The following is a 57,671-nucleotide window of genomic DNA, read 5'->3' as shown; positions in this document are numbered from 1 at the left end:
CAAGCAAAAAATTATGTCGATGCACAGACTCTTCCAATCGTGATCAAAGCAGATGGACTCGCAGCTGGCAAAGGTGTAATTATCGCAGAATCTCAGTCCCACGCACACGCCACTATTGATGACATGCTTGAAGGTAATAAGTTTGGTGATGCAGGACACCGGGTCGTTGTCGAAGAGTTTCTTACTGGAGAAGAAGCCTCGTTTATCGTGATGGTTGATGGCGAAAACGCGCTACCTTTTGCATCTTCACAAGATCACAAAGCGAGAGATGAAGGGGATCTAGGCCCAAATACAGGTGGCATGGGTGCTTACTCGCCTGCGCCGGTGATCACACCTGTCATACATGACTGGGTGATGCAGCACGTGATCCAACCCACAATTGAAGGAATGAAGGCTGAAGGTCATGCTTACCAAGGCTTCCTCTATGCGGGATTAATGGTTGCATCCGATGAAACAGCCAAAGTACTGGAATACAATTGTCGATTTGGTGATCCTGAAACACAACCCATCATGATGCGTTTACAAAGCGATTTGGTTCATTTATGCCTACAAGCGATTGATGGACAGCTCGATAAGACGGAAATCAAATTTGATAGTAGAGCCGCTCTTGGCGTTGTACTTGCGGCTGGTGGCTATCCATTTGATTATCGTAAGGGAGATGTGATCCAAGGTCTGCCCGCTTCGGATGCCGCTCATGCAAAAGTGTTCCATGCAGGCACAAAAAAGCAAGGTGATCAGGTGATTACAGCAGGGGGACGTGTGCTTTGTGCTACTGCGTTAGGCGATAGTGTAAAGGCTGCACAACAAGCTGCGTATCAACTCACACATTCAATTCAATGGGATGATGTTTATTATCGCAATGATATCGGCCATCGTGCAATTGCTAGAAAATGATAGAGCAGAAAGTGATTCTCAAAAGGGTTGATTTGAAATGCCTTCCTTAGAAGGCATTTCTTAAATTCATCATTTTTACCTATTTAAGAACCAAAACAACTCCCCTATCATGAGCCGTTTTTTTATTTTTTGAGAAATTCGGCTTACCATGATTTACTCCACTTCTCCAAACTTTTTTACTGGTCCAAGTACTTCTTTTATCAATGCTGTCTACACTCTGAGCTTTGTGATTACTAAAACGAATAACCTTATTTAACACTTTGAATCAGTGTGGGAAATATGACAATTTTATTACTCTTTTTTACCTTATTTCTTTTGATCGTTTGGTACGAAAAAAGAAAACATCTGCAATGTTTAAACAAAATTCCAGTTCGTATCCATATCAATGGAACTCGAGGCAAGTCTTCCGTAGCAAGACTGATTGCTGGGGGGTTACGCGCCCATGGTTACAACACGATTTGTAAAACAACAGGTTCCGAAGCAAGCCTCATTTTAAATGATCAGCAGGAAATACCAATCCGCCGAGGTTGCACACCAAATATTATTGAGCAAACCAAAGTTGTAGAATTCGCAGCTCAAGCCAACGCTGATGTACTCATTATCGAGTGCATGGCATTAAAGCCAGAGCACCAATCCTATTCTGAGCTCAAACTTATTCAGTCTACCCATGGTGTTATCACCAATTGTGGTCCAGATCACTTAGATGTGATGGGTCCAACAGAAACCGATGTTGCCAAGGCGCTTGCTGGCTCAGTTCCCTGTAATGCGTGTTTATATACAAATGAAACGAAGCATATCGACATCATCAAGCAATCTGTGATTGATAGACACAGCAAATTAAAGAAAATACTGCTCACATCTTCGATTAAAGACGAAGAAATGACACGGTTTTCTTATCTCGAGCACAAAGAGAATGTCGCGCTTGCATTAACACTATGCCAAGATCTTGGTGTACCAAGGCAGGTCGCATTGAAAGGCATGTGGCAGACTCAACCAGACCTTGGTGCAATGGATATTCGTCAAATACGATGGCGAGGTGTGCAATTGTCTTTGGTCAACGCATTTGCGGCCAATGATCCCACTTCCTCTCTCCTTTGTTGGCAACGTTCGATTCAAAACTTCTCATGTCATCCAAAGCAAGTCATGTTGATCAATTGTCGTCAGGATCGCCAGGATAGAACAATCCAAATGGCAAAAATGTGTCGTTTGATTGAGGAAACAACCCAGATCATTGTCATTGGTGAAGATCGCTCCTTTTTTCAAAAAATGGCTGAAAAGCATGGTGTAAATACGAAAAGCATTCTACTTCCAAAGTTCCAAGACCCATCTTTTCTTGCTGACACCTTTGCTTCCATGCATGAGCAAAAACTCTTGATTGTTGGTATTGGCAATATTAAGGATACAGCCATGGAGCTACTCCAGTTTTTCAAACAACAGAGCCAATCTCAACACCCCCTGATTCAAGATGAACGTTCTGATAAAAATGCAGTTTCTTCCGAGGTCATCTATGGTTAGCACATTGACGCTCTCAATTGGTATTGGGCTATTTGTGGGCCTTTTATTTATTGAATTATTTTCATTATTTTGTGGTGGAGTCATCGTTCCGGGCTATATTGCAATTCACTTGAATAATCCCTATTCAGTGATTGCGACACTCTTCATCAGCTTACTCGCATTTATAGTCGTGAAAGGGTTGAGTCAATTCACCCTCCTTTATGGCCGTCGACAATATGTTGCGTTAATGATTACAGCCTTTATATTTGGGGCACTTCTCAATTCAGCAATCCCTACATTGCTCCCCAATACAGCTCTCACGGTTCCTGGCGCACCATCAGATGCATTTGGTGTGATTGGCTTCGTTATTCCTGGACTGATTGCCAACTGGTATGAGCGACAAGGAATTTTAGTCACGACTTGTACAGTGCTCAGTGGTGCCGCGTTAGTTCGTCTTATCTTAATTAGTCTTGGCTATGCTTCAGGAGAAATCATATGAAGACCATCTATCGCAGACCTTTTCTTATTCCTCCTATTGCTTTGGTGCTCTTTACTTTGATTACACTCATCACATTGTATTTTGTCGAGCACCATACACCATCTCCCATTCTGGAAAAAATGCGGCAAACGATTGAAAAACATCATCAAGGCATGAAAATAATCCAAGCACAGAAACAAAAACTTGCGTTGATGGCTCGTGACTTAGAAGATCCGAAGCAAACTGGGCTGATCGGGTCTTGGAAAACCACTCCTATAACCTCAACATTTAGCCATTTGAGCGCCAAACAAACGTCAACCAACCCACAGTTTGCAGCATTGGTTTATCAATGGTTAAAAGAAGTTGGTGTGCAAAAAGGTGACACTGTTGCAGTGAGTGCCAGCGGTTCCTTCCCAGGCCTGAACCTTGCGACTTACAGTGCGTTAGAAGTCTTAGAAGCTAAACCACTCGTTATTTTGAGCTTAACGGCATCCCAATGGGGGGCAAATCAACCAGAAATACTTTGGGTAGATATGAGCACATTACTCTATCAATCTGGACTATTTCACATCCAGCCAATTGCTGTCTCTTATGGCGCAAAGAATGATCATGCCGAAAATATATCAAGTGAAGGTAAAGAAATTCTTCATCAAGCGATCCATAGAAATGGCTCACCCGAGTTGATTAAAACAGGCTCTCTTCTTGGAAATATCAACAAAAAGTGGCATTTATACCAAAAATCAGCTGGAAAGCATCAAATTAAGGCATTTATCAATATTGGTGGTGGTAGTTCATCTGTTGGTTCAAATAAAGATAAAAAGCAGTTATTCAAGCCAGGAATTAACACTGAGCTGCCAGAAATCGCTCAGCCCGATATTCCTGGACTGATGTGGAAATTCTATAAAAGTGGCGTCCCTTTGATCCATTTATCAAATATTCCACAAATCGCACGAGAAAACCAAATCTCAGATTCAAGGGAAATGCCCGTATTTCATCACTCAGGACAAAAGCAAGCTGGGTTGTCTGGTTTAGTTCTCTTGTTCCTTTTGTTAATTGCCATCGTTTTTTATCAAAAGAAAAAGGATGCACTACCAGCACTATGAGTCGATACATAGTCATATACCTGCTGTTTTTTCAAGCATCTTGTTTCTCACAAGTCATCATACAGGGACGTATTCTTGATGAATTTGGCGCACCAATTCAAAACGCTCAAGTCCAAGCATCTGGCTGGCAATTATTCAGTAATCAATCGGGTCGGTTTCTCCTTCGTCTTTCCGAGTCCGATATCTATCAACTTCAAATTACACATCCAGATTACTTTACAACAACCCATACTTGGGCAAATCAAGAAGTTAAAAAATCTCCAGAAGGGAAATTGCCAGATATAACTCTTGTTCGAAAAAAGAAAGGACGAGTTCTATTTGCATTTGGCGGTGATGTCATGTTGAGTCGTCGCTATTTAGAGTCTTGGTTTGGTGAGACACCGTTAGTCCGAGCGCAGAACGAGGAGAAAGATGCACGGTTTATATTCAAGCATCTAAAACCCTACATGACGCTGGCTAACATTTCCTCCGTTAACCTTGAAACAACCATAGGAAATTTCTCCGCGGCTGATTCATCATCAAAAGGGGTACTCCTCCAATCACCGGAAGTGCTGCTTTATGCCTTAAAATGGGCTGGTATTGATCATGTCAGTTTGGGGAATAATCATATCTACGATTATGGAGAAGCTGGGCTGATAACTTCACTTCAATCAATTCAAAAATCAGGGTTAATGTATTCTGGAGCGGGACTTGATCAAACATCGGCTTACTCTCCAGCAATATATTCTTCCGCGAAATATGCGCTTTACAGTATGATGGGATGGTCCGGATCTGATCATGCAGATTTAGTCGCTGGCCCTAATAAAGGCGGTGCAGCTCTCGGGAAGCTCAGACAGATCCAAAAGTTCATTTCGATGTCTGCGCAACAAGGTCAAATCCCAATTTTACAATACCATGGCGGTTTGGAGTATCAAGATCATCCAACATTGGTGACTGAGAATCGATTAAAAATAGCGATAGAAAATGGGGCAGCCTTAGCAATTGCACATCACCCACATAGACTACAAGGGTTTGAAGTTTATCAAAATAAACTCATTGCCTATTCCTTAGGAAACTTAGCTTTTGACCAGTTCTATCCGCAAACACAACTTACAGCAATACTCTACGTTTGGATGGATGAACAAGCGTTTCATCGTGCAGAAATTATTCCATTCTATCTCAAAGGGTATATTCCGACACCAGCAACTGGTCAACATCGGCATGAAATTCTCAGTCAATTGTATTCACTATCCAAAGCACGAAATACGAAGCTTACCGCCAGTGGTGGACACGCGATTATTCAAACAAAATCACAAACGGACACTCAAATTTCTTCAGGTAAAATGAAAGCGTTCCATACAAACCAAAAAATATTCCAATTACCAAACAAACCTTGGCATCAATCACTAAAAACAATCACTTCTTCAGATCCTGAACTGCGGCTCCGACTCGGAAGAAATCTGATTTATGGTTCTGATTTTGAAAATGATGATACTTTTGAACATATGGAGCGTCACTGGTTCACACAAGGATTTCGCCTTCTTCACAATAACAATCGTGATAAACCACAAAATAAATTGATGAGCGCGCATATCCAACCTTACTCATCTGCACTGTTAGGAATGAAAGACTTCCGCAGAGTGTTCATCCCTGATAATCCATATACCGTCACTTTTAACCTGCAGTCAAAAAAAGATGTACAGGTACGTGCTTACTGACAGGGAAGAAAAAAGACACAGGGCTTGCATGAAGCACTACAACAGGGGAAAAAACACCTTATCTTCGAACAAACTATTTCTGGAAATCAAGACTGGCAACCGATTGAGATCCCATTCCAATCTCCGCGAATAGGCTATCGCGGTTTGAGATTGCTTCTCCAGTTTGAGCATCCACATGCATCAGCCCAAACCGTTCAAGTTGATGACTTTAAGCTTATTGAATGGCTCACCCCTTTTGCTTTTCCAAATCAATTGAAAGAAGTCGAAAAACTTCCAACCAATTACATCGAAACCTCAGCCGTTCCGAAGAAAAGCAGTGAAATCAAAGTGATGTATGCAAACTAATTCAACCCTGTGCTCTTTTTAAATACTCTATATTTTTGTTGGATTTCTTGTTGAGTAAAATGTACGGAGAATTCATCAAAATAAAATGGGATCCGCCACTTTCCCTTTTCAAAACCTTGCTCTTTTGCATACATTAACCAAAATAACCCTTCCAGTGCTTTTTCATCCTTAAGCTTCTTTCTTAGGTTGAGCTCGTAATCTCCCACATTGAATGCAGATTCTGGGTGCCCGAGGTAGGCGGCCTTTGTGTAGTAGTTATATTGAAGGCTGGGATCCAGCGCCAACTTCTCCTGCCGGTGCAATTCACCAATCACAAACAGGCAAGTCGCACAGTGTTTATCCTCAACCACTTTACAGAGAACCCATGCATCTTCCAGTTTACCCTTCGCAAAAAAAGTTTGACAATTTGTCTTCAGCAGCGGAAGCAACCAAGAACGATCTTGTGGATTATTCGCGATTGTTTTGAGCTTATTGATGTAGTGTTGGCGTCGCCATCTGTCCGCATTGAGCCGGATCTGATGCATGGTTTCCAAATAACGCATTCCATGAAGTGCCATATTTGCATAAGCGAGTTTTTCTTCGGTACTAAAGTCTGGCTCTTGACCTTTCTTTTTTGCGGCTTTAAAGCGTGAAGCGAGGTTCTGGGTCTTTGACAGATAAAATGCCGTAAGATCGTCATGAGAGAAATTCATTAAAAATAAAAAGGAGTACTGTCCTTGGAGCTGCTTTGCGATTTCCGGCTTCCCCCAGCGCTCAACAATTCTTGGATCCAATAACCTCATTTTCGCCATCCAGTCTTGCTCATATTGCAGAAATAATTCACCCCATCCCATCTGCTCAACAACTTCTTGGGCCAATATCATCTTGACTTTTTGTGTATGTGCCTGGCTGGAAAGCAACATTGACAACGACAGATAAACGATGGCTGGACGTACCATATTCAAACCTCTTCAATCCGTTACATCACTTATTATCTTTGATAATATTCAGAACCGACAGGTCATTCTTTTAAAATTACAGGGAGTTTTTATCGTGCAAGAAGTTATTACTTTTACCATCATTGCGCTTTTTCTTGTCATGTCACCCGGCCCTAACAGCATCCTGATTTTAAAAACTGCAACGCAGCATGGGATAAAAGCCAGCTTGCTCAATATCCTTGGTCTCACCAGTGCAACGTTTGTCCACGGGGCACTGTCTATCTTTGGGTTTTCTGCCATTTTGATGCAGTCTGCAACGGCCATATTGTGGATCAAGGCGATTGGCGCTGTTTATCTATTTTACATTGGGTGTAAGGCGATTTGGGGAAGTTTTACCAAGCAACAAGCCGACGTAAATACAGCGCAACACGTGTCAAAACCTCAGCAGCCTATCAAATCAATGACCGAAGGATTACTCACTCAGTTATTCAATCCAAAGGTCTCGTTATTTTATCTCGCTGCATTTCCGCAGTTTATATCGTTTGATCAAAATTATATTGCAGATGCGTTTTTGTTGGTCTTCATTCACAGCACAATCATCGCCTGTTGGTTCATGGGTATAGCCCTTTTGTTAACGCGAGCGAAAGCACAACTCAAGCAATCTAACGGTAAATGGATACAACGGTTGTCAGGCTCTTTACTGATTTACTTTGGTGGTGCGTTGTTATCGCAAAAATCATAACCCCATCGTCTGTTTAAAGAGCTGGAACTTCGCTTCTATCTCCTTTTTCGTAAAATGAGGCGTGAACTGACTTAGAAAATATTGGTAGTAATTTCGGGCCTTTTCATTCCCTTTTTCATGTGCGAAGCGCAGCCAAAGTAACCCTTCTAGGTCAAGTCTGGGCTCACCAGATGGTTGCTCTAGTAATTGAACACCAACATACATCGCACTTTCTGGATGGCCTTTCAATGCAGCTCTTTTGTAATATTTTGCAGCAATTTCAGCATCACGTGGCAAGTACAACCCCTTATCCGTCAACTCAGCCACATAAAAGTTACAGGTAACACATGATTGTGATGCAGCCAACTCACAAGTCAGTTGTGCAACCGCGTATTGTTTCGCATGGAAAGTATCCTGGCAGTGTTTTTTCATGAGTCGGTAAAACGCCATAAAGGCATGTTCATCTGAAGGATAAGTCTTCAATGTTTCCAATAGATATTGAAACTGCGGTCGTTTGATCAGCTCAAGCGTATATCGAATGCGTCCTAATAAATCTTCTCGCAGAAGTTTCTGCAAGTCCATTGCTTCTTTCGTGATTTCAGTTTCAATCCCTTGTTGATGTTCCTGTTGATGAGCAGCCATGAGACCGCCTGGATAAAGCCGATAGATTGTCTCAATCTCTTTCTTCCCTAGATACGCCGTAATCTTGGATCGAAATAGCTGGCGCTCATACGCCTGAAAATCAACTTGCTCAAAGTGTTTGGCAATTTTTAGTGATAAATATCGAAGTGTTTTACGCCGTAATTTTTCTCGCTCTGCAAAGTAGGCTTTGCCTCCCATCATGTCGTAAGCAGCCAGGGCCATATCGCCATGTTTGGTCTTTTCCGCCATCACAGCAAAGCCAGTCAAGGTAAAGCAAATGAGAAAGAAGATCCGACACATCGTCCTATATTGCTGGGTATCATTGATGCTAAAGATAGTTGAAGGAATTCAAAAACACACGCAGACCTGCCATCCAATCGCATTCGAGAATATAGAGAAGATATACCTCTCAGTGTGGTTAAAAGAACCCTGTCACTTTTAATCGCGATGACAATCCAATTGCTGGCTACACACCTCAGGTATCTATGTCTCACCCTCCAAATGGAGGATGTTGATAGATAGGAAGTAAAAAAGAGGAAAGGTAAAAATGAAAAAGGGACATCATTGCGGAGTTATCGGAGAAGAGCAATGTTGATCGATTGAACCACAAAAAGGCGATAAACGAAAAATGCAGCCGAAGCACAGCTGCATTGGAATTGAGGTCGATAGGTAAATACCCTATCTATGTTCACAACAGAATGCAGCGATTGAAAAATCGCACGCTGCATCTGTTGCTAAGAAGCGCTTAGGATCTGCGTCTTCTTAGTCCGACAAGTGCAAGTAATGCACCGAACATGCCGAACATAGAACCACTATCGTCGTTTTTCTTAGCTTTTGTAGTTGGAGTTGGGGTTTTCGGCTTAGGCGCCTTAGCCTCCGCAACAGTGAGCTTTATAGTCTTAATGTAGTTTAGGTCACCAGCAGTTGCTGTTACTTTTGCTTCCAGCTCAGCACCAGCTTTTGCTTCTTTAGAAACCTCAACGGTTACCTCAGCAGTGCCTTCACCTTCAACGATTGTTAGACCTTCTGGTAGTTCCCACTTGTATGTGAACTCTGCACCTTTAGGCGCATTTGCCACATTTGCAGATAGCTTCACTTTCTCACCTGCTTTTGGCGCAGCTTTATCAGTCTTAGCCGTTAGCATTGGTTTTTGTGGCTCATCTGCTTTAGGAACAGTCAGCGTGACAACTTTTTCAACTGCTTTGCCGTCGATTGTGACAGTCACAGTCGCGTTAAACGTTGCACCTTCTGCTGCTTCTGCTGCAACTTTCACTTTCGCTTGCGCTGCATTTTCACCTTCAATAATCTCAAGGCCTTCTACAACTTTCCAAGTGTAAGCGACTGTCGCACCTTCTGACAGGTTGTTGACCGTTGCGTTTAAGACAACTTCTTCACCCGCTTTAGGAGAAGCGTTTTCTGCTGCAGCTATGATTGTAGGAAGAACAGCTGGCGTATCTTGAATGATAATCGGGATGATATCTTCATTTTCACGAAGCGTATTTGCTTCAGAAACATGCAATTTAAGAGAGTACTTTTTGGTTGCATCTGCATTTTCAGCAAGAATAACTTTCACAGTTTCCTGGTCAGCATTGACAAGGGTAATTGAGTTCGTTGGATCTTCGTTTACAGACCAAGTGTAAGTCAATACATCAATGGCATTCTCAACATCAACTTTGATATCGTCGCGTATCTGACCCGGCACGAAATCAAATTCTTTATCGGAGATGTACATATCTGCAATTGTTTTCACATCCGAAGCAATATAGCCTGTGAACGGTGCCGCAATGTCTTTTGCATCCATTTCATATAGCTCATGCTCAGCAGGTGTCATCGTGACAAGAACATATTTCGCTTCAGCATTCAGGTTTACACCACCGTTTAAGGTTTGTGAAGCTTGAAGCTCACCAAGCGTCAAGAACTCTGCAGAATCAGCCATTGGCATCGTTGCTGTATTTGCATACTTCATTGTCACATTTTGCATACGTGTACCATCAAGGTTCACAGCAGAAAGGCCACGCGCCTTTTGACTTCCAAGAAGAGGTAATGCAAACGAAACTGTATTCGTATTTTCAAATACTGTATTAGTTTTACCGGAGTCAACTTTAGCAATTTCTTGTGGAATATACCTTGCCCAGATATCGATCACTTTAGAAACCGCATTGTCAGGGGAGACACTCTCAAGAACTGGTGTTCTTAGATTGAAACCTTTCTCAAGTAAGACCATGTCACCAACACGAAGGTTTGTATGTCTGTTACCTGCAATAATCTGATGTGCTTTCACACCAAGCGGTAAGATATGTGTGTTGTGTTCTAATGTATCTTGTTTGAAGAATACATTCTTGATTTGGTTACCAACAATACTATGGCCAACCCAAGACTCTGTAGCATCTTTTTGAATGAAGTTATGGTATGTTTCAAGGTAGTCTGGGATACCATCATTATCGATTGTATCTGCAAACGCTTGATAACCACGTGCATTTCTTGGTTTTTCTTCAAGGTCAGTTGTTCCACCGATCATGAATTCATTAAACTTAAGGCGTGAGTACCCTTCATCAGACTCATGCTCATGGAGTCCTTTCACGACAAAAATATCGAAGAATTCAGTCTCAGCAACATCTCTTGGCTCACCAACACGCTGTCCATCTTCTACGTCTTGTACTTGGAATTCTGCTGTACTTTCTACACGAATAAGACCGTGTGCTTCATTACCAATGTACTTACTTAAGAAGTCTCTAAACTCAGTTGAGGACTCGTGAGAATTGATTAACTCACCTTTGGTTCCATCAGCATTGAGTTTATAGAAGCTGTATGTGATTTTATCTGTTAAAAGACGTCCTGGTGTATGCTCGTCTTCCACAGTCACAATTTCATCACCAATAATGAGACGTTTGGTTAAAATTGTCTCAATACTTACCATTGCAGACGCTTCAATCACTGGATATCCAGCAACAGAGGTTAGCATTTTGGTTTCTTGTGGTGTATTAAATGCCATGTAACCGCTTTTTTCGTCACGCGTTTGGATATTACCACTTCCATCACGAAGTACTTGGCCATCTTCACCAAATAGCGGCACTTGAACAACGCGGTCGATTGGCTTACCAGTTGCTTCTTCAGTTTGAACACCGAAGACACGTCGCTCAACATTCTCATCATGGTCATCATTGATAACATCAATGTATACCTGCTGGTAACGCGGGTCTGTGATTTGCTGCTCATCTGCAACGACACGCGCAAGACGAAGGTGCTTCAAGTAACGGTTTTTGGTTTCTGCATTGTTAGTTATATCACCAACACGGATTGGATCTTCAGCCGGATCTTCTGGCTCTTCTGTGCCATTACCGTTGCCATTTTCATTACCTGGGTCGACATCATTGAGTGTTACAAGTGTTTCATTGATACCACTTACAACTGAAATACGGTCATGATCAAGTAACTCAAGTTTGACAGCAGTTGCGTCATGGTCATAGAAGCTCACTTCAACAAAGTGCTCTAGTCCATTATCATTGTTGATTGAATCAGCTGTATTCGCATTATCTTCTGTTGTCAGCTGACTATTCAATTCAATCGTCTCAATATAGGACTGACGTGCAGTACCAGGATATGAAACGCGAACACGGACAATACTGTCGTTCGTAAAATCAATTTTGTCAGTAAAGTACAAACGAACCGCTTGACGCAAACCTGCATCTTGAATATTGCGATCAATACGTAATGCTGGAGATAGGAATGTTGCAATTGGTGCAAAGACATTCTTATCAGAGGCAAGACGCTTCGATTGCTTGACAGAGTCAGTTACCTGCCAGAATAAAGTCTCGTTATGAACAATTGGTGCTGGCATATCAGCATCGATGATATCTTTTAGTTTAATACCATTCGCTGTATCTTCGCCGTGAATCAACGTTGGAATAAGATTATCAACCCCATCCGCTGCATCAATACCATATAGGTAACCACTTGTTGCACGATTTAGGTCAAGGTTAGAGACAACACTGTAATAGCTAGAAGCATTCAGCTTACGAACAGCACCTTCTTCAACTAATACTGGTTTCGCATCAGTGATGTTATAAACGAAGTGCTTTACAGCTTCATTACCAGAAAGGTCTTGTACTTTCCAGAAGATTGGCGTTTTACGGCCTTCATAATTACCTGGTAGGCTTAATACGCTGTTATCTTCGTTGAATTCTATCCAGTCTTTAGAATCAAGTGAGAACCATACTTTTAACTTGTTTTCTTCTGTACCTTCATCAGCAAGTCTTGGACGAGTTAACGTCGTGACTGACTGCTTCTTCACTTCGTCATAAGCAACTGTTAAATCAACACTTGTAGGTGCAGCCACTTCTGGTTTCTTCGCTGCAACAAGCTGGATTGAAGCATCTGTAGTGTAAACTGTATCTGAGTTATTTTCAGTTGCTGAAATGACCACCTTATAGTTAGCTGCATTTGAAGCAAGCTTGTCAGATAAAGTGATATTAATATCATTTGCTCCAAGAACTGCATTAAATTGGTCATCCGCCAATTCAATTTCGTTGTCTTCTTCTACTTTATAGACAGCAACAGTTCTATTCGCAGGCAAGTCACTCCAAGCCTTTGCCTGGTTTGCTTGGTCTTTTAGGTTTTCAGTGTTTTCAATCTCTAAAGTAAAGCTGAAAACAGAGCCAACCTGAGCTTCATAAGCAGTGCGGCCATTGTCTAGCTTTGGTGAGGAAATTTCTACAGCAGAAGCTACTGTAGAGTAAGCCATCGCACATGCAGGGACTGCTGCGATTAAAGCGCGGGTAAGTAAGTTAGTTTTGAAACTTTTCGTTTCCATTATTCGCATTCTCCTAAGCGATACTATCTTCCGTCTCCTACATCTATGTAGAAGTTGAAGTGTATGAATATACAAATATGGTGATTAAAAAATCCAGGACATTATAGAAAAAAGAAAACAACAATCAATTAAATTATTGAAATAATTCAACTTTTTACAAACAAAACCCAATTTAGAAACTGAAGATTGATCAAGAAAAAACGAATAAGAACAGAAATTTTAATTTCATTTATTTTGCGAGTGAATTTTGATCGATTGCAATTTTCTTCCATTTCTTGGACTCAAAAAAACTACGAGGGAGATACAAGATTAAACACATGAACCCTTATTGGGAAAATAAAATAATACTATTTGAGTATGTATACTACTTTTTTACCATATGAAAGTGATCATTCAGTGATCTTAAATGTTATTTCATACCTAAAAAAACAACATAAAAGCAAGCCAAATAAAAACAATTGAATAACAAGTGAAACCAAAGATCACAAAAGTGATAATGTTGATTTAAATCAACACGTAGATTGACCCAATCTCAAAATAGCGCCTGTTTTATATACAAACTTTTCAATCTAAATTTTCAATCTCTTTTTCTAATGTTGCACTCCCTTAGGAACTGTATAAAATCACAGTATGCGTAAAATCATTCATTTAGATATGGACTGTTTTTTTGCCGCTGTGGAAATGCGAGATAACCCAGCATATCAAAACATGCCTATTGCAGTTGGTGGACAAGGACGGCGAAGTGTTTTGTGTACTTGTAATTACCCTGCAAGACAATTTGGAGTGCGATCTGCAATGCCTAATCATCAGGCACTGCAACTATGTCCCACATTAATCATATTGCCGATACGGATGCAGGACTATCGAGATGTCTCCAAGAAAGTCTTTTCTATCCTGCATCGTTACACACCGCTGGTTGAAGTCGTCTCAATCGATGAGGCCTATCTGGATGTCACGAATTGCCCTCTCAATGGTGGCAGCGCCACTTATATCGCAAATGCGATTCGTCATGATATTTACCAAGAAACACAGCTCACTGCTTCAGCTGGCGTTGCACCCAATAAGTTTCTTGCCAAAATCGCCAGTGATGAGAATAAACCAAATGGGCAATTCGTGATCACACCTGAGACGTTGCATGAGTTTGTTCGCACACTCCCACTTGAGAAAATCCCAGGCGTTGGTAAGGCAACAATAGAGAAGCTCCATCAATTAGGGTTATATACAGGGCAAGACGCGATAGACTATGGAGAAACGGCACTCACTGCACGTTTTGGTAAATTCGGTCAACTGATCTTTGAACGTGCTCAAGGCATCGATAACCGGGAAATTGTCCTCTACCGTGAACGCAAGTCTATTGGAGTCGAAAAGACTTTGATAGAAAATATCATCGGCTTCCCTGATTGCTGGCAAACCTTAAAAAGCCTAACCCCAGAACTACAACGCCGTATCGCTCAGAAAAAAGCATTTAATCGAATCAAAAAGCTCGGGGTTAAAATCAAGTTCGCAGACTTTACGCAGACAACCGTTGAGCAACAAGCCGTTGGGCTAGATATGGGCGTGTTTCAAGCATTACTTGAAAAAGGTTTGGCAAGAGATCGTACGCAAGCAGTTCGCCTCATTGGGATCCATGTTGGACTGGAAACGATAAACCAGGAGCAGCAGTTACGTCTTCCCTTAGAGCAAACAACAAGTGAATAAACGAAAAAAGCACCTTGTTCACGATGACGAAACTCAGTGCTTTTTTATGATTGAAATCGAATAGCGTACTATAGATTAATTTTCTCTAATTCAAGATTGGCAACTCTCGGTGCAATTGGAACATAGCCATCTTTTTGAACCACACTCTGTCCTTTCTTAGACAAAATCAACTTCACAAATTCTGCTTGTAATGGTGATAATGGTTTATTTGGGTGCTTATTCACGTACACATAAAGAAAACGTGAAAGCGGGTATTTTCCTGTCGCAGCATTTTCAATCGTTGCATCAACATACTGACCCCCTTTTTTCGATAATGGTACAGCTTTTACACCAGATGCCTTATAGCCAATCCCTGAATAACCAATACCGTTTAATGAAGCAGCAATGGATTGAACAACGGAAGCTGACCCGGGTTGCTCATTCACTGTACTTTTAAAATCCCCTTTACATAAGCCTTTTTTCTTAAAGTAACCATAAGTGCCCGAAACAGAGTTACGGCCATAAAGTTGGAAGTCTTTCCTTGCCCACTCTCCTTGAAGCCCTAGGTCTCCCCAACGAGTAATATCAGCATAGTGCCCACATTTTCTAGTGCTGGAAAATATTGCATCCACTTCCTCAATCGTTAGCCCTTTTATGGGGTTATCATTGTTCACAAATACAGCCAATGCATCAATCGCAACTTTAATTGCCGTTGGCTTATAGCCATGTCGACGCTCAAAAGCTTCGATTTCTTTCGATTTCATCTGCCGGCTCATTGGGCCAAAGCTTGAGGTCCCTTCGGTTAAAGCGGGCGGTGCCGTTGAAGAACCTGCAGCCTGGATCTGTACATTCACGTTGGGATAGATCCGTTTAAACTCTTCGGCCCAAAGGGTCATCATGTTCGCCAATGTATCCGATCCAATTGAGGAAAGGTTGCCGGAGATCCCACTGGTTTTTTGGTATTCTTTTAATTCCGCTTCAGTAGAGAAAGCATTTAAACTCGTGAGTGAAGCAAGTGCTAGCGTCGTTGTCATCAGTGAAGAACGTTTCATTGAACTGACTCCATAGTTGTGTCCTTAATTTCGGCAATGGCAGTATCCAGTTGGCGAATGACGATTCTATGTCATTATTATGATACTTGTGTGACAGAGGGCAAGATAGCGTAAGAACGAATATTGAGCAGCTTTAATGGAAGTGAACAGCGACTTTCAGCACAAAGTATGATTCAATGCACTGAAAGTCATTCTATCGGATTACTCGCGCCGAGCGCGTAGACCTAAGCGTCTAAGCTCGCGTTTTGCGACGCGGCCAGGGATTGGTAACAATCCGTGTTTTTCCACATGGGACTGACCTTCTAAAGAAAGGATGATTTTAAGAAACTCGGCTTCTCCTGCTGGGATTTTCGTTTTTGGCTTTTTATTGATATATACGTATAAATAACGGCCTAACGGGTATTTACCAGTCACGATGCTTTCTAAGTTTGGTTCGATCATACGTCCATCTTCATCCGATACCGGGATCAGCTTGTGATTCCCTGGCGGGATATCACCTAAACCCGCATAACCAATCCCGCCTTTGTCTTTATCAATGGCTTTAATGATGTCAACTGGGTGAAGAAACTCTTTCACATGACTTGCATATTTGCCTTTACAGAGTGCTTTTTTCTTAAAAAAGCCATGTGTGCCTGATGTCTTAGGCCGACCAAAAGGATGCACCTTCTCATTTTTAATCGCACCTTTTTTGACGATTTGCCCCCAACTCGTAATGGCTTTACTACCACCACACTTGCGGGTCGAAGAAAACATTGCATCTAATTGCTCAATCGAAATACCAAGAATACTGTTACTTTTGTGAACGTAGATACCCACCGCATCAATCGCAACCCGGATCGCCACAGGCTTATAACCAAATTTCTTTTCGAACTGCTGTACTTCTTTCTGCTTCATTTTTCGGCTCATCGGGCCAAATTGAGCTGACTTATTGATGAGTGCAGGTGGCGCAGTGCCAGACCCTGCCGATTTTATCGAAATTGATGCCCCTGGGTGATGCTTTTTCAGCACCGCAGCCCATTCTTTCATCACAGGATCAAGCGTGTCAGAACCCGATGAACTTAATTTTGCCGTAATAGCTTGTTCTTTCTTATATTTTGGTAAACTTTTATCCAGTGCAAATGCCGAGGGGGACTCTGACAGAGTCAATCCAACAAACATTGCTCCAATTACCGCTAGTTTTATCATGCCGGCACCCTTAAGCCTATCTGATTCCACTCAGGAAATGGTGAATGATTCACTTCATAAACCTGAAGAAAATAACTTATTTACAAAATATTACAACCTTTTCAAGGTAATTTCGCGTAAAAGCATTCAGATCTCCGAAATAATCATGATTATTCCGCAATAAATGCCTGTTCTTCCTTCTCTTTCACCACCAACCCCTCCGGTAGGGCAAAACGAAAACAGCTTCCATGACCTACCTGGCTTTCAATCTGTAAACTTGATTGATGCCGGGAAAGCACATGCTTTACTATCGACAAACCAAGTCCAGATCCTCCTGTTGAACGTGAACGAGCACGATCAACACGATAAAATCGCTCTGTCAGGCGATGAATATGCTCCGTAGAAATACCATCGCCGTTATCCTTGACGTAAAAGCAAGCTTCCTCTCCCTGCATTTCCCAATAAACATGAACAAGTCCCTGCTCCGGTGTATAGTAAATCGCATTAAATATTAAATTCGAAAATGCACTTCTTAACTCATCTGCAGTCCCGTAAACTTCCAAGCCATCATCAATATGAAATTCCAACTGATGATGATACTCCTTGTTTAACGCTTCGGCTTCCGAATGAATTAAGTGTAGCATCTCTGGTACATTTACCTTCTCTTCAAACGAATGCCTTTTGCCACTTTCAATTCTGGAGAGCACAAGCAGTTGATTAATCAACGTATCCATACGTTTTGATTGCTCTTCCATCATACGATGTGCTTTAGGCCAAATGTCATCTGACGGTGCTGCATCACCGAACATTTCCAGATAACCAGAAAGAACCGTCAGCGGTGTTCTCAGCTCATGTGACACATTGGCAACAAAGTCTCTGCGCATTTGCTCTAATTGCTTCAATTGAGTGACGTCCCTGGCTATAAGTAATAGCTGATCTTCGGCATAAGGCATAATGCGAACTTCAAGAACCTGCTCCGCATTCATTGGTGAATAAATAAGAAGTGGTTGGGAATAATTCTCTTGCTGGGTGTAAGTATTAAATTCTGGATAACGAAGCAGGTTTCTCAAATTCTGCTGGTTGTCTTCCGGCCATTTCAAACCAAAAAATACACGAGATAGTTTATTACACCAAATGATCGTGAAGTCATTTTTTAACACGATTACACCATCCGGCAATGCTTCAGCGCCCTGTCGAAAGCGCCTGATTAATCGTGCAAGCTGATTTCGCTTTTTGCGATTTTTCTTTTGTAATCGATAGATGCCATCATATACACCTTCCCATACACCACGTCCAGTTGGGGTTACATAGGTTTTTCTGAGCCAAAGCCAATCAGCTAAACGAAATAGGTGATTATAATGCCAAAGAAGAAGGCTAACTGATGCACAAAGTAATGCTTCAGCAATGAGGTCGGTTACGACACCAAACACGAAGAATGGAAGAAAAAACAGCAGCACCCTAAAGAATACTTTGCGTTTGGAAAGCAGTCGTATCATACGTCGGTCTCATCGCGCGGAGAAACGGTAGCCAGAGCCTCTCACCGTCTGAACCAACTTATCATGTCCGTGCAACCCAATTGCTTTTCTCAGTCGGCGAATGTGAACATCAACCGTTCTATCCTCAACGTAGACATTCGTTCCCCAAACATGATCTAGCAGCTGCTCACGACTATAGACCCGTTCCGGATGGGTCATAAAGAAATGGAGTAAGCGAAACTCTGTTGGTCCCATTTCAATCTCACCGCTATTGGCAGTGACACGATGTGAGACAGGATCAAGACGTAACCCTTTCACCTCAATCGCTTCGTCCAGACTCGTAGGGGATACACGTCGGATCACAGCTTTGATCCTTGCCATCAGCTCCTTGGGTGAGAATGGCTTTGTGACATAGTCATCTGCACCAACTTCCAGTCCTTTTACTTTATCCTCTTCTTCACCGCGAGCTGTCAACATGATGATTGGGATATTTCGCATCATCTCATCTTGCTTGATCCGCTTCGCAAACTGGATACCGCTCCCTCCGGGTAACATCCAATCTAATAAGATCAAGTCCGGGTAAGGCTCGGTAATCGCCATCATCGCTGTTTCATAATCTCCTGCTTCAACAGCTTGATACCCATTTTGCTCTAAAACAAAAGCCAACATCTCACGGATGGGCGTTTCATCTTCAACAACCAGTATTCGTCTTGCCATGATTGTTTACCTGTAACAAGTGATGTCGGAATTATTGTGCCAAAATATTACACTTTTATGAATACTCGCTTAAAAATGTCATAATTTTTTATTTATCCATTTCAGCGCCATTGTCTTCCTTTCAATACAAATCACAACAAAATAAGCGAAATTAACGCAGATTATGCTATCAAATTTCCAACATTTTTCATAACTGACTTCAATTCACCCACAAAAAAGGCCACCGAAGTGACCTTTTTCTGATTTCAAACCAAATATATTTGACTTAAAACTTATGTACAATACCTAGTGTAAAGTAGTCTTTATCGTCATCTTTCGCGTCAGTATCCACATCAAGCATCGTGTAGTAAGCACGTGCTTTGGTCATTTTACCCAATTTATAGTCGATACCGCCGGTGACGATGAATGGGTCATTGTCTTTCGCACCGTCTTTCCCTTCCATTGTTTGGAATTGAAGGTTTAATGCAACATCACCAATCTTATACTGGCCATTCACTAAATACCCCATATAGTCTTCAGATTTTGCACCTGGGGCCACTTCAGATTCTTCTTGCGTTTGTACGCCAAGACCAAGCCTAAAGCCAGCAAATTTTGCATAACCAAGGGCACGAATAATATCCATACCATCGACTTCACTGTCGTACGATAATGCAGCATAGAACATTTGCTTTTTCAACTTTGCATCACCAAGCATTAATGCAAGTGAGAAACCATCTTTTGCATCTTTATCACTCGACCCCTCGGTAATATAGGTCAAACCAAACTGAGCCATGTCTGCAAATTTAGGTGATTTATATGTCAAGCTATTTCCAGAGCGATTTTCTCCTTCCCAAAGGCTCTTAATATCAGCTTCATGATCGCTGTAGAGATCGAGTTTCCCTTGAGATTGCTTGACCATGGTATCATTGCGGCCAAGTAAGAAAGTACCAAAACCACCCTTTAGACCAACATACTGGTTACGGCCTTTAATATGATTGTCTTTAGAGTCTTTTTTATCAGACATATCGACTTCAAATTCCATTTTATAAACTGCTTTGAGCTTGCCACCTAAGTCAGCGTCACCCTTCACACCAAAACGAGAAGCGTAGCTTTTGACATCAGAATAGCCACTTTCTTCTTCTGGCGTAGCCGGATCATTACCTTCGTCAACATATCTCAACCCTAAATTTGCTTTACCATAAACGTCAACGTTAGCGGCCATTGCTGGTGCCATGCATGCCATTGCCAAAGCTGCCGCAACAGATGTTTTTAGTAGTTTCATTACCATACCCTTTTTGAATTATTTCGTGAGAATGCAAATTGCCTCAAATCCGTGCGCACATTCTGGCAAAGATTGATGACACTTTCATTTCAACCATCATAAAACTTATGTAAAACAGAGCCTCGACGCGGATGTTAACGGATTGAATGTTGAACAGCAATTAGAACAAAGAGGGAAATTCAGTAGAGATAGGAAATTGCCTCATCCGGCTAACTCATTATTTTTTATGCAAAAAATAACCCAAAAAGAAAGATGCATGAATGAAAAGGATATAATGTAATGAAAAAGTTGTAAAAATATCGCGTATTGTTGAATACGAAGCACAGAGAAGTATGAATAAAAAGAAGTATTTTCAAAAGTCTATATAGAATGACGTGATACAGATAGAGGTGCCGAAGCAATTCCAACACCTCTTATCATCAATCAGCTTTAACCCTGAACAAATTCAACACCCTTCTGGATGTCTCCTTTCAGTGTATCAAGCATATCTTCTAGAGCCTTTTGCTCGTATGCACTCAAAGATCCAATAGAAAGCAGTTCTTCTACACCTTCTTTGCCCAGTTTCAATGGCTGTGCAAAGAATGTAGCGTGCTCACCATCACCTTCAACATAGGCATACTCAACCACGTTTTCACCCTTCATTGCACGAACAAGTGATAGGCAGAAACGTGCAGCAGCCTGACCCATCGATAATGTTGCTGAACCGCCACCAGCTTTCGCTTCAACAACTTCTGTTCCTGCGTTTTGAATGCGGTGAGTCAATTGCTCAATCTCATCATCAGAAAATGAAACACCTTCAACTTGAGAAAGCAGTGGTAAAATCGTTGTGCCACTATGTCCACCAATCACAGGAACTGTGATTTCAGCAGGGTTTAAACCTTTCTTTTCAGCGACAAAAGTTTCTGCACGGATCACATCCAATGTTGTCACACCAAAAAGTCGCTTTGGATTGTATGTGCCAGCTTTTTTGAATACTTCAGCAACAATCGCAACCGTTGTATTGACTGGGTTCGTAATGATACCAACCATCGCATTTGGACATTGTTGCACAATCTCTTCTGCAAGTGTTTTTACAACCCCCGCATTCACATTGAACAAGTCTGCACGGTCCATACCTGGTTTACGCGGTACACCTGCAGGGATCAAAACCACGTCTGCATCTTTGAGTGCAGGCGCAAGGTAATCTTTCGAATAACCCTTTACATTTACATCAGTCGGGATATGACTTAAATCAACAGCAACGCCAGGGGTAACCGGAGCGATATCAAACAAAGAAAGCTCGCAACCCGCGGGTAACTGAGTTTTAAGAAGAAGGGACAGAGCCTGACCGATACCACCAGCGGCACCTAAAACGGCAACTTTCATTTTGATTCTTCCTCATGAAGGTGGGTTAAAAAACCTATCAACCATACTGAATAATCGGAAAAAAAACAATGTTGCAGCAATTTTTGCACTTCAAATGCCGGAATATAGCACTGGAAAGTGTAAAGCGGCGAGATAATTTAGTAAAATTGAATAATCGTGCTTAACCTTCGTATAACAGTAAGTAGAGTAAACATGTCCACTCAAGACAAACAAAAAAATTTAATCAAAGCATTTAAAGCACTTCTAAAGGAAGAGCGCTTTGGTTCCCAAGTCGAAATCGTCGAAGCTTTAAAATCACAGGGTTTTAATAACGTCAGTCAATCCAAGGTGTCTCGGATGCTGAGCAAATTTGGTGCAGTTCGAACCAGAAATGCGAAACAGCAAATGGTTTATTGCCTGCCACCAGAGTTTGGTGTTCCAACGGCGAAAAGTCCACTCCGTCAACTCGTTCTGGATATCGTCCATAACAATGTCATGATCATCATTCGAACCAGTCCAGGTGCAGCACAATTAATCGCACGCCTATTGGACTCTCTCGGAAAAGCAGAAGGTGTACTTGGTACGATTGCAGGTGATGACACAATATTTATCGCACCAGAAAACACAGATAATATTGATGAGACGCTCGCAAAAGTAAAAGAGTTGTTTGAAACGGTTTAATTTCCCATTCCTCCCCTTTTTTGTAGAAACGCAATCGATGGCGCAAAGAATGCTGCGCCCGATTCCGCTTGTGCAAAATCGAGTAAATGGTCGTAATTCCCCTGGCCATCACCATAGACCCTGCTGCGTAATACCTTCGCGTATGCGTCACCACTTGCGCAGCAGCTGACAATCATGACGCCTTGTTGCTTCATGTCACCATAAGGCATACTTTCGATCAACACCTCTGCCGGCGCATCACTATCCATCATACCAAAACGATACGCATGCGAAGCGCGCAACAAACTCTCAGCCGTTATAAGTTCGTTTTCCAGCTTACTTCGACCATAGATCTCTTCCTGATGTGACATGGGTAAACTTTCCCATTGTTGTAAGTGAAAACAATAGCGTTGCATATGAATATAAGAGCCACCGATAAACTCTGATCGCGAATCATTGACTAAAGCAACTTTTCGTCGTTTTTGCCCCATCAGTTTGCCATTATCTGCAATAAAGCCTGTTAAGTCCCGGCCATCCAAATAACGAAAGCCTATAATCTGCTCAACCAGCTCAACATCTTGACCAAGTAACTGGCATATACGTCGCCCAAAAAGATGATTAACATCATAACGATCCGAGCGAATTTGAATGAAAATATCATAAGGAACCGCAGGCATACTCCGACCTGCTGATTCAAGAACAGGAAAGGGCGCAAGTTCGGGTGGTCGTGCATTTGGATACAAGATATCCCAATAATTCGCGCCAATCGCAATCATCGAACTGAGCATTGACTCTGAGAATTGATCGGAGACCTCTTCAACAAGCGCAGGGAATTGCGCAAGCTTTTGTCTTAAGAGACCTTCTTGTCCATCGACTGCGTTAAATAAAAGGTATACTCCATGAAGGTTTGCCCCTGCACACACCCCTGATTGTTCCCGAGCCATATAATCCTTTCTTTTCATTGTGACACTGCGATAACTATAGCAAGTTCCTGATCTTTCGATCGTAATTATCATTCATAAAGCAACATGCCTTATGCTTTATCTTGGAAAAATGGGAGGTTTTTATCAACGAACTCAGCGGAAACATGATGTCCAACCTCAAAAACATAGCCATTCAACGCTTTCGCCATCAACGTTTCACCTTGGCAAGCAACCTGATAGTGAAAGCCACTGCCAGTAAATATTCTTTTTTCAACAACGGCTTCACCCGTCTCACTTGGTAATAATTGAATATCATCCGGTCTCAAGAATAACTTTCCTGAATGACCCAGTGCATGCCTCTGCGTATCCCGCATCTGAATATCTCCAAACTTTGTAGAGAAGACATGCGGTTGAACAACAGTTGCATCAATGTAAGAGCCGTGTCCCAAAAATTCGGCGACAAACGGACTTGCGGGGTGGTGATAGAGCATCTCCGGCGTATCAACCTGCGCAATCACACCGTGTTGCATGACAGCAAGTCGATCAGCAAAAGCAAAGGCTTCTTCTTTATTATGCGTCACAAATATCGCTGCAACGCCCTGTACCTTAATAATATGACGGATTTCCTCAATCAGAGAAAGCCTAACTTGCGGGTCAATATTGGAAAATGGTTCATCAAGTAACAATATATCTGGCTCGTATGCCAAAGCTCTAGCAATGGCCACGCGTTGTTGCTGACCACCAGACAGTTGATGTGGAAATCGTTTTTCAAATCCAGATAACCGGACTAATGCCAGCATTTCCATGATTTTTTGCAGACGTTCGCGTTTTTTTAGATGCCGAAGACCAAATCCAACATTTTCTGCAATCGTGAGATGTGGAAAGAGCGCATAATCCTGAAATATCATTCCGATATTTCGATGCTCTGGCGGGGTATGGACGGCCGTATCATTCACTGTTTTGCCATTGAGAACAATCGTACCTTGTGAAACAGGATGGAGCCCTGCAATTGCTTTGAGTGTTGTTGTTTTACCACAACCAGAAGAACCAAGCAGGCACAGGATTTCATTTTCATGTAAAGCAAGGTCTAGACCATTGACGATGAGTCTGTCTTGATATTTACACTGTAACTCTTTGATTTGTAACTTCGACATCGTTACCGCCCGTGCGCTTCAATATTTCGATTAACAACAAATAGTGGGATCAAACCCACACCAACAATGAATAATGCTGCCAATGCTGATAATTCCAGTTGCTCATCACTGACATATTGATAGATATAAGTGGCAAGTGTCTGATAATCAAATGGCCTTAAAAGCAGTGCCGCTGGCAACTCCTTCATCGCTTCAATAAAAATCAAGAGTCCCGCGGTCAGACAACCCCGCCTTAATAAAGGAAAGTGAACCTTATACATCAACTGAAATCGGTTGAGTTTCATGGTTCTGCCTGCCATATCTATGGATGGAGACACTTTGGCTAAGGTATTTTCCAGCGTACCAACGGCAATCGCGTTAAACCGAACAACATAGGCAAATGTAATCGCAAAAACAGTTCCGCTGAATATCAATCCAGGTTGCCAGTCAAACCATTGTCCGAACCAGTGATTGACCTGATGATCGAGTAAAGTCAATGGGATCAACACACCAATGGCCAAAACAGTCCCTGGAATTGCATAGCCTGTCGAAGCGAGTTGTCCCGGAATTTGCTGTCCTTTTTGTTGAAAGAAACGTTGAAAAATAACCAAACCAACACTCAAGGCAATACAAATCAAACTCACAATAGTAGCGACCTGAAAACTGTTCCATGCATGAGAAAGAAAATCGAATCGCCAATTTTCTGCGGCATAAATGACTGCATAATAGACCAATACACCTACAGGTATAAAAAATGATAACAACAAGATGAGCATTGAAACGCCAGCAGCCAACCAGCCAAACCCACCTGTTAATGTATACATTGCCTTTTTTTCTCTGGCCATCGTGTCATGCACTGCGCGTTGCCTGCGCCCCACCTTTTCAGCACCAATCAGTAAAAAAATCATTAAGAGCATCACACAGGAAATTTTCGCCGCTGCACCAAGGCTAGAATGATCAATCCAAGTGTCATACACAGCCGTCGTGAGTGTATTCACCGAGAATAAGTGAACTGTGGCAAAATCAGCCAATGTTTCCATGCCAATAAGTGCCAGTGCTGCGACAATCGCGCCTCTCGCCATGGGTAAAGAAACTCGAATAAAGCTCTGCCAAGGTGAGTGCTGCATGACGCGGCTCGCTCGAATCAAGTCGTATGAATGTTCCAACCAGAATGAACGTAAAATCAGATATAAATAAGGAAAAAGAACGAGAGATAGCATCAATACTGCTCCAGCCAGAGAGACAATATCGAAAAACCAATAATCCTGCGGTGACTGCCAACCAAACGTTTGCCTCAACCAAACCTGAATCGGCCCAGCATAGTCCAATAACTCCGTATACACTGCTGCAATCAAATATGCAGGCATTGCAAGGGGCAACATCAGTGACCAAGAAAAAAAGCGCTTGAGTGGGTACTCACACATAGCATTGAGCCACGCGAGTGGAATAGCGATGAAGGCGCTGAAACACAACACACCAACCAATAACAGGATAGAATTCGTCAGATAATCCGTAAAAACGGTATTCCATAAATGAACAAAAAGTTCATTATCAGGAGAGAGGCTTTGAAAAAAAAGCGCAAGAAGTGGAAGCGACAGGAGTATGCCTGCCGCCCAAGAAAAGCTATGCCAAGCTGTAATACGTACTCGGTTCATTAAAGATCAAACTTAACCTCGTCAACCAGCTTTAGTGCAGTGACGCGATGCTTACTAATTTCAGATATCGCGATGCTGTCTTCCTTAAATTTCCCCCAAGATGCAACCATATCTGAAACTGGAACCCCTTCTTTCACTGGGTACTCCATATTCACAGATGCATAGGTTTCCTGTGCCTGCTTCGAAGATAAGTACTGAATCAAGCGAACCCCATTCGCTTTATTTGGCGCATGCTTTGTCAGGACAACGCCGCTGACATTGATATGTGCACCCCGATCAGCTTGGTTCGGGAAATTAATATTGACGGCTTCTGCCCACGAGCGCTGCTTGTCGTTTTTGAGCATTTTTCCAAGGTAATAGCTGTTGCCTAAAGATAGATCACACAATCCTTCCTTGATTGCTTTGACCTGAGCACGGTCATTACCTTGAGGTTTACGTGCAAGGTTTTCTTTGACGCCTTGCAGCCATTCTTTTGCCTTTGCTTCCCCATGGTGAGCGACCATCGAAGCAATCAGCCCGACATTATACGGATGTTTGCCACTACGCGTACATATTTTTCCTTTATATTTTTGATCTGCCAGATCTTCATAACGGATCTTGTTTGAACCTTTCTGACGATCTTTGGAAGAATAGATGCTACGAACCCGCTTTGTCAGCGCAAACCATTTTCCTTCCGGATCCCTGAAAGATTTTGGAATATTCTTCTCGATGGTTTCATCATGAACGGGTTGAATAAGCCCTTCATCCTGAAGTTGAATCAATTTGCTAAAGTTAGATGTCAAAACAACATCTGCCGGACTAAACTTTCCTTCACGCTTTAACCTTTCAATCAACCCTTTCTTTGCAAAAACAACTTTTGTTTCTATACCTGTTTCTTTCGTAAAGGCTTCAAGAATTGGCTGGATCAGGAAATCCTGACGATATGAATAAATATTGACGGTTTCTGCTGCCATCACTGGCGCAACTGAAGACATGAGACAAAGTAAAGCAATTTTCTTTTTCATGCGGCTCCCCAAGAAAGTATAGAATAATGATAATCGTTATCATTAATTTTAACGCTATCGCGCCTACTTTTCACGGTACAGATACCTTCAATTCCAGAAAATTGATATTCAGGTACAGCAGGAAGAAAGCAGCAACACCAAAAAGTAAAAACAAATATTACAAAAGTTTGGACAACCGAACAGATTGACATTCCCAAAACAACGTTTCAGATTTTTCATATAATCACTGTGAGATATTTCCCACAGATGAGCCATCCATTTACCCACCTTCACGTAAGCAAAAAAACAATCAAACATTTATCCAGATATATATCAATAATTTAAGTCGACAACCCCCCCTCGTTAGACAAAAGTTTGTTTTTTTGTTTCTATCTCGGAGCTATGAGTCACCTAAAGAGGGAAATATGATGAGTGTACTGACGAAGAAAATAAAACCATCTTCATCGTCTGTCATCACATAATTAGAAAAAAAATTACTAAGTCATCAAATAGAGAAGTGATTGTTTTTGGATTGAACAAGCATGTTCAACAATAAACGAACATGGAGAAGGTCAATGCGAAAGATTGATGCATAGCAAGCTACTCTTAGGCTGTCTTTGCTCACTTCATTCAGTACCGACGCTTTTAGCAGCGCTAAGGTTGTTGGTACGGATCAATAGCTCACGAAAGTGTCTATTTTTTCGGTAACTCTGAAGGTTCCGTTGAATTTATAACAATTCTTTTTTCCTACCCTACAAAGCTCTGATTTATCAGAGCTTTTATTCCTAAATCTATTATCATAGAGATATAATGCTTTCTTTGTAAGAGATATCCTACAAAGCCGTAAGATATCTTATTTTCATCTCTCAGTAGTTCACCTCAATAATCAGTATAACCATCTGATTTATATAGACAACCAGGAATTACCCATCTTAGGTTCTAAATTTATTTTTGAATCACAACTCCCATCAAATACTTAGTTTTCGTAAGATACCCCCATTGAAATCAAGCAGCCATTCTTCAGCAGTTTTAGGATGTTGGTTTTAAAAGATAAACAAACACTCGTTTTTTAGAGATTTCGTAGTACTTTAAAAATGTAGTCGGGTGGGTTTATTGCAAGGAGTGTTGTTAAAAGGATATGGATAGAAGTTGTTGCATAAGGATAAGCAGCATTTATGGATGATGTAGCGGTAAGGGCATGAAGCCAGGTAGTAAGCATTGCGGGTTGTAAAGCAGTGTCGCGTTTGATAAAGGATGTAGTATAAGCAAGGAGCTTCGTTCAAAGTTCTGAGAAGGGAGCATGGATTGTTTCCTTCTCTTCCCTTGGCTTTCCTTCTTTCTCAAACCGTTCTCATTAACTTCTATTTCGATGATTTAACTCTTTTAGTTTTTGATTGAGTGATTTTTCCGGCAACCCCCGTTGCCGGTTTTTTTATGCACAATTCACATACAAAAAGTCCACCTCCCGATGCAGAAGATGAACTTTGCTCTACCATCTTGCGCTTAGAAAAAGTCTAAGTATCTACTATTCAACGTACTTCGTACTTGGAAAAAACTCTGGGTAAGCCTCAACCCCACATTCACTTTGATCAACACCTTCAAACTCTTGCTCATCCGTCACACGTAAACCAAACAATGCGTTTAATATTGCCCAAACGATAAAGCTCATCCCAAAAACCCAGACAAAAATTGTTGCAGCACCAACGAGCTGTCCGAAAAAGCTTGCATTTGAATTTGTCAGCGGAACGAGCATCAATCCAAGCAAGCCGATGGTCCCATGTACAGATATTGCTCCAACAGGGTCATCAATTTTACGTGTGTCCAAAAAAACGATAGAAAAAACAACCAAGACGCCTGCGATTACACCAAAACAAGTGGCTTGAAGTGGCGTCGGTGTTGCTGGTTCAGCAGTAATTGCAACAAGCCCTGCTAATGCACCATTTAAAACCATGGTTAAATCCGCTTTTTTGAAGCAAACCCTTGCAACGATTAATGCAGCAATTGCCCCACCCGCCGCGGCTGCATTCGTATTGACGAAAACCATTGCGACCGCATGTGCATTCGACATATCCCCCAATTTAAGGACTGATCCGCCATTAAAACCAAACCACCCCAACCAAAGCACAAAAGTTCCTAGTGTCGCCAAAGGCATGTTTGCCCCAGGGATAGCCTGAATACGGCCATCTTTTGTATATTTTCCATGACGAGGACCTAAGATTAAACCCCCAGCAAGTGCGGCGGCTGCACCAGCCATGTGTACAATTCCAGAGCCAGCAAAATCAGAAAAACCAACATCAGCAAGGGAATACAGACCAAAAACAGGTTCTCCTCCCCAAGTCCAGCTGCCTTCCATCGGATAAATTACGCCTGTCAGCACAACTGCAAACGCTAGAAATATCCAAAGCTTCATTCGTTCAGCAACCGCCCCTGATACGATTGACATCGCTGTTGCAACAAAAACGACTTGGAAGAAAAAGTCGGAGGCTTTGGAATAAATAGCATTCCCTTCAAAACCATTCTCTCGCCCTGCAAATTCTTCCAAGGTCTTTGTGACATCCGGGGCTGTGATTTCAGATAAAAACCAGCCACCACCATACATGAGGTGATAGCCACACATCAGATACATCACACATGCAATCGCGTATAATGCGACATTTTTGGTTAAGATTTCTGTTGTATTCTTGGCACGAACCATCCCGGCTTCCAACATGGCGAAACCGGCTGCCATCCACATGACAAGTGCACCACAGATCAGAAAATAAAACGTATCTAAAGCATATTGAAGATGAAAAATTTGCTGTTCCATCATCGCCTCCTATATTGCTTCCATATCAGTTTCACCAGTTCGGATCCGGACAACTTGTTCCAAGTCCATTACAAACACTTTGCCATCTCCCACTCGCCCGGTATGTGCGACGCTCATCAACACATCCAAGATCCGATCCACCTGCTCAGCCTGAGCTGCGATCTCCAGTTTTACTTTCGGCAAGAAATCAACTTGGTACTCCGCTCCCCGATATAGTTCCGTATGACCTCGCTGGCGGCCAAAGCCTTTGACTTCTGTGACTGTCATCCCATCAATGCCTGCTTCGGCAAGGGACTCTCGTACATCCTCAAGCTTAAATGGCTTGATAATTGCGCTGATTAGTTTCATCGCATCGCTCCTATTGACGACCAATCTAGCGAGAATAAAGAAAGGAACGTGCCAAGATGAATATAATATTTAAATTCAATAGGTTAAACAATGCACACAAGTGACTGTTGATTTAAAATTCACCAAATTAGGGAAAGAAAAAATGATACTGCCCCATCTTGGCGCAGCATTATTGAGTTCATTTGGAAGGTGAGAAAACGATTAAAATAGATAGGTCGGGTTTTTCAGATATCTTTCCAGTTTTTGATAAAACTGAGCAATATGCCAACCATCCATCATCCCATGATGGACTTGTACAGAGACGGGCATATCAATGATGCCATCCTTCGATTCGATTTTACCCCAGGAGATTCTTGGGATGGTATCTGGTTCTTTCATATTAACTGGGTGGGTAAAAGAAGTGAAACGAAGCCAAGGTAAGCATGAAGTAAACATGCAATCATCTCTCGTCGCATCAAATTCCAGCGTCACCTGTGGTTTGACGCGTGCTTTTTCTTTTTTCACAGCCTGATGAAATAGTTCAAACTCGAGTTGATGTTTCACCTCAGCAAAACTAAACAAGGGCTCTTGTTCTGTCATCACAATAAATCCAGGGTGGATCACCTCATGTTCAATGATCTGATCTCCACGGATCCGTTGTCGAAACTCAGGAATTTCATTTGCAGCACGGGAAATCGCATAGAGGATAAAAGAAAAAATTGAATACTTGTGCGATTTTACAAATGGCACAGCAGCAGAAACATCAACATTGGCACAGAAACCAACATAAGGAAAGTCTTTGCCAGCGTATATATCAAAATGCTGGCGGCGTGGCCAATCAGCCATCTCAATGATTTTCATACAGCAACCAAATCAATAAAAGGAGCCACGCATCCTAACACTATTTTGCTAATTTAATACAGTCTCACGACTACATAATATCAAGGTTAATTTGATACAAAATCACGCCATTCTTTCATCATATGAGTAAAATCCGTTAACCCACACGCAGAGGTCATTCCATTTTCATCCACAGATAAAGGTTCTCCAACTCTCTCAATGGCCAGTGCCAGATCTGAGTCAGATTGAGCAATATTATGATTGACCAAAGCATCCAAATGATTCAGGCTCAGACTGATTTCTTTCCCGCGGATCACCGTATCATCACCTTGTCCATTCAGGTTTGTTGCGGTATCGAGTACTTGATCGATATTTGAAACGTCATCACCAACTTCATCCAGTAACCAGCGGCCGAACAGCTCATGTTCTTCGGAAAACTTCGCGTGATAGCCGCCATTCACACGATCATGCATAAATTCATATTCCATCGTTTGATTCCTCTTCAAGCCTTTCGTCATGCCTTTTTGGATCATATTCTGAGTGTAGAAAAAAAAGCCCTGTAGTGCGACTACAGGGCTTTTCATTTTAATACTAATTCCGTATTTATACAGTCAGTTTTTATACCGCTTGCTGAATGATCACATCATCCGCCTTTTTGGTATATTCCGACATTTGATGGAAATTGAGATAACGGTATGTATCTGCCGCTGTTGCGTCGATTTCTTTTGCGTAAGCAAGGTACTCTTCTGGTGTTGGTAATTTACCGACAATAGAAGACACTGCAGCAAGCTCAGCGGATGCAAGGTACACATTTGCACCTTTACCAAGACGGTTTGGGAAGTTACGCGTTGAAGTTGACACAACGGTTGCATTATCTGCAACACGCGCCTGATTACCCATACATAGTGAACAACCAGGAATTTCGATACGCGCACCTGTACGTCCAAAGATACCATAATAGCCTTCTTCCGTAAGCTGAGCCTGGTCCATCTTCGTCGGTGGTGCAATCCAAAGACGCGTAGGAATAGTGCCGTTGAATTTATCAAGCAATTTACCCGCTGCACGGAAGTGACCAATATTCGTCATACAAGAACCGATGAAAACTTCATCGATCTTATCACCTGTCACTTCTGAAAGAAGACGCGCATCATCAGGATCGTTTGGTGCACATAAGATTGGCTCTTTAATATCAGCCAAGTCAATGTCGATAACCGCTGCATATTCCGCATCCGCATCACCACGCATTTGCTGTGGATTTTCAAGCCATGCGACCATCGCTTGAATACGTCTTTCGATTGTACGACGGTCACCATATCCTTCCGAAATCATCCACTTCAACATGACGATGTTTGATTCAAGATATTCTGTAACTGAGTCATCCGACAATGTGATTGTACAACCAGCCGCACTTCGCTCTGCTGATGCATCAGATAGTTCGAATGCCTGCTCCGCAGTTAAATGCTCAAGACCTTCGATTTCTAATACACGGCCAGAGAAGATATTCTTCTTGCCTTGCTTCTCTACAGTGAGTAGACCTTGCTGGATTGCATAATAAGGGATTGCATGAACCAAATCACGCAAAGTAATTCCTGGTTGCATTTCACCTTTAAAACGAACCAATACAGACTCAGGCATATCCAGAGGCATTACGCCTGTCGCTGCTGCGAAAGCAACAAGGCCAGAACCTGCAGGGAAAGAAATACCAAGTGGGAAGCGTGTGTGTGAATCACCACCGGTACCAACAGTGTCTGGCAACAACATGCGGTTCAACCAAGAGTGAATAACCCCATCACCTGGACGAAGTGAAACACCTGCACGGTTCATGATGAAGTCAGGCAATGTATGGTGTGTATTTACATCAACTGGCTTCGGATAAGCGGCTGTATGACAGAAAGACTGCATGACCAAATCAGCTGAGAAGCCAAGACAAGCTAAGTCTTTGAGCTCATCACGCGTCATCGGTCCAGTTGTATCCTGAGAGCCAACAGTTGTCATTTTTGGCTCACAGTACTGACCTGGACGAATACCTTCAACACCACACGCTTTACCAACCATCTTCTGCGCAAGCGTATAGCCTTTACCTGTGTCAGCAACCTGAACAGACGCGCGGAAAACAGTCGATGGCTCTAGGCCAAGTGATTCACGCGCACGCGTTGTCAAACCTCGACCGATAATCAGTGGAATACGGCCACCAGCACGGACTTCATCAAGCAGCACATCTGATTTGAGAGTGAACTCAGACATCACTTCATCTGTACCATGACGCTTGACGACACCTTCATATGGGAAAATATCAATCACATCACCCATATTCAGTTTGCTCACGTCCAGCTCGATTGGTAACGCACCTGAGTCTTCCATTGTATTGAAGAAGATAGGTGCAATTTTACCTCCTAGACATAAGCCGCCAGCGCGTTTGTTTGGTACATTTGGGATATCTTCACCCATGAACCATAATACGGAGTTTGTCGCAGACTTACGAGAAGAGCCCGTCCCAACAACATCACCAACATAAACCAGCTGATGACCTTTTGCTTGTAGCTCTTCAATTTGTTTGATTGGACCAACCGTTCCTTCTTGATCTGGCTTGATGCCATCACGTGGCATTTTAAGCATAGCCAATGCATGAAGAGGAATGTCCGGACGAGACCAGGCATCTGGTGCTGGAGACAAATCATCTGTGTTTGTTTCGCCAGAGACTTTAAAGACGGTCATTGTGAGCTTTTCAGCTATTTCTTGACGCTCAGTAAACCACTCAGCATCTGCCCAAGACTGAACAACTTGCTGTGCGTGTTTGTTCCCCGCTTTTGCTTTTTCTTCTACGTCATAGAAGCGATCAAACATGAGCAATGTATGCGACAAGCCTTTCGCTGCGATAGGCGCAAGCGCTTCATCATCGAGCAAATCAATCATTGGCTCGATATTGTAGCCACCAAGCATTGTGCCAAGTAGCTCTGTCGCACGTTCTTTCGTGAGGATTGGCGATGATGCCTCTCCTTTTGCAACAGCAGCAAGAAAACCAGCTTTCACATAAGCGGCATCATCCACGCCTGGTGGAATACGGTTTTCAAGTAAGTCGATCAGAAAAGATTCTTCGCCTGCTGGCGGATTTTTGATAAGTTCGATAAGGTCAGCGACCTGTTGCGCGTCGAGTGGTTTAGGAACCACCCCTTCTTGAGCACGCTCTTCAACGTGTTTACGATATTCTTGAAGCACGATAGTATCCTCTTCAATTGGGCCGTTTTGCCAAACAGCACCCATCCACTTAATCCAATTAGACCGTGAATTATAAGGGGTTTATCCTATATTTTAAACGACACGGTCCGTCGTTGAACTTATATTCAGTATAAATCTCATGAATACTCATCAACTTTTGTACAATTTGTACTGATATTGGTCGCTCGATCGCCTTAACTGTCACTTAAAAGTAAACATAAAGACTGATAACCTCTTTAGCATAGATAGATTTGCGATAAATCGCCTGTCAGCGGTGTTCTGTTTCTACTTCTGCAAACAAAAACATACCACCGCCTTTCAGATTTACCAGATAATGACCCGATCTTCTGGCTTCAAATACATTTTATCTGTATTTTTAACATCGAATGCTTGATAAAAAGCAGGGACATTTTTTAAAGTACCCAACACCCGGTACTGTGGCGGCGCATGAGAATCTGTCCGAAGCCTTTTCCGTAGCGCGGCCTCTCGGTAAACATTTCTCCAGATCTGAGCAAAGCCCAGAAAAAAGCGTTGCTCTCCAGTAAAACCATCTATCACTCGTGACTTTTTGCCCTTCAAAGACATTTTGTAAGCCTCAAAAGCAATAATCACACCGCTTAAATCACCAATATTTTCTCCAAGTGTTAATTCGCCATTCACATGGGCATCTCGGAATGGGTAAAACTTATTGAATTGATCAATCAGTCTTTGACTTCGCTTTTCAAATTCTGCTTTATCTTGACTCGTCCACCAGTTTTTCAGATTACCATCTCCATCATACTGCGCTCCCTGATCATCAAACCCATGGCTTATCTCATGGCCAATTGCTGTACCAATTGCGCCATAATTCACTGCATCATCCGCTTTCACATTAAAGAATGGTGGCTGTAAAATGCCTGCCGGGAAGAAAATTTGATTTGTCGTCGGATTATACCCTGCATTCACAAGTTGCGGATTAATTATCCAACGAGTCCGATCCACAGGTTTACTCAAGTCCTCTCGAGAACGATTATAAAACCACTTTACAGAGCGTTGATAGTTACCAAACAAATCATCAGGACGAAGCTCTAGAGCGCTGTAATCTTCCCATTTTTCAGGGAAGCCAATCATTGGACGAAACTTTTCTAGTTTAACCAAGGCTCTATTTTTCGTTTCTTCACTCATCCAATCAAGGCGTTGGATCGTCTTTGTGTAAGCACGCGTCAGGTTTTTTACCATCTTGTCCATTCTCGCTTTTGCTTCTGGCCTAAAGTGCTTTTTCACATATGCTTTTCCAACTGCCTGGCCAATAATCTGATTTGTATGTTCCACCCCTCGTTCCCAACGAGGTTTCAACATCGTTACACCACGTAATACTTTTCCATAAAATTCAAAGTCCCTCAGGACAAATTCAGCACTCAAGTATTTTGCAAATGCACTCACTGTTCGAAGTGCAAGATAATCTTTCCAGCTCTGTAAATCTGTTTTTTTGAAAATCTGAGCAAGACCACGAATATAAGATGGTTGATGAATCACAACTTCAGTGTGGTTTTCAAGTTGCCAGACCTGGCTCATCGCTTGCCAATTCATCACATTCATCACACGAGCTAACTCAGAAGTTTTTCTTAGATTATACGTCTTGTCCGATTGCCGATTCTCCACACGAGACCATTGTACTTCTGCAATTTGAGTCTCAAGTGCCAACACTCGCTCTGCTGATGCTTTTACCGAAGAATATCCAGCCAGTTTCAGCATGTCTTCCATATAGTTGAGATAAGCGTTCCGAATAGCATTAAAACGTGGAGACTGCTCAAGATAATAATCCCTATCTGGTAAACCTAAACCGGATTGATGGAAATAGACTTGATTCTTCATTGAATCTCTTTTATCGGGCATTACAAACCAAGTTAGTGGTGTTTCAACACCATACTCCAATGATTTAGCAATTTGCGCGCTCAAAGACTTTTTATCTTGAATTTTATTAATTTCAGCAAGAAGCGGTTGAATTGGAGATGCGCCTAATTGATCCAGTTTCTTCAAATCCATAAATGCCTGATAAGCGGCCAATGCTTTCTTCTCTTCTGCTGAGATGGATTTTTTCTTTCCCAGACTCAGAAGAATTGATTGCACATCACGCTTAGACTGCTCTTGTAATTCGTCAAATGTTCCATATCTCGACTTATCGTCAGGTAATTTGAAAGAGTGAAGCCAACCACCATTGACGTATTGGTAGAAATTATCTTGTGGGCGTGTTTTTTGATCGAAGTTATCTCGAACAATACCTGAAACAAGTTGTGTCCCAGCATAGGAATGAAGCGTTGTTGCAGATATGGACAATGGCAGAAAAAACACCATCCATACAACAAGCTTGGGTATCATTTTCATCATGAACATTAAAATTAGTCGAAAAATTGACAAAATCATATCAAATAAAAAGCCCCTTTACATAGGGGCTTTTTAACTCATTGTTTTACCAAATTTTTACGCGTTCATTGGGTGATAAATACATCTTATCCCCTTCTTTGACGCTAAATGCTTCATAAAACGCAGGAACGTTTGGCAATATGCCATTGACACGATAACGAGGTGGGGAGTGTGGATCAGTTAACAATAACTGTCGTGCGACTTTCTCTCTTGCTTTTACTTTCCATGCTTGCGCATATCCGATGTAGAAGCGCTGTTCACCAGTGAAACCATCGATTTTAGGTGATGCTTTACCATTCAATGACATTTTATAAGCTTCATAAGCAATGGTCACCCCGCCAAGGTCACCGATATTTTCACCGAGTGTCAGCTCACCATTGACATGCGCATCGTCAAATGGTTTAAAGCTGTTAAACCGATCCACTAACGCTTTACCACGTTTTTGGAATTCGCTTAGATCTTTCTCAGCCCACCAGTTTTGCAAGTTACCATCACCATCGTATTTTGCACCTTGATCATCGAACCCGTGGCCAATTTCATGACCAATTACTGCACCAATCGCCCCATAGTTGACCGCGTCTTCTGCATCTAGATTGAAAAACGGCGGTTGTAGAATTGCTGCTGGGAAAACGATTTCATTACCTGTCGGCAAATAATATGCGTTCACAGTTTGTGGTGTCATCAACCATTTATCACGATCCACAGGCTCGCCGATATCTTTGAGGCTATCTTGGCTACGCCACATCGAATAGCGAACTTGGTTCCCGACAAGATCATCCGATTTAATCGTCAAATCAGAGTAGTCTTTCCATTTATCTGGGTAACCAATCTTCGTCTTGAACTTGCTGAGTTTAACCAAAGCACGTTCTTTCGTTTCTTCTGACATCCATTCCAAACCTTTGATCCCCTTTTCATAGGCTTTGATCAGGTTACTCACGAGATTTTCCATGCGTTCTTTTGCTTCGGGTTTAAAGTGACGATCGACATACACTTTACCCATTGCTTCACCCAAGAGTGAATTCACACGACTGATCCCGCGTTTCCAGCGTGGACGCATTTCCTGCTGGCCACTCAACGTTTTGCCATAATATTCGAAGCTGATCTTTTCAAATTCTGTTCCCATTGAACCCGAAAAGCCGCTAATATATTGAAGAGAAAGGTAATCTTTCCATGTTTGTAAATCAGTTTCTGAGAATACCTTTGCAAGGCCTTCAAGGTAACTTGGCTGAGAAATAATGGCTTCATCCAGTTGAATCCCCATTGCCTGCGTATAATCCGCCCAGCTGATATCACCCAACATTGCTTCAATTTTATCTGAAGAAAGCTTGTTATATGTTTTATCGCTGTCGCGGTTCTCGACCTTCGTCCATTGATGTTTGGCAATTTTTTCTTCTAATGCATAAATACGCTTTGCTGCATTGTCAGCATCAGGGTATTTTGCAGCCGAGAATAGTTCTGCCACATATGTTTGGTAGGCTTTACGGATAGTGTCGAACTTCTCACCTTGATTAAAGTAATAGTCTCTATCTGGAAGACCTAGACCCGATTGGTAGAAGTAAATTGTATTCGTACCAGAGTTCTTTGCGTCTGAATGAACATACCAACCTAATGGGTTATCAACATGAATAAGCCCCATTTTACCAAAAAGTGCACTTAATTGTGCTTTATCAGAGAGTGATGCAATTTCTTTTAAGAAAGGCTGAATCGGCTTCGTGCCCAGTTTTGTTAAGTGCGCTTCATCCATATAGCTGTTATACAAATCAGCAATTTGCTTCGCTTCTTTCACTGAAGAGGCATTCGGGTTTTTGGATAGCTCGGTAATAATGGCTTTCATATTCTTAACGGACTGCTCGTGCAGTTCCATGAAAGCACCATCACGGGACTTATCCGCTGGCAATTCGTGGGTTTTCAACCAACCACCATTTACATAGCCAAAAAAGTCATCCTGTGGGCGAACAGATAAATCCATATTTGATTTGAAAATACCTGAACCAAGCGCTTGTTTCTGTACAACTTTATTTTTTTCATGGTGAACCACTGTTTCTTGGTGTGGCGCTGAACAACCACTGATCCCTAATGCGAGAAGAACACCCGCAGACAGTAATGAAAGTCGCTTTCTCAATTTCCTACCCTCAAATTTTTATTCGCAAAGAGCACGATATTACTCACAGGGAGGTTGAAAGGCAAAGGTCTGTCGATATCTCATCCAAAAGAATTGTTTCAATTTGTGTATTCACAATCTCAAATGAAAGTCACTGCCCATGAAAAAATGGCTTATACATAGTATGATAACTGTACAATGCATGATTTTATATCTATGGTTAGCGGATATGCAACAGGAACACTTCGTATTGAAAAGGAGCCCATATGTTACCCAAAAAGCTAGCTATTAGCATCGAGCTTTTCGATACAATCTTATCTGAGCTCAGAGATAGCGTAACATTGGTCGATCCAAACTTGGATGATAGCCCACTCGTATATGTCAATCGCGCTTTCGAAATAACGACGGGTTATACAAAAGAGGAAGTACTGAATAAAAACTGTCGATTTTTACAGTGTGATGACCAAAACCAACCCGAAATACAGGTGCTACGAGAGGCTTTAAAAAAAGGGGAGCCATGCCAGGTTGTCTTAAAAAATTATCGTAAAACGGGAGAGCGTTTTTGGAATGAACTCAGTATTTCTCCGATTCGGAGTGACGAGGGTGAAATTCTCTATTTTCTTGGTATACAAAAAGATATTACACAAAAGGTCGATTTGCAAAAGCAGCTCGTCCTTGAAATGTGTGATCTGCGTGACTCAAATAAAAATTTAAAAGAGCAAGCGGAAACCGATGCATTAACGGGCTTACATAACAAACGTTACTTTTTAGAACAATATCCAGCACAATTTACTTTTGCTCAACGAAATAACCTTCCCTTCTCCTTATTTATGATGGATGTTGATCATTTTAAAGCTTATAACGACTTCTATGGACATATTGAAGGTGATCATTGTCTTGAAAAAGTTGGTCAAGCACTTCGATGCGTCTTCAAAAGAAATACCGATATTGTTGCTCGGTATGGTGGGGAAGAGTTTGCAGTTTTCTCGGTAGGAGGAACTGCATTGTTTGGTGCAAAGCTTGCGAAGAAGCTTCAAGCAGAAATCGAAAGACTCAATATTGAGCATCAAAAAAGTGAACATGAATACATCACTTTCAGTATCGGGCATGTTTTTGTTCAAGATCCAGCTGTTTGTAGTCATCTAGAATTACTTGATATTGCGGACCAAGCTCTTTATGCCGCAAAAAGCAAAGGGCGTCATTGTATTGTTCAAAAAATTATTGAGTAAAATGGCCCTTACAAGGGCCAGTTCCATTATAGTTTTTCACCGTAGGCTAAATCACCAGCATCACCCAAGCCTGGGACGATATAGGCTTTTTCATTGAGCTTTTCATCCATCGCAGCAAGGTAAATTTCTACGTCTGACTGAACATTTTCCTGAAGATAAGAAACGCCTTCTGGTGCTGCAATGACAGCAACGATTTTAATCGAACGAGGCTGACCCATTTCGAGGATTTTATTCAACGATTTCGCGAGTGATTTCCCAGTGGCCAACATCGGATCCACAACGATAATATCTCGCCCAGAAATATCGGGAAATGCACTGTAGCCTAAGTAAATATCAAAACCATCCTCTGCGGTTTCGTCATGACGACGATATGCACCAATAAAGCCACTGTATGCTTTATCGAATATATCTAAAAAGCCATCGTAGAACGGCAAACCAGCCCGCAGAATGGTGAGCAAAATGGGTTGAGACTCAATTCGATCAATCGCAGCTGTACCCAGTGGAGTTGCTACCTGTTGTGTCTCATAGTTCAGAGATTTTGAAACTTCATATGCGAGAAGATTACCTAACATCCGTAGGTTTCGGCGAAAGCGCATTGAGTCGCCCTGCACATTCACATCACGGAGTTCTGCTAAAAATTCATTCGCGACTGAGCGATTTTGATTCAAGATAAAGAGACTCATGGTGCTGCCTTTTTTATTTCATAGTTGGATTCATGTGACTTGCTTTAAAACGGATGAAGACGAACACGCAATACGGTTCGAGCGGATCTGCCGATAATCCGTTTTAAAACGTTGAAAATGTGATGCGAGCGCCTGCGCTGCATTGTGTTCCTTCGCCATTTCCAAAAGCACAACAGCGGCCTCGACGGTACACAAGTGTGCCGGGTTGTCGCTTTTCCTTAGACCGTAAAGAGACAATGTATCCGGTTGAATGGACAATACGGGATACTGCGTTAAATAAGGGCTGTTACGAAACATTTTTTTCGCTTGTCGCCAAGTACCGTCTAATAAAACAAACAGTGGTTGTTTTTGAGTACCTGATTTCTGCTCCCCCAGAAGTACTTCATGGCACTGTCTTGCTCGCTCTACCTCATCATGAGGGAATACCAGGATCGGTTGCCAACCTTCTTGGGTGAGCAATGTGAGTAATTGCTCTGATGGTTGTGTTCTTGACCACTTCCATGCAAAAGTCTGAGGGATAATATCAGCAATGAGTCGCCCAGTGTTCGTCGGTTTATAGGCTTCTGAGCCAAACATCAAAAGACAAAACCCTACCGCTGAAGAGACTGTATGAACAGAATCACAATAACACAGCGCTTTGCTCATTAAACAGCTTGAACAACGCTGAATTGCACTACCTCGCGCTCGAAACTCACGGGTCGACTTTTCTTTTAATGCTTCTCTTAATCGAACAACAGCATTCATCTCATTAACTCACAGTCGAAAAAAAGGCCTGAAGATCAGGCCTTTATTCGTTGATTTTAAACTTACTTTTTCTTTTTGGCTTTTGGATTTGGTAAATCCGTGATGCTGCCTTCAAAGATTTCTGAAGCAAGACCAATCGACTCGTTCAATGTTGGATGCGCGTGGATCGTTAATGCTAAATCTTCAGCATCTGCGCCCATTTCGATTGCAAGACCGATTTCACCAAGCATTTCGCCTGCGTTGATCCCAACAATCGCACCACCAACAACGCGACCTGTGTCTTTTTCGAATAACATCTTCGTCATACCCTCAGAGCGTGCTGAGGCAATTGCACGACCAGAAGCAGCCCAAGGGAATACCGCTTTCTCAACGTTGACACCTTGCTCTTTTGCTTCTTTCTCTGTCAAACCAACCCAGGCGATTTCAGGATCTGTATATGCAACAGAAGGAATACAACGTGGGTCGAAGTAGTGTTTCTGTCCAGAAATGACTTCAGCTGCAACGTGTGCTTCATGAACCGCTTTGTGTGCAAGCATTGGTTGACCAACGATGTCACCAATCGCATGGATATGCGGAACGTTGGTGCGAAGCTGGTTATCAACATTGATGAAACCACGATCATCAACCTGAACACCCGCTTTTTCTGCGTCAAGCAACTTACCATTTGGGACCCGGCCAACAGCCACAAGGATCTTGTCATAACGCACCGCTTTTTCTGGCGCATTCTTTCCTTCGAAAGAAACGTACAAACCGTCATCTTTCGCTTCAACAGCAGTGACTTTCGTCGATAACATCATGTTGAAACGCTTTTTGTTGTGCTTGGTGTACACGTTGACGATGTCTTTATCCGCTGCGGGTACAAGCTGGTCAAAGAATTCAACAACGCTCACATTCGTGCCTAATGAAGAGTACACAGTACCCATCTCAAGACCGATGATACCACCACCAATGACAAGCATTTCTTCTGGAATGTCTTTAAGCTCTAACGCACCTGTTGAGTCGATCACGCGAGGATCGTCTTTAGGAATAAACGGCAATGAAACTGGCTCAGAACCCGCAGCAATGATCGCATTGTCAAACGTGATAGTTGTCGTGCCGTCTTTGCCTTCCACAGCAAGGGTGTTTGCGCCTGTGAATTTGCCGTAGCCATTGACCACGTTCACTTTACGCATTTTCGCCATGCCGTCTAAGCCACCTGTCAGCTGCTTGACAACTTTATCTTTCCACTTGCGGATCTTGTCTAAATCGATTTCTGGTTGACCAAAAGTCACACCATGGGAAGCCATATCTTTTGCGTCATCAATTACTTTTGCGACATGGAGAAGGGCTTTTGAAGGGATACAACCTACGTTAAGACAAACGCCACCCAGCGACTTGTTTGCTTCAACAAGTGTGACGTCCAGTCCTAAATCTGCCGCGCGGAATGCGGCAGAGTAACCGCCCGGGCCGGAACCAAGTACGACGACTTGGGTTTTGATATCGTTGCTCATTGCGAACCTCTAGTTATTCTTTGCTGGGTTTGTCCCAAAATTCTTTGTTCTCTGGCATACTTAAGTGCATCGTGAGATTACTCTCACGTTCAGCCAGAATTCTAGCAGGAAAGCGCTATCCCTGACTATGGGTAGCGCCTTCGCATTTTCGTGTTATAAAACGAGTTTTCTGATATCAGAAAGTACACTGCTCACTTCTACCGCAAAACGCGCTGCAACAGCACCATCAATGACACGGTGGTCATAAGATAGTGAAAGTGGCAACATCAGACGCGGAGCAAATTCTTTACCGTTCCACTTCGGCTTGATCTCGCTCTTCGAGACACCAAGAATTGCAACATCTGGCGCATTGACAATTGGTGTAAATGCCGTACCACCGATGCCACCCAAACTTGAAATCGTGAAACATGCACCTTGCATATCCTTCGCAGTCAGCTTACCGTCGCGTGCTTTCTTCGAGATACCCATGAGTTCTTTCGACAACTCATAGATACCTTTCTGATCCACATCACGAACCACAGGGACAACCAAACCATTTGGTGTATCCACTGCAATACCGATATGCACGTATTTCTTCATGATCAGGTGCTCACCATCTTCAGAGAGTGATGAGTTGAACACTGGATAAGCACGGAGCGCGTTGGCCACTGATTTCATGATGAATACAAGTGGTGTCACCTTGAAGCCAAGATCTTTCTTCTTGACGACTTCGTTTTGTTCTTTGCGGAACGCTTCAACATCCGTGATATCTGCTTCGTCGAATTGTGTTACGTGTGGGATGGTGACCCAGTTACGGTGCAAATTCGGACCAGAGATTTTCTGAATACGCGTCAGTGGTACTTCTTCCACTTCACCAAACTTCGAGAAATCAACTTTCGGTTGTGGAATAACTTGAAGACCACCAGTGCCTGCACCTACAGATGAAGAGCCAGTTGCCTTCGGACGAGATAGCTCGTATTTCACGTAAGACTGAACATCTTCTTTTAAAATACGATTTTTACGGCCTGTGCCGCTGACTTTCGTTAAATCAACACCAAACTCACGTGCTAAACGACGCACCGCAGGGCTTGCATGCACAACACCAGAACCTTTACGCTCACCTGCTGATGGGTGATGTGGGACTGGTGGCGCTTTTGATGCTGCTTGCTTTGTTTCCTGTGCAGGCACCTCTACTGTTTGTGCTTCTTGAGCAGGCGCTGGTTTTGCTACTGGAGCAGGTGCCGCAGCAGATTTTACTTTGAGTGTCAGTACCAAAGAGCCTTCAGAGACTTTGTCTCCCGTTGCGACTTTCAAAGAATCAACCACACCGTCTTCTGGGCATGGTACATCCATCGTTGCTTTGTCAGTTTCGAGGGTGATCAAACCGTCTTCCTTTGCAACGGTGTCACCTTCTGCAACAAGCACATCAATGACGTCAACTTCACCATCAGAACCAATGTCTGGCACGGTGACTTCTATCACTTGTTCTCCGCCCTGTGCAACAGGTGCTGATGCTGGCTCAGGTTCTGCTACAGGCGTTGGGGCTGCTTCTTCTTTTGGTACTTCAACAGCTGGTGCTTCAGATGCACCCGCTTCTTCGAGCATCGCAATCAAAGTGCCTTCTGACACTTTGTCGCCAACAGCAACTTTTAATTCTTTGATCACCCCAGCAAATGGTGCCGGGATATCCATCGATGCCTTGTCACTTTCAACCGTGATCAAGGAATCTTCCGCTTCTACGCTTTCGCCTGGTTCAACGCATAGCTCGATGACTTCAACTTCATCGCCACCGACATCAGGAGCAAAAACTTCTTTGATATTCGCCATGAATTTCTCCTTATCAAGCGTAAAGCGGATTGAGTTTATCGGTGTCGATTTCAAAACGCTCAATCGCTTCTGCCACGACTTTCGGTTTGATCTCACCACGACGTGCAAGCTGTGCAAGGGCAGCAACAACCACGTATTTCTCATCAACTTCAAAGTGACGACGCAGGTTTTCACGGCTGTCTGAACGACCAAAACCGTCTGTACCAAGTACGTGGAAAGTCTCAGGAACCCAAGCACGGATCTGGTCAGCATACAGCTTCATATAATCTGTCGCCGCAATTACAGGGCCTTTTTCGCCTTCTAATACTTCTGTGACGAATGCTTTCTTCGGCTCAGACTCAGGATTAAGCATATTCCAGCGCTCTACATCCAGACCATCACGTGCAAGCTCGTTGAAAGAGGTCACGCTGTAAACCGTTGAATTCACACCGTAGTCTTTCGCTAGGATTTCTGCTGCGTTGCGAACTTGCAATAAGATCGTACCAGAGCCCATGAGCTGAACGTTCAGTTTGTTGCCCTTGCCTTTCACGCTATCTAGCTTGTATAAACCACGAAGAATGCCTTCTTCAGAGCCTTCTGGCATTGCAGGTTGTGCGTAGTTTTCGTTCATCACAGTGAGGTAATAGAAGATATTCTCTTGCTCACCATACATGCGACGCATACCGTCTTGAACGATCACTGCGACTTCATAGCCATAGGTTGGATCGTAAGTCACACAGTTTGGTACTGTGCCAAAATGAAGGTGGCTGTGGCCATCTTGGTGCTGGAGACCTTCACCGTTAAGCGTTGTTCTACCTGCTGTACCACCAATCAAGAAACCACGTGCCTGGCTGTCGCCAGCGGCCCAAACCATATCACCCACACGTTGGAAACCAAACATAGAGTAATAGATATAGAACGGGATCATCGGCTCATTCACCGTTGAGTAAGAAGTCCCTGCACATAACCAAGATGCCATAGCTCCTAGCTCATTGATGCCTTCTTGAAGTACCTGACCTTTTTGGTCTTCACGGTAGTAAGCAACCTGATCCGCATCTTGTGGCGTGTATTTCTGGCCACCGTGCGCATAGATACCAACTTGACGGAATAAACCTTCCATCCCGAAAGTACGTGCTTCATCAGGGATAATTGGAACAATACGCTTGCCCAACTTTTTGTCTTTCAACAATGCTGTCAGGACACGAACAAATGCCATTGTTGTTGAAATTTCACGGTCACCTGAACCTTTGGTGATCGCTTCAAATGCTTTCATCTCAGGAAGCACAACTTCTTTGTCCGTTTGTGCACGACGCTTTGGCATCAAACCACCAAGAGAGTTACGACGCTCCATCATGTATTTGTATTCTGCGCTATCTTCTTCGAAGCGGTAGTATGGCAAGTCAGCCAACTGCTCATCAGAAACAGGAATGTTAAAACGATCACGGTAATGTTTGACCGCATCGAGTTCCATTTTCTTAACTTGGTGCGCGATGTTCTTCCCTTCACCTGCAGATCCCATACCGTAGCCTTTCACGGTCTTCGCCAAGATCACTTGCGGACGGCCTTTGGTATTCACAGCACGGTGATACGCAGCATGGACCTTCACCGGATCATGCCCGCCACGATTCAAACGCCAAATATCTTCATCAGACATATTCGCAACGAGACGCTCAGTCTCTGGAGACTTACCAAAGAAGTTTTCACGCGTGTAACGGCCGCCTTTTGCTTTACAGTTCTGGTACTCACCATCAACGGTTTGTTCCATGACTTCCAGCAGCTTGCCAGATGTGTCACGTGCGATAAGTGGATCCCAGTATGAACCCCAGATCACTTTGATCACTTCCCAACCTGCACCACGGAATGTGCCTTCCAGCTCCTGAATGATTTTGCCATTACCACGAACTGGGCCATCAAGGCGCTGTAGGTTACAGTTGATGACGAACGTCAGGTTGTCCAAGCCTTCGCGTGCTGCAAGGCCGATTGCACCCAAGCTTTCTGGCTCATCACACTCACCGTCTCCCATGAAGCAGTAAACGCGCTGATCAGAACAATCTTTAATGCCACGGTCCGTAAGATACTTCAAGAAACGCGCTTGATAAATTGCCTGCATTGGACCTAAGCCCATTGATACCGTTGGGAACTGCCAGAAATCAGGCATTAATTTTGGATGCGGGTAAGATGACAAGCCATCTTGGAACGCTTCCTGACGGAAACCATCCATTTGGTCTTCGCTAAAACGGCCTTCAAGGAATGCACGACCGTAGATACCAGGCGATGCATGGCCTTGAATAAATAAGAAGTCACCACCGGATTCACCGTTTGGTGCTTGAAAGAAATGGTTAAAACCAACATCATATAGCATTGCAGAGGACGCAAAGCTTGAGATATGTCCGCCTAGCTCAAGATTTTTCTTCGATGCACGAAGAACCATCACGAGTGCATTCCAACGGATTGCGGAACGAATACGCGCTTCAATCGATTGATCGCCAGGCATTGACGGCTCTTGGCCTGCCGGGATCGTGTTGATATAAGCCGTTGTCGCATCATATGGCATATGAGCACCATTGCGACGTGCTTTATCTATCAACTTTTCTAAAAGATAGTGCGCACGCTCTGGCCCTTCTTCTTCGAGGACGGCTTCTAAGGCGTCGATCCATTCATCAGTTTCCAATGGATCGATGTCATGAGCGAGAATATCTGACATACTATTGTCCTTACAATTGTTGATGTGTCGGTTGATTGAAAACCACCACATACATCATTAAAAACACTTAGGAATTTTTCGAGTAAACGCTACGATTTTTGCCGATTTCGACGCAGTGAGCGCTCAACTCTTGTTTTTTCTTTACTGATTTCGAGGATGATTTCCTCGATATAAGCCAAATGCGCATTACTCGCACTTTGCGCCTTATCCGGTTCTCCTTTTGTCATCGCATCAACAAGAAATCGACGATGTGCTTTTATCTGCACCGCGACATCCGGGCGTTGTTTCAGGATCTCTAGGTTTTGGCGAATATTTTTTTCCAGAAGCTGTTCTAAGCTCCTGACAAAGTGTAGCAGCACCAGATTATGAGAAGCCTCTGCAATTGCTAAATAAAAGCGAAAAGCTGATTTTGCTTCTTCATCAAGGTTTTCTGTTGCTTGCGCAGCCTCTAATTCTTCAAAACGTTGTTGAATTTGGACGTGATCGGCTTCAGTACCACGTAGTGCTGCATAAAATGCAGAAATCCCTTCCAACGCCTGCCGAAACTCCAATAAATCAAATTGAGATTCGGGATGGCGATTGAGTAAATCCGCAAGTGGATCAGACACTGTATTTTTCATTTGTGCAGACACAAACGTCCCACCGCCTTGTTTACGTGTCACAAGGCCTTTGGCTTCGAGTTTCTGGATCGCTTCGCGTAGAGAAGGACGAGACACATCAAATTGCTTCGCCAGTTCTCTCTCTGGAGGAAATTTCTGCCCCGCGCGATACGTTCCTTCAATGATCATCTGCTCAAGTTGCTCAACAATCACATCGGACAATTTTGCGGGCTTTATTTTAATTGAAGTCAATGCTTGAATCGCTCCAAAGCACACCACATGATGTGTTTCATTTCATTCAAAATGGTAAATTGGTCTTACCAAGATATTAGTGACAAGAAAGATTAGCAAATATTCCATATCCGGTAAAGCATCTCGGGGTTATTTCAGGCAAGAGAATTAGAGCTACCGCTCTAGATAAGTCTAGGCTGACTCAACTTGATTCATTCCATCTTTTCTATTAGGAACCATATAAAAGAGGATAAAATAAAATCACTATTTAGATTTATTTTTAAAATTTAATATAAGTAAATGTTATTAAATTTTGTAAGGCGTACTTTGACCATAAAAAGTATAATTTTACAGGCATTTTCCATTCCAGATCGATATAATACGTCACAATTTATTTTTGATGGAGTTGTTCATGATCCTCGTTACTGGTGGCGCAGGCTATATCGGTAGTCACACTCTCGTAGAACTGATAAACCAGTCAGAGTCTGTTGTCGTGATCGATAACCTACAAAATTCAACAGAACTTGCCTTAGAAAAAGTCAAAGAAATCACAGGCAAAGATCTGACATTTTACCAAGGAGATATTGGTGACGCCCAACTCTTGAAGCAAATCTTCGAGAAGCATCCAATCAAAAGTGTCATCCACTTCGCCGCTTCGAAGTCAGTCAATGAGTCTGTTTCGCAGCCTCTCGCATATTATCGAAATAATATTTCAGCAACAGTGACCTTGCTGGAATGCATGGCACAATTCAATATCAAAAATATTATTTATTCATCATCTGCAGCCGTTTATGGTGATCCAGTGTATACACCGATGGATGAAGCCCATCCAATTGGACCAATCACCCCTTATGGAAAGACCAAATACTTTGGTGAACAGATCCTTGCAGATCTTGCGGTATCAGATAGCCAGTGGAATATTGTCATGTTACGGTACTTTAATCCGATTGGCGCACATCATTCCGGACTCATTGGTGAAGATCCGCTAGGCGAACCAAGAAATCTACTTCCTTACCTCACGCAGGTTGCCATTGGTAAACGAAAGGTCCTAAGTATTTTTGGTCAAGACTATAACACCATAGATGGAACGCCTGTCCGCGATTACATCCATGTTGTTGACTTAGCAAAAGGGCATGTCCAAGCACTCAATCTGATTCAGAAACAATGTGGGTTAAAAGTATTGAATCTTGGAACAGGAAAGCCAACTTCTGTCTTAGAGTTGGTCTCTCGATTTGAAGCTGTTACTGGGCAAAAGCTCCCCTATCAAATGATGCCAAGACGTGAAGGCGATGCAGAATGCTGCTATGCAGCCCCTGATGCGGCGCTCAAAGAAATGAGCTGGAAAACCGAACTCTCACTCGACAATATGCTTGAAGATGCATGGCATTGGCAGTCCAAAAACCCGAATGGATATAATTAATTACCTCTAATAATTAGATTTTTTATCAGATGCTTCTGATGTTGGTAATGTTGAGTCGATTTCAGAGAGTAATAACATCTATTAAAAATTCAGCTGAAATAAGCAGCAATGAACAACATTTGCAATCTACTGTTTGCATTAAACAAGTTCTCTCATTGGTATTTAAGCATCAATGTTAACAACCAGAAAATAAAGGTCGGTTGGAATATCAAGAGAAGTATTCATCAATTCGACCACCGAAATATGAACCGTACAACAAATTGATATCAAAATGAAAATAGGTTTCCTGCTAAGAGATTTAAGTATGGGCGGAACAGAAGTAACAACAATCCGCCTAGCAGAACAGTTGACCCAGATGGGCCATGAATGCCATCTTATTTGCCTGACAGATGTCAAGGTAGTTGAGCATAATCAGCAGATTATTCATCATGTACTTGATATGCCCGTTCGCTTCCACCCAAAATTGGGAAAAGTCTATGCACCCGTTTTTCTTGAATGGTTTTATGAGGAAGAAAGGAAAAACGGAGAGTTTGATGCAGTTTTCTGTGGCCATGGAGAAAGCTTGGACATCTGCGCATATATTGAAGATGAACGCTTTGTGCAATGTGTTCATACGGGATATTCCTATGCTTACAATCAAAGAAACTGGTTCAAAAAACTCCGATATAAGCAAAAATTTGGCCCCCGATTTAACAATAAACATACAATTTGTGTTTCTGAAGGACTGATTGATGAGTGTAAGCAAATTTTTAAGCAACCATACCGCTCATACCAATGTATATACAACCCGTTCGATATCGAAAAAATTCAGAAACTTGCACAAGAAGATAGCCCTTTCAACTTGGAAAAACCATACATTACTTTTGTTGGTCGATTTGAAGAGCCAAAAAGGGTTGATATCTTAATCGAAGCATTTCAACACGTTACTTCAAATGTTGATTTAGTCCTCGTCGGTGAAGGAAGCTGGCAAGAAAGGCTTGAAAAACAAATTGCTTCAGAAAACCTTACAGACCGTATTCATATCATTCCGTTTTGTGATAACCCGTATCCGATTATGAATCAAGCTGAATTATTTGTACTGACATCTGTTACAGAAGGGCTTCCGACAGTTTTAATTGAATCTTTGATTTGCCATACACCAATTGTCAGTGTTGACTGTCCCACCGGACCACGTGAGATTATGAAAAACTACTTTGACAATAACCTGGTTGAATCGCACAATCCACTACAGATTGCTCGTCAAATCGATCATGCATTAACTACAAAATCAGATATTAACTTTAAGGAAAGCTATCAACGATTTTCCGCGGATTGCATTGCAAAGGCATATATTGATTTTATCGAAAATACATTTAATCGATAAATGAAATGGATCATAAGCATTTTAGTCGTTTTTTTGATTCAATATTAAAGGAGAACTCTTTGAGAATTGGCTTTTTTGTTCGAGACTTGAAAATTGAAGGTGTTCAGATAGTCTCTACACAACTTGCACAACATTTAGCCAAGCTGGGACATCAGTGCGATTTAATCTGCCTGCAACCTGATCAACAAATCGATCTCTTAAACACAGTTCAACACCATGTTATTCAAGTACCTGGACGTTTTAAATCGTCTAAAGCAGCACAGTTTAAAGCTCCTTTTCTCGAATGGCTTCACAAGGAAGAAAAGGCTGGAGGCCGATTTGACACAATATTTTGCGGACACGAAGAAACTATAGATATCGCAGCACATATTGATGACTCAAGGTTTGTGCCCTGTATTCATAATTCATATGAATTTCATTATGAAAAAAGAAACTGGCTGAAACGACTGAGATTTAAACAAAAATATAAGAAAAAGTTTTCGAAAAAACACGTGATTTGCGTTTCTCAGGGGATCAAAGACTTCTGCCAAAAAGTTATTCCGGGCTCATTTCTCTCTATCACAACGATTTATAATCCTTTTGAAATAGAGTCTATCCGCCAGGCAGCAATGGAACCCACACATCAACCCGTTCCAAAACGCTATCTTCTATTTGTTGGTCGCCTTGAATTACAAAAACAGGTCAATCGCCTCATTGAGGCTTTACCCTTTGTTGATAGCCAAATCGATCTTGTCATCTTAGGAGAAGGTTCGCTAGAACAAGAACTTCGCACTCAGGTAAAGCAACTGAGCCTATCTAAGCGTGTTCATTTCCTTCCATTCACAAATAACCCTTACCCGATCATGAGAAATGCAGAGCTGCTCATTCTGACATCCATTCATGAAGGATTTGGCAATGTACTTGTCGAGTCACTCATTTGTGAGACCCCAATACTCAGTACAAATTGTCCATCCGGACCTGCAGAGATTATGACAGGTTGTTTTGAAGACAACCTGATCCACTCAGACAATCCCCGTGATATTGCCACAGGAATAAACAGAGCATTAGCTTCTAGCCGTATCTTTAACTTTTCAAAAAGTTATGCCCGATTTGATGCTAATTCAATCACAAAGCAGTACATACAATTTATCCAAGAAAAACTACTGAACAACACCAAATAAAGATAACAGTGCTACAAAGGTGAGAAAGAACGTCATTGTTCTTTTCGCTAGTGCGACCATTTGGCTAGGGATCACACATACACTTTCGTGTGATTCAGGTAAAATGCCTGAAGCTAATGCGATATTTCCTAGAAACTGATAAGGTGTACGGTGGGGCAACAAGACGTTTGTGATCCACTGCTGTGCACCTTTTGTAAATTCACCAACGAATAAAAAGCCTAAACTGTATATACGTGAGGGGAGCCAGTCCAAAATCATCAATACCCGATTCTCACGAGAAAGATTACAGCTTTCCTGGTAGGCGGGCACTGTCATCCTCAATAACGCATATGTGATAGCCCCAAAGATACCAAGACAAACAAACCAGAAGATGACAGCTGCATAATAACGAAAATTTACCCAGATCAAATGCTGTCCAAATTTATTCTGGCAGTAAGCTTCATGGTAACACCCCATTTTTTCAGCCAGAATGATACACGCTTCGATATCCTCCCGCCCAGCAGCATTCAAAAATGCTTTATAAGATTGACGCCTTGATACACTACCAAGACATAGACGTAAAAGCATTGCCGCAACAAGCATATCAGCTAAAAAGGGTACTGCTCCAACCAATTCTTGAAGACCAAATGCAAAACACAAACTCGCCACAATCCATCCTGTATACCCCCAAGACTTCTTAATACGCTGGTAGATTGGTGAGACATAATACCAAAGCTCGAACTTTTGACTCATGGGTAAAAATCTTTCTGCTAACAGAGCGCACAAAATAACAAGGATCGTCATGCCCTTTTCTCCAACGAATGAAAATAATGGTCCCAATCAAACCCAATACCAGGATCTGTCTTTCTTCCTGGTGCGATATGTTCATGTCCAACAATTCGGGATTTCGTCAGCTTAGGGTAAAGCATCATTAAGTGTCCAGTGATCTCAGCTAATTGTTGATATTGTTCATCTGTAAAAGTTGTTGTATCTGTACCTTCAAGTTCAATCCCAATAGAAAAGTCGTTACATTTTTCTCGCCCTTGAAATTGCGACACACCAGCATGCCATGCACGCTTATCAAATGGAACATACTGAACAACTTCTCCATCGCGTCTGATCAAGAGATGTGCTGAAACGCGCAACTGGTAAATGTCTTGAAAATCTGGATGAGTATTCGGGTCTAATTTGCCCAGAAACAAATCATCGATATAAGGTGTACCATAATTCCCACAAGGTAATGAAATACAATGGATCACCAGTAAATCAACATCAACCTGTTTCGGTCGTTCATCGAAATGCGGGGAAATATTCTGGCGGGCTAATTTGAGCCACCCGTCTTGAATTGCTTGCAAAACCAAGATAAAAGCCTCATATAAGAATATATTCGAATATAATGAGAGGTTTTGATGTCAGACGCAACAAAGCAGTTTGGAGTCAGGTTTTATTTTATCTTTTTCGTGATCCTGATGGGAATGATGTACTTCTTTTTTGAAGATGCACTTCAAAAGCAATGGAATCCAAACCAGGAAGTCAAAACACAAGGTGAAACCGTTGTTCTCAAGCGAAATAAATATGGTCATTATATTCTGAATGGACTCATTAACGAACAACCTGTTCGCTTTATGCTGGATACAGGTGCCACCCGAGTTGCTATTCCACTGCAAGTTGCAGAACGCCTCGACCTTCAAAAAGGAAGAAAATATCAAACTTCCACTGCAAATGGACTGTCGACATCATACGACACAACACTGGAGACTCTTTCATTCGGCAATATTCATCTACAAAATGTGAAAGCGGGTATTGCAACAGGCTTTGAAGGGGAAGAGATTTTACTGGGAATGAGCGCACTCAAGCAACTAGAATTCACCCAAAAAGGGGATACGTTGATTATCAAACAGCCATAGTGAATTGGTGTCTTATCGTGGCAATTGGCTTCAGAATCACTCCCTTAACTCAGTATAAAAAAACCTGAATGATGTTCATTCAGGTTTTTCCAATCAATCACGATAAGTGAAGCTTAAGGCTCTTCTTGAGGACCTTCATCCTCTGGCATCGCTTCTTCATCAGACATTTCAGCTTCGTCAATCGCACGTTGTGCTTCTTCCTGTTTCAAACGTTCACGCTCAGCACGACGTTTCGCTCGTTCGTCTTTTCTCTTTTTCCTTTTCCATGCTTCTGAACGTTTCTTCTCAAGCTGCTTCTCATGAATATTCAACTGCTTGAGTTTACGGCGCTCCGCTTGGATTAACATATTGTATCGAGCCGCAACTGAGTCAATCACACCAGATTGTACTGGCTGGCCTTTGCTAAAGCCCATTTTTTCTTTGACTTTATCAATCGCACGCTGTTTTTGAATTTCCAGATCTTCAATACTAGTGACCAGTTTTTCACGATCGCGTTCGATTTTTCCTGAACGGAGAAATTTATCAATTCCCTCCGCAGTGTCTTCATAATCCATTCCCTGAAGAGAGGTAGCCGAACCTGTTGTCGTTTTAATGGTCACTTCTTTTGCATCTTGCCCACAAGGGAATTGGCTAAACTCGACGCCATTTTCGGTTTCACAACGAAAAACCCCCGCCGCTGATGCAACAGATGAAATACATGCCAGACATAGTGATAAGACGAGTATACGCATATTCCTAAAATTGCTCTTTGTAGGACAGCCAAGGTTGACGATGTACCAACATCGTCCAGCCATCAATATATAAATAATAAAATGTAAACAAACTATAATACATTTGACTGTCAGAAGTAACGCCTGATTACACAAATTCTGGTGTAATTGTCTACGTTTTTCCACTTACCGATGAAAAACTATGCAATTTATCCTTAATTTTTTTCTTTCATCGGTTTTTCTGAGTTCTCTGGGTCATAATTTAAGTTTGGAGAAAGCCACCGCTCAATCTCAGATAATGGCATATTCTTCCTTTGTGCATATTCTTTCACTTGCTCCTCACCAATCTTCCCCACAGCAAAATATTTACTTTGAGGATGTGAGAAATACCAACCACTGACAGAAGCCGCTGGACGCATGGCATAACTTTCTGTAATTTGCATGCCAATATTCTCTTCAACGCTGAGTAGCGACCAAAGCTTTCCTTTTTCTGTATGTTCCGGGCATGCTGGGTACCCTGGAGCTGGTCGTATTCCTTGATAGCGCTCACGGATCAATGCATCATTATCTAAATCTTCTTCGGGTGCATAACCCCAATATTCCTTTCTCACCTGTTGGTGAAGGTATTCTGCCAGTCCTTCTGCAAAGCGATCCGCAACGGACTTAATCAAAATGCTCTGATAATCATCCTGTGCAGCCTCACAAGCATTCGCCCATTCTTCGGCTTCAAAGCCTGCTGTCACAGCAAACGAGCCGATGTAATCCGATACATTCGACTCTTTTGAGGCGATAAAGTCCGCTAAGCAATAGTTTGGGCCTCGTCCTTTAAAATCGGTCTGCTGACGAAGATTACATAACGTTGTCAGCAATGAACCATCTTCTTGATAAATTTCGATATCATCTTGTACACGATTGGCTGGAAATAACCCAAAAACAGCTTTTGCACAAAATCGCTTCTCTTGGATCACTTGATCAATCAAACGATTCGCATCTTCATACAATTGCGTTGCTTGTTCACCGACAACCTCATCGCTCAGGATCCGTGGATATTTTCCAGCAAGCTGCCACGTCATAAAAAATGGGGTCCAATCAATAAAATTGCGAACAATATTTAAATCAATATTTTCCCAAATATGGATCCCAAGTTTTTTCGGCTTTGGAGGCGTATATCCAGCCCAATCGATTTTCGGTTCATTCCGTCTTGCTGCTTCTAATGATAAGTAAGAGACGTGCTGATGCTTACGTTCATGTTGTTCAATGACTCGCGCATAATCACGCTTTACTTGTTCAAATAAGGTTTCTTTTTGTTTCGCATTCAATAACTGCGAAGCAACTGGTACAGCCCGAGAAGCATTTGAAACATAAACAATAGGCTCTTCGTAATGTGGTGCGATTTTAATCGCTGTATGCGCTTTTGAAGTCGTCGCTCCACCAATCAAAACTGGAATATCAAAGTTATTTCGCTTTAATTCCTTTGCAACATGGACCATTTCATCCAAAGACGGTGTGATGAGGCCCGAGAGACCAATCACATCAACTTGCTCTTCTTTTGCGACTTTTAAAATCTCCTCACATGGCACCATGACGCCTAGGTCAATGATCTCATAATTATTACATTGCAAAACAACACCAACGATATTTTTGCCAATGTCATGGACATCTCCTTTCACAGTCGCGAGCAGGATTTTACCATTCGAGCTACCCTCTTCCTTTTCGTCTTCAATATAAGGCTCTAAATAAGCTACTGCTTTCTTCATCACTCGAGCTGATTTGACCACTTGCGGAAGAAACATTTTCCCTTCTCCAAATAGGTCACCAACCACATTCATCCCATCCATCAAAGGTCCTTCGATGACTTCTAACGGTCTGTCTGATGAGAGACGCGCTTCTTCTGTGTCCTCTACGATATATTCAGTAATACCATGAACCAGCGCATGACTAAGACGCTCTCTTACAGGAAGAGTACGCCAAGTCAAATCAATCGCTTTTGCCTTTACGCCATCTCCTTTATAATCATTTGCAATCTCAAGTAAGCGTTCTGTCGAATCTTCCCGACGATTGAGGATCACATCCTCTACCCGCTCTTTCAATTCGCTAGGAATATCATCATAAACGGTCAGCTGACCTGCATTTACAATCCCCATGTCCATGCCAGCTTTGATTGCATGGAATAAAAAGACGGAGTGCATCGCTTCACGAACCGGATTATTTCCTCGGAAAGAAAAGGAAATATTCGATACACCACCAGATACCTTGGCGTGAGGTAAATGCTGTTTGATCAACCGTGTCGCTTCAATAAAATCGACAGCATAATTATTGTGCTCATCAATTCCGGTTGCGACTGCAAAAATATTTGGATCAAAGATGATATCTTCGGGAGGGAACTGAACCTGCTCTGTGAGGATTTTGTAAGATCGTTCGCAAATTTCAAATTTACGAGCGCATGTGTCTGCTTGGCCCTGTTCATCAAATGCCATCACAACACATGCAGCACCAAATTTTCTTAGCGTTGTCGCATGTTCAATAAATTGTCTCTCTCCTTCTTTGAGAGAGATAGAGTTCACAATGGCCTTTCCTTGGATACATTTCAACCCTGCAAAGACAACATCCCATTTTGAGGAGTCGATCATGATTGGAACACGTGCAATTTCTGGCTCCGCTGCGATTAAATTCAGAAATCGCACCATCGCTGCTTGAGAGTCCAGCATTGCCTCATCCATATTGATATCAATGATCTGTGCACCATTTTCTACCTGATCACGTGCTACATCTAACGCTTCCTCATATCTGTCTTCAAGGATCAACCGCTTAAACTTTGCAGACCCGGTG

Annotated in this window: 44 protein-coding genes (2 of these 44 cut by a window edge); 14 read left to right on the top strand and 30 right to left on the bottom strand. The window is 42.4% G+C overall.

The window, feature by feature from the left end; translation table 11 throughout:
- The 6 genes from purD to C505_RS0109865 form a co-directional block, all read left to right on the top strand.
- On the top strand, positions 1-894 hold the 3' portion of the coding sequence (gene purD / locus C505_RS0109890) for a phosphoribosylamine--glycine ligase (protein ID WP_018692453.1). It extends 387 nt beyond the left edge of the window; the window shows 894 of its 1,281 coding nt (coding positions 388-1,281); the start codon falls outside the window, past its left edge; the stop codon is at positions 892-894.
- Between the two features lie 279 nt (positions 895-1,173).
- Entirely contained in the window at positions 1,174-2,409 is a 1,236-nt protein-coding gene (pgsB, locus tag C505_RS21985; protein WP_018692452.1) for a poly-gamma-glutamate synthase PgsB, read from the top strand.
- Positions 2,402-2,887, top strand: a complete 486-nt coding sequence (pgsC, locus tag C505_RS0109880) for a poly-gamma-glutamate biosynthesis protein PgsC (RefSeq protein ID WP_018692451.1) — start codon at positions 2,402-2,404, stop codon at positions 2,885-2,887. Before pgsB ends, pgsC begins: the two co-directional genes overlap by 8 nt.
- On the top strand, positions 2,884-3,969 hold the full coding sequence (pgsW, locus tag C505_RS21980) for a poly-gamma-glutamate system protein (RefSeq protein WP_018692450.1): 1,086 nt from the start codon (positions 2,884-2,886) through the stop codon (positions 3,967-3,969). Before pgsC ends, pgsW begins: the two co-directional genes overlap by 4 nt.
- On the top strand, positions 3,966-5,666 hold the full coding sequence (locus C505_RS0109870; RefSeq protein WP_018692449.1) for a CapA family protein: 1,701 nt from the start codon (positions 3,966-3,968) through the stop codon (positions 5,664-5,666). Before pgsW ends, C505_RS0109870 begins: the two co-directional genes overlap by 4 nt.
- 24 nt (positions 5,667-5,690) lie before the next feature.
- Complete coding sequence (locus C505_RS0109865) at positions 5,691-6,011, top strand: hypothetical protein (RefSeq protein ID WP_018692448.1); 321 nt, start codon at positions 5,691-5,693, stop codon at positions 6,009-6,011.
- Here the strand turns inward: C505_RS0109865 and C505_RS0109860 are convergent.
- Complete coding sequence (locus C505_RS0109860; RefSeq protein WP_018692447.1) at positions 6,008-6,949, bottom strand: hypothetical protein; 942 nt, start codon at positions 6,947-6,949, stop codon at positions 6,008-6,010. The genes C505_RS0109865 and C505_RS0109860 overlap by 4 nt on opposite strands.
- A gap of 94 nt (positions 6,950-7,043) precedes the next feature.
- Here C505_RS0109860 and C505_RS0109855 point away from each other — a divergent pair, with 94 nt between their 5' ends.
- Positions 7,044-7,670 (top strand): LysE family translocator, encoded by a 627-nt coding sequence (locus C505_RS0109855; protein WP_018692446.1) that lies wholly within the window; start codon positions 7,044-7,046, stop codon positions 7,668-7,670.
- On the opposite strand, the gene C505_RS23625 is transcribed toward C505_RS0109855, so the two are convergent.
- A complete protein-coding gene (locus tag C505_RS23625) occupies positions 7,665-8,540 on the bottom strand; it encodes an SEL1-like repeat protein (RefSeq protein ID WP_157368952.1) in 876 nt (291 codons plus the stop codon). The two genes, C505_RS0109855 and C505_RS23625, sit on opposite strands and share 6 nt — an antisense overlap.
- A 496-nt stretch (positions 8,541-9,036) precedes the next feature.
- Positions 9,037-13,101, bottom strand: coding sequence for a hypothetical protein (locus C505_RS0109845; protein ID WP_018692444.1), 4,065 nt, complete (start codon positions 13,099-13,101; stop codon positions 9,037-9,039).
- Positions 13,102-13,731: 630 nt separating this feature from the next.
- On the opposite strand from C505_RS0109845, the gene dinB reads away from it, so the two are divergent.
- Positions 13,732-14,799 (top strand): DNA polymerase IV, encoded by a 1,068-nt coding sequence (gene dinB, locus C505_RS0109840; protein WP_018692443.1) that lies wholly within the window; start codon positions 13,732-13,734, stop codon positions 14,797-14,799.
- 68 nt (positions 14,800-14,867) lie between these two features.
- Here dinB and C505_RS0109835 read toward each other — a convergent pair whose 3' ends face one another.
- The 6 genes from C505_RS0109835 to mdh all read right to left on the bottom strand — a co-directional run bounded on the left by C505_RS0109835 (position 14,868) and on the right by mdh (position 21,812).
- Positions 14,868-15,830 carry a PstS family phosphate ABC transporter substrate-binding protein gene (locus C505_RS0109835; protein ID WP_018692442.1) on the bottom strand — a complete coding sequence of 321 codons (963 nt, stop codon included), beginning with the start codon at positions 15,828-15,830 and terminating at the stop codon, positions 14,868-14,870.
- Between the two features lie 201 nt (positions 15,831-16,031).
- On the bottom strand, positions 16,032-17,015 hold the full coding sequence (locus tag C505_RS0109830) for a PstS family phosphate ABC transporter substrate-binding protein (protein WP_018692441.1): 984 nt from the start codon (positions 17,013-17,015) through the stop codon (positions 16,032-16,034).
- A gap of 149 nt (positions 17,016-17,164) precedes the next feature.
- Complete coding sequence (gene phoR, locus C505_RS0109820) at positions 17,165-18,490, bottom strand: phosphate regulon sensor histidine kinase PhoR (RefSeq protein WP_018692439.1); 1,326 nt, start codon at positions 18,488-18,490, stop codon at positions 17,165-17,167.
- Between the two features lie 9 nt (positions 18,491-18,499).
- A complete protein-coding gene (gene phoB, locus C505_RS0109815) occupies positions 18,500-19,186 on the bottom strand; it encodes a phosphate regulon transcriptional regulator PhoB (RefSeq protein ID WP_018692438.1) in 687 nt (228 codons plus the stop codon).
- A 265-nt stretch (positions 19,187-19,451) separates the two neighbouring features.
- Positions 19,452-20,447 carry a porin gene (locus tag C505_RS0109810; RefSeq protein WP_018692437.1) on the bottom strand — a complete coding sequence of 332 codons (996 nt, stop codon included), beginning with the start codon at positions 20,445-20,447 and terminating at the stop codon, positions 19,452-19,454.
- 429 nt (positions 20,448-20,876) lie between these two features.
- A complete protein-coding gene (gene mdh, locus C505_RS0109805; protein ID WP_018692436.1) occupies positions 20,877-21,812 on the bottom strand; it encodes a malate dehydrogenase in 936 nt (311 codons plus the stop codon).
- 192 nt (positions 21,813-22,004) lie between these two features.
- Between mdh and argR the strand changes: the two genes are divergently transcribed.
- Entirely contained in the window at positions 22,005-22,472 is a 468-nt protein-coding gene (gene argR / locus C505_RS0109800) for a transcriptional regulator ArgR (protein ID WP_018692435.1), read from the top strand.
- Here the strand turns inward: argR and C505_RS0109795 are convergent.
- The 11 genes from C505_RS0109795 to C505_RS0109745 form a co-directional block, all read right to left on the bottom strand.
- Positions 22,469-23,413, bottom strand: a complete 945-nt coding sequence (locus tag C505_RS0109795; protein WP_169337031.1) for a Dyp-type peroxidase — start codon at positions 23,411-23,413, stop codon at positions 22,469-22,471. The two genes, argR and C505_RS0109795, sit on opposite strands and share 4 nt — an antisense overlap.
- 71 nt (positions 23,414-23,484) lie before the next feature.
- Positions 23,485-24,528 carry an ABC transporter ATP-binding protein gene (locus C505_RS0109790; protein WP_018692433.1) on the bottom strand — a complete coding sequence of 348 codons (1,044 nt, stop codon included), beginning with the start codon at positions 24,526-24,528 and terminating at the stop codon, positions 23,485-23,487.
- 2 nt (positions 24,529-24,530) lie between these two features.
- The gene (locus C505_RS0109785; protein WP_018692432.1) at positions 24,531-26,162 is read right to left on the bottom strand and encodes an ABC transporter permease; all 1,632 of its coding nucleotides are present in this window, start codon (positions 26,160-26,162) and stop codon (positions 24,531-24,533) included.
- Complete coding sequence (locus C505_RS0109780) at positions 26,162-27,166, bottom strand: Fe(3+) ABC transporter substrate-binding protein (RefSeq protein WP_018692431.1); 1,005 nt, start codon at positions 27,164-27,166, stop codon at positions 26,162-26,164. Before C505_RS0109780 ends, C505_RS0109785 begins: the two co-directional genes overlap by 1 nt.
- A 1,504-nt stretch (positions 27,167-28,670) precedes the next feature.
- Positions 28,671-29,951, bottom strand: coding sequence for an ammonium transporter (locus C505_RS0109775; RefSeq protein WP_018692430.1), 1,281 nt, complete (start codon positions 29,949-29,951; stop codon positions 28,671-28,673).
- A gap of 9 nt (positions 29,952-29,960) precedes the next feature.
- The gene (locus C505_RS0109770; RefSeq protein WP_018692429.1) at positions 29,961-30,299 is read right to left on the bottom strand and encodes a P-II family nitrogen regulator; all 339 of its coding nucleotides are present in this window, start codon (positions 30,297-30,299) and stop codon (positions 29,961-29,963) included.
- Positions 30,300-30,500: 201 nt separating this feature from the next.
- Positions 30,501-31,139 carry a chloramphenicol acetyltransferase gene (locus C505_RS0109765; protein WP_026317871.1) on the bottom strand — a complete coding sequence of 213 codons (639 nt, stop codon included), beginning with the start codon at positions 31,137-31,139 and terminating at the stop codon, positions 30,501-30,503.
- An 86-nt stretch (positions 31,140-31,225) separates the two neighbouring features.
- Positions 31,226-31,606: a YacL family protein gene (locus C505_RS0109760; RefSeq protein ID WP_169337030.1), complete on the bottom strand. Its 381-nt coding sequence runs from the start codon at positions 31,604-31,606 to the stop codon at positions 31,226-31,228.
- 130 nt (positions 31,607-31,736) lie between these two features.
- A complete protein-coding gene (acnB, locus tag C505_RS0109755) occupies positions 31,737-34,334 on the bottom strand; it encodes a bifunctional aconitate hydratase 2/2-methylisocitrate dehydratase (protein WP_026317870.1) in 2,598 nt (865 codons plus the stop codon).
- A 324-nt stretch (positions 34,335-34,658) separates the two neighbouring features.
- Positions 34,659-36,668: a M13 family metallopeptidase gene (locus C505_RS0109750; protein WP_169337029.1), complete on the bottom strand. Its 2,010-nt coding sequence runs from the start codon at positions 36,666-36,668 to the stop codon at positions 34,659-34,661.
- A gap of 115 nt (positions 36,669-36,783) precedes the next feature.
- On the bottom strand, positions 36,784-38,859 hold the full coding sequence (locus C505_RS0109745; protein WP_018692424.1) for a M13 family metallopeptidase: 2,076 nt from the start codon (positions 38,857-38,859) through the stop codon (positions 36,784-36,786).
- A 245-nt stretch (positions 38,860-39,104) separates the two neighbouring features.
- Here C505_RS0109745 and C505_RS0109740 point away from each other — a divergent pair, with 245 nt between their 5' ends.
- Positions 39,105-40,067, top strand: a complete 963-nt coding sequence (locus C505_RS0109740; protein ID WP_018692423.1) for a GGDEF domain-containing protein — start codon at positions 39,105-39,107, stop codon at positions 40,065-40,067.
- Positions 40,068-40,093: 26 nt separating this feature from the next.
- Here C505_RS0109740 and upp read toward each other — a convergent pair whose 3' ends face one another.
- The 6 genes from upp to pdhR form a co-directional block, all read right to left on the bottom strand.
- Complete coding sequence (gene upp / locus C505_RS0109735; RefSeq protein WP_018692422.1) at positions 40,094-40,750, bottom strand: uracil phosphoribosyltransferase; 657 nt, start codon at positions 40,748-40,750, stop codon at positions 40,094-40,096.
- Between the two features lie 30 nt (positions 40,751-40,780).
- A complete protein-coding gene (locus C505_RS0109730; protein WP_018692421.1) occupies positions 40,781-41,494 on the bottom strand; it encodes a tRNA-uridine aminocarboxypropyltransferase in 714 nt (237 codons plus the stop codon).
- Between the two features lie 62 nt (positions 41,495-41,556).
- Complete coding sequence (gene lpdA / locus C505_RS0109725; RefSeq protein WP_018692420.1) at positions 41,557-42,984, bottom strand: dihydrolipoyl dehydrogenase; 1,428 nt, start codon at positions 42,982-42,984, stop codon at positions 41,557-41,559.
- A gap of 153 nt (positions 42,985-43,137) precedes the next feature.
- Complete coding sequence (gene aceF, locus C505_RS0109720; RefSeq protein ID WP_018692419.1) at positions 43,138-44,790, bottom strand: pyruvate dehydrogenase complex dihydrolipoyllysine-residue acetyltransferase; 1,653 nt, start codon at positions 44,788-44,790, stop codon at positions 43,138-43,140.
- Between the two features lie 13 nt (positions 44,791-44,803).
- Positions 44,804-47,473 carry a pyruvate dehydrogenase (acetyl-transferring), homodimeric type gene (aceE, locus tag C505_RS0109715; protein WP_018692418.1) on the bottom strand — a complete coding sequence of 890 codons (2,670 nt, stop codon included), beginning with the start codon at positions 47,471-47,473 and terminating at the stop codon, positions 44,804-44,806.
- 89 nt (positions 47,474-47,562) lie between these two features.
- Positions 47,563-48,324 (bottom strand): pyruvate dehydrogenase complex transcriptional repressor PdhR, encoded by a 762-nt coding sequence (pdhR, locus tag C505_RS0109710; protein WP_026317868.1) that lies wholly within the window; start codon positions 48,322-48,324, stop codon positions 47,563-47,565.
- A 391-nt stretch (positions 48,325-48,715) separates the two neighbouring features.
- Between pdhR and galE the strand changes: the two genes are divergently transcribed.
- The 3 genes from galE to C505_RS23620 all read left to right on the top strand — a co-directional run bounded on the left by galE (position 48,716) and on the right by C505_RS23620 (position 52,246).
- The gene (galE, locus tag C505_RS0109705; protein WP_018692416.1) at positions 48,716-49,723 is read left to right on the top strand and encodes a UDP-glucose 4-epimerase GalE; all 1,008 of its coding nucleotides are present in this window, start codon (positions 48,716-48,718) and stop codon (positions 49,721-49,723) included.
- Positions 49,724-49,994: 271 nt separating this feature from the next.
- Positions 49,995-51,086 carry a glycosyltransferase gene (locus C505_RS21970; RefSeq protein ID WP_083938312.1) on the top strand — a complete coding sequence of 364 codons (1,092 nt, stop codon included), beginning with the start codon at positions 49,995-49,997 and terminating at the stop codon, positions 51,084-51,086.
- Between the two features lie 59 nt (positions 51,087-51,145).
- Positions 51,146-52,246 (top strand): glycosyltransferase, encoded by a 1,101-nt coding sequence (locus tag C505_RS23620; protein WP_169337028.1) that lies wholly within the window; start codon positions 51,146-51,148, stop codon positions 52,244-52,246.
- On the opposite strand, the gene ampE is transcribed toward C505_RS23620, so the two are convergent.
- Positions 52,226-52,978, bottom strand: a complete 753-nt coding sequence (gene ampE / locus C505_RS0109690) for a regulatory signaling modulator protein AmpE (RefSeq protein WP_245556350.1) — start codon at positions 52,976-52,978, stop codon at positions 52,226-52,228. The two genes, C505_RS23620 and ampE, sit on opposite strands and share 21 nt — an antisense overlap.
- Positions 52,979-53,025: 47 nt before the next feature.
- Positions 53,026-53,586, bottom strand: coding sequence for a 1,6-anhydro-N-acetylmuramyl-L-alanine amidase AmpD (ampD, locus tag C505_RS0109685; RefSeq protein ID WP_018692412.1), 561 nt, complete (start codon positions 53,584-53,586; stop codon positions 53,026-53,028).
- Positions 53,587-53,634: 48 nt separating this feature from the next.
- On the opposite strand from ampD, the gene C505_RS0109680 reads away from it, so the two are divergent.
- Positions 53,635-54,132: a retropepsin-like aspartic protease family protein gene (locus tag C505_RS0109680; RefSeq protein ID WP_018692411.1), complete on the top strand. Its 498-nt coding sequence runs from the start codon at positions 53,635-53,637 to the stop codon at positions 54,130-54,132.
- 113 nt (positions 54,133-54,245) lie between these two features.
- Here C505_RS0109680 and C505_RS0109675 read toward each other — a convergent pair whose 3' ends face one another.
- Positions 54,246-54,863, bottom strand: a complete 618-nt coding sequence (locus C505_RS0109675) for a DUF4124 domain-containing protein (protein WP_018692410.1) — start codon at positions 54,861-54,863, stop codon at positions 54,246-54,248.
- A 194-nt stretch (positions 54,864-55,057) separates the two neighbouring features.
- Positions 55,058-57,671: the 3' portion of a methionine synthase gene (metH, locus tag C505_RS0109670; RefSeq protein WP_018692409.1), read on the bottom strand. It continues 47 nt past the right edge of the window; the window shows 2,614 of its 2,661 coding nt (coding positions 48-2,661); its start codon lies off the right edge, out of view; its stop codon occupies positions 55,058-55,060.

Source organism: Algicola sagamiensis DSM 14643 (assembly GCF_000374485.1).
In the GTDB taxonomy this organism is placed as follows: domain Bacteria; phylum Pseudomonadota; class Gammaproteobacteria; order Enterobacterales; family Alteromonadaceae; genus Algicola; species Algicola sagamiensis.
This window is presented reverse-complemented; position numbering and strand designations above follow the sequence as displayed.

What these genes read in the sequence shown, in the direction of transcription:
- C505_RS0109760 (WP_169337030.1), bottom strand. Translation starts at nt 31,606, where the DNA reads ATGGAATATGAATTTATGCATGATCGTGTGAATGGCGGCTATCACGCG.
- aceE (WP_018692418.1), bottom strand. Translation starts at nt 47,473, where the DNA reads ATGTCAGATATTCTCGCTCATGACATCGATCCATTGGAAACTGATGAA.
- C505_RS0109775 (WP_018692430.1), bottom strand. Translation starts at nt 29,951, where the DNA reads ATGGAACAGCAAATTTTTCATCTTCAATATGCTTTAGATACGTTTTAT.
- C505_RS0109780 (WP_018692431.1), bottom strand. Translation starts at nt 27,166, where the DNA reads ATGAAAAAGAAAATTGCTTTACTTTGTCTCATGTCTTCAGTTGCGCCA.
- phoR (WP_018692439.1), bottom strand. Translation starts at nt 18,490, where the DNA reads ATGATACGACTGCTTTCCAAACGCAAAGTATTCTTTAGGGTGCTGCTG.
- C505_RS0109770 (WP_018692429.1), bottom strand. Translation starts at nt 30,299, where the DNA reads ATGAAACTAATCAGCGCAATTATCAAGCCATTTAAGCTTGAGGATGTA.
- C505_RS0109795 (WP_169337031.1), bottom strand. Translation starts at nt 23,413, where the DNA reads ATGAAAAGAAAGGATTATATGGCTCGGGAACAATCAGGGGTGTGTGCA.
- C505_RS21970 (WP_083938312.1), top strand. Translation starts at nt 49,995, where the DNA reads ATGAAAATAGGTTTCCTGCTAAGAGATTTAAGTATGGGCGGAACAGAA.
- C505_RS23625 (WP_157368952.1), bottom strand. Translation starts at nt 8,540, where the DNA reads ATGGCGGAAAAGACCAAACATGGCGATATGGCCCTGGCTGCTTACGAC.
- lpdA (WP_018692420.1), bottom strand. Translation starts at nt 42,984, where the DNA reads ATGAGCAACGATATCAAAACCCAAGTCGTCGTACTTGGTTCCGGCCCG.
- C505_RS0109680 (WP_018692411.1), top strand. Translation starts at nt 53,635, where the DNA reads ATGTCAGACGCAACAAAGCAGTTTGGAGTCAGGTTTTATTTTATCTTT.
- C505_RS0109740 (WP_018692423.1), top strand. Translation starts at nt 39,105, where the DNA reads ATGTTACCCAAAAAGCTAGCTATTAGCATCGAGCTTTTCGATACAATC.
- C505_RS0109810 (WP_018692437.1), bottom strand. Translation starts at nt 20,447, where the DNA reads ATGAAACTACTAAAAACATCTGTTGCGGCAGCTTTGGCAATGGCATGC.
- C505_RS0109830 (WP_018692441.1), bottom strand. Translation starts at nt 17,015, where the DNA reads ATGATAAAACTAGCGGTAATTGGAGCAATGTTTGTTGGATTGACTCTG.
- C505_RS0109730 (WP_018692421.1), bottom strand. Translation starts at nt 41,494, where the DNA reads ATGAATGCTGTTGTTCGATTAAGAGAAGCATTAAAAGAAAAGTCGACC.
- galE (WP_018692416.1), top strand. Translation starts at nt 48,716, where the DNA reads ATGATCCTCGTTACTGGTGGCGCAGGCTATATCGGTAGTCACACTCTC.
- phoB (WP_018692438.1), bottom strand. Translation starts at nt 19,186, where the DNA reads ATGGCAAGACGAATACTGGTTGTTGAAGATGAAACGCCCATCCGTGAG.
- mdh (WP_018692436.1), bottom strand. Translation starts at nt 21,812, where the DNA reads ATGAAAGTTGCCGTTTTAGGTGCCGCTGGTGGTATCGGTCAGGCTCTG.
- C505_RS0109870 (WP_018692449.1), top strand. Translation starts at nt 3,966, where the DNA reads ATGAGTCGATACATAGTCATATACCTGCTGTTTTTTCAAGCATCTTGT.
- pgsW (WP_018692450.1), top strand. Translation starts at nt 2,884, where the DNA reads ATGAAGACCATCTATCGCAGACCTTTTCTTATTCCTCCTATTGCTTTG.
- C505_RS0109835 (WP_018692442.1), bottom strand. Translation starts at nt 15,830, where the DNA reads ATGAAACGTTCTTCACTGATGACAACGACGCTAGCACTTGCTTCACTC.
- C505_RS0109750 (WP_169337029.1), bottom strand. Translation starts at nt 36,668, where the DNA reads ATGGTGTTTTTTCTGCCATTGTCCATATCTGCAACAACGCTTCATTCC.
- ampE (WP_245556350.1), bottom strand. Translation starts at nt 52,978, where the DNA reads ATGAGTCAAAAGTTCGAGCTTTGGTATTATGTCTCACCAATCTACCAG.
- dinB (WP_018692443.1), top strand. Translation starts at nt 13,732, where the DNA reads ATGCGTAAAATCATTCATTTAGATATGGACTGTTTTTTTGCCGCTGTG.
- upp (WP_018692422.1), bottom strand. Translation starts at nt 40,750, where the DNA reads ATGAGTCTCTTTATCTTGAATCAAAATCGCTCAGTCGCGAATGAATTT.
- C505_RS0109675 (WP_018692410.1), bottom strand. Translation starts at nt 54,863, where the DNA reads ATGCGTATACTCGTCTTATCACTATGTCTGGCATGTATTTCATCTGTT.
- pgsC (WP_018692451.1), top strand. Translation starts at nt 2,402, where the DNA reads ATGGTTAGCACATTGACGCTCTCAATTGGTATTGGGCTATTTGTGGGC.
- C505_RS0109790 (WP_018692433.1), bottom strand. Translation starts at nt 24,528, where the DNA reads ATGTCGAAGTTACAAATCAAAGAGTTACAGTGTAAATATCAAGACAGA.
- C505_RS0109785 (WP_018692432.1), bottom strand. Translation starts at nt 26,162, where the DNA reads ATGAACCGAGTACGTATTACAGCTTGGCATAGCTTTTCTTGGGCGGCA.
- aceF (WP_018692419.1), bottom strand. Translation starts at nt 44,790, where the DNA reads ATGGCGAATATCAAAGAAGTTTTTGCTCCTGATGTCGGTGGCGATGAA.
- argR (WP_018692435.1), top strand. Translation starts at nt 22,005, where the DNA reads ATGTCCACTCAAGACAAACAAAAAAATTTAATCAAAGCATTTAAAGCA.
- C505_RS0109765 (WP_026317871.1), bottom strand. Translation starts at nt 31,139, where the DNA reads ATGAAAATCATTGAGATGGCTGATTGGCCACGCCGCCAGCATTTTGAT.
- C505_RS0109860 (WP_018692447.1), bottom strand. Translation starts at nt 6,949, where the DNA reads ATGGTACGTCCAGCCATCGTTTATCTGTCGTTGTCAATGTTGCTTTCC.
- pgsB (WP_018692452.1), top strand. Translation starts at nt 1,174, where the DNA reads ATGACAATTTTATTACTCTTTTTTACCTTATTTCTTTTGATCGTTTGG.
- C505_RS0109845 (WP_018692444.1), bottom strand. Translation starts at nt 13,101, where the DNA reads ATGGAAACGAAAAGTTTCAAAACTAACTTACTTACCCGCGCTTTAATC.